Genomic DNA, 56263 nt, shown 5'->3' with positions numbered 1-56263 from the left:
CCCGTGTGCCAGAGCAAGATAGATCGAGGCGAAGTCCGGTACGGCGATCAGCGAGGCCAGCCGCTCCAGAGCCGACCCGCCCTCGGCGGTCACCACGTCACACCGCACGCCGCGGCGCTCGGCGAGGGTCTGCACCGCGTCCGCGCGGCGCTCCTCGACGGCGAGCGGCTCGTCCGTGTCGTCCTCGGCGTTGAGCCCGCCGTCGCGCAGCAGCACCAACCGCAGCCGGGTGCCCTCGCCGTCGTCCTCCGACGGGTCGGCGAAGATGTCCCGCTCGCCCTCGGCGAGGCCGCCGAAGACGCCGTCCAGCAGGCCGACCCGTCCCCGCCCGGCCTCGCCCAGCGCGCCGGTGACCACCGGGTAGCGGGCGTTCGCGGACAGGGTGTCGCCGAACCGGCGGGCCGCCACGGTCGCCAGCGGCGACGAGCCCCAGACGATCGGGATCGAGCCGGCCAGGCCCAGCGCCAACGACTTGGCCGGGTTGACGAACGACTCGGCGGCGGAGCGGCAGCGGTCGGCGTCCGCGTCGAGCCGGGCGGCCGTCTCCGCCAGGTCCGCCTCGTTGACCTTCACCAGGCCGAGTGACCGCGCCGCCAGCAGGACCGGCACGGTGAGCGCCCAGAGGCTGGCCCGGGCCGGCGCCCGTCGGGGCACCGGGATGAACGGCGCGCGGGCCCGCTCGGCCACCGACTGCAACTGCGAGTCCGGTGCGCCCACCGCGACCAGCCGAGCGCCGCGCCGATGCGCGGCCTCGGCGGCGCCGAGCGCCTCCGGGCTGCGACCGGACGCGCTCACCGCGATCACCACGTCGGCGGCGCCCACCCAACCGGGTACGCCCGCGCTGCGGTGCCCGATGATCGGCACCGGGCAGCGCGGTCCGGCGACCGTGGCCAGCACGTCACCGGTACGCCCGGCGGTGCCGATGCCGGCGATCACCACGGCCCGGGGCCGCCCGTCGTCGGCGAGCACAGCCAGGTTCGCCTCGGCGGCCAGCGCTGCGCTCTCGCGCACCTGCGCGCCGGCCGAGGCGGTGTGCCGCAGCATGCCGCCCGGGTCGTGCTCGGCCAGCGCGTTCGGGTTGTCGAGCAGTGCCTCGTCGGCGTCGCGCCGCCCGCTGACCCCCGCCGTACCGTCGATCATGACTGCTGTCCGGGGCCGCCACGCGCCTCGTCGAGGAGCAGCACCGGCACGTCGTCGCGGACCTCGAAGATCCGGCCGCACTCCGTGCAGGTCAACGTCTGCGCCTCCGCGTCGTAGGTCAGCGGGGCGTGGTGCGTGTCCGGGCAGGCGAGGATCTCGAGCAACTGCGGATCCAGGGCCATGGCACGGCTCCTTCCACGAGTGCGGGTCACCGACGGCGGTGCCGACCGGCGCAGGCGATCTTATCGGCGAACGCGGTCGAGCACCTCGTCCCGGAGCGAGACCATCCGCTCGCGGGTGGGCGCCTCGACGTTGAGCCGCAGCAGCGGCTCCGTGTTGGAGGCGCGCAGGTTGAACCAGGCGCCGTCTTCGAAGCGCAGCGTCAGCCCGTCCATCTCGTCGGCCGTCGCGTCCGGGTAGGCGGCCCGCACGTCGGCCACCGCCGCGGCCTGGTCGGCGACCGTCGAGTTGATCTCGCCGGAGGCGACGTAGCGCTCGTACTCGCCGGCCAGCACGGACATCGGCAGCGACTGCTCGCCCAGGGCGGCAAGCGTGTGCATCGCGGCGAGCATGCCGGTGTCGGCGAACCAGAAGTCCCGGAAGTAGTAGTGCGCCGAGTGCTCACCGCCGAAGACCGCGTTGGTCCGGGCCATCTCCGCCTTGATGAAGGAGTGCCCGACCCGCGCCACCACCGGCTCCCCACCGTGCTCACGGATGATCTCCGCCACCGCGCTGGAGGTGATCAGACCGTGGATCACCGTGGAGCCCGGGTGCTTGGCCAGCTCGCGAGCCGCGACCAGCGCGGTGATCGCCGACGGCGAGACCGGCTCGCCGCGCTCGTCGACCACGAAGCAGCGGTCGGCGTCGCCGTCGAAGGCCAGGCCGATGTCGGCGCCGTGCTCGACCACGGCGCGCTGGAGGTCGACCAGGTTCGCCGGGTCCAGCGGATTTGCCTCGTGGTTGGGGAAGCTGCCGTCCAGCTCGAAGTAGAGCGGCACGATCTCCAGCGGCAGGGCCGACAGGGCGGCCTCACCGAGCACGGTGGGGACGGTGTAGCCACCCATCCCGTTGCCGGCGTCGACGACCACCTTCAGCGGCCGGATGCCGGAGAGGTCGACCAGCTTGCGCAGGTAAGCGGCGTAGTCGGGGAGCAGGTCACGCCGCTCGGCCGGCCGGGTCGGCTCGCCCGCCGGGCGGGACGCCTCCGAGTCCAGCATCGCCTGCGCCCGGTCGCGGATCTCCGCCAAGCCGCTGTCCTGGCCGATCGGCCGGGCCCCGGAGCGGCACATCTTGATGCCGTTGTACTGCGCCGGGTTGTGGCTGGCCGTGAACATCGCCCCGGGCAGGCCGAGCGAACCGGAGGCGAAGTAGAGCAGGTCGGTGGAGGCGAGCCCGATCTCGATCACTGAGCGCCCCTCGGCCCGTACCCCGGCGGCGAAGGCGGCCGCCAGACCGGGCGAGCTGGCCCGCATGTCGTACCCGACGACGACGGCGTCACCGGGCTCGTCGGTGGCGTTGAGCAGCTGGGTGAAGGCGGCACCGAGCGCCTCGGCGGCCCGTTCGTCCCACTGGTCCGGCACCGTCCCTCGGACGTCGTACGCCTTGACGATCTGGGACAGATCAGACACTAGTTCCGCTCCTTGGCCGCAGGTTTCCAACGAACCTGAGCGTATCGGAGCGGCCGGGCCGCGCCCCGCTCAGCCGGGGAGCCGGGGCATGAACACGGTGTGGTCGCCGCCGTCCGGGCCCTCGGGCCGGGGCGGAGCACCGGGATCGCCGGGGACGCCCGGCATGACCTGAGTGGCGTCCGGCGGGGTCGTGGCGGGCCGCGCCCCGTAGACGCCCCCGGGAGCGGGTCGCGGAGCGGGCACGGCCGGCGGCTGCTGGCCGTACACCGGGCCGGGGTGACCAGGCGCGGCCGGTGACCCACCACCCGCGCGGTAGGTGGTCCCACCGGGGTTGCCCGGCAGCGGGCCGGGCTCGTCGGTCGGCGTGCGGTCCTGCCGGGAGCGGCGGACCAGCAGCACGATCAGCAGCGCGCCCACCGCCACCATCGCGATGCCGAAGAACATGATCAGCGAGCCACCGCCGCCGGACTCGGCGGACAGCGCCGTCGTCGAGGGCGCGCCGGAGGCCGGGCCCAGCGCGGCCGGGTCCACCACCTCGCCCGCCGTCGCGACCTCGGTCGGGGTCGGCGTCGGGGTGGGCTTCTTGGACGGCGTCGGGGTGGGTGACGGCGAGAGCCGCCCGGCGACCTTCGCCTCGTCGATAGCGTGCCCCAACTGCTGGCCGGCAGCGGTCAGACCGATACCGGTCACGTAGAGCCGACCACCCTGCGTACCGGCGGCGAACGCCACCCGATACCGCACGGTGGTCCCCTTGCCCTTGCACAACGTCGGCTTGGCCGGGGAGGTCTCCCCGGTAGCCACGTTGCCGCCGCCACCGGAGACACCCACCGGGCGCCAGCGTCCGCCCACGTTGACCTGGACCGCCACCTGATCCGGCTGAAGGCCCTCAAGGCTCAGACCCAGCGCCGTACGCAGCAGGACGCACCCCTCGGAGCGCTTGCGCACCGCGACGTTCACTGCCTGGGGAGAACCTCCGGCGGCGAAGCTGCTGGCCGCGCCCACCCGGACCGAGTCGTCGTCGGCCAACGCGGGTGACGCACCGAGCATCACCAGGCCGACCAACAGACCGCAGACCGTCGCGAGCCGTGCGGCACGTCGACGCAGCTTCATGATCACCTCACCGTTCCTCCCCGGGTGGGGTCCGCCGGACAGGCTACTACCGGGCCACTCCCGCCACCGGTCATAGAGCGGTCGACATGTGTGCGGCGTTACGGTCTACGACGCGCGCCCAGCGTCGTGTCCGGCACGGGCGAGCGCATCGCGGCAGAGCCGGTCGGCGGTGCGCGTCGTCTCGGGAAGGCGGTAACGCGGCGTCAGGGCGAGCACCCGGGCAGTGGCGTTCTCCAGACTCATCCGGTGCCCGACGCTCACGAAGACCGGCTTCACCCCGTCCTGGGTACGCACCACCCGGCCGATCACCGCGTCCCCGTCGCGCAGCACCGACCAGGCGCCCCGTTCGGCGGCCGGGGCTTCCCACGCGCCGACCAGCGGCGTCTTCCCCACCCCGATCGCGGGCAGGTCGGTGACCACCCCGAGGTGACAGGCCAGCCCGAAGCGGCGCGGATGGGCCACCCCGTGCCCGTCGCAGACCAGCAGGTCCGGGACGGTCGTCAACCTGTCCAGGGCGGCGAGCAGAGCCGGGACCTCGCGGAAGGCGAACAACCCCGGCACGTAGTCGAACGCGGGCCGGCCGACGCTGACCGCCGAATCCACCACGGCCAGCGTCCGAGCATCCAGCACGGTCACGGCCGCCGCGAGGAGGTCACCGCTCTCGGCGTACGCCACGTCCAGGCCGGCCACCGTGTCCGGCGCGAGCGGGCCGGGCCCGACCAGGTCGACGAGCGGTCGCAACTCCTCCTGTACGGCCACCGCCTCCGCGATCCACGCCGGCTCGGACGTTGATCCACTCGGTTTCGCCGATGTCGCGGTGTCCCACGCCCTCGGACAGCCCGACATCGGCGATGTCGAGTCGCTCACACGTCGTCCGACCTGTCCTTGCCGGACGGTCGCGGCGCGCTGCCACCCTCGGCCGGAGCTGACACTCCGGCAGTCGCCCCGTCGACCTCATCGCCGTCCGCCTGCCTTCCGGTGGCACCGAAGGCCACCCCGAAGGCGACGGCCATGGCGACACCGAAGGCCACGCCGCCCGTAGGACCCATCATCGGGATGCCGATCGCCAAGCCGAACAGAAGGCCGACCGGCCACCCCCAGAGACGCGCCCTGCCGCTGTCGGTCGTGAAATTCGCCATGGACCGATGTTAATCGGCACGGCCAACCATGCGGGCCGCCCGCCGAGGCGCGCTGTGTCGTCGGCCGTAGAGCCGCCGAACCTCGCCCACCGGTCCGCGATCAGGTGAGTTTCAGCTCGTCGCGGGCCTCGTCGACCCACCGGGCGATGCCGTGCGCGCCACTGTCGGTGGCCAACGACGTGGCCTCGTCGAGCAAGCTACGGGCGGCGTCCCGGTCACCGTCGCTCGCCGCCAGGTCCGCCAGCCCGATGAGGTTCGCCGCGACCCCCGCCGTAAAGGACAGCTTCCGGCGCAGCCGCGTCGACTCCTCCAACAACTCCCGCGCCGCCCCGACCCGACCGGCGGCCTGCTCGCCGAAGCAGAGGTGCCGCAGCACGTACGACAGGGTCAGCTCGTCCCCCGCCCCGGTCGCCAACTCCCGCGCCCGGGCGAAGGCCGGATCGGCGGTGGCCTGGTCCTGCCGGATCACCTGGTGGACCGTACCCACCCAGAACAGCGCCTCACCCTCGCCACGGGCGTCGCCCACCTCGCGGTAGAGCTGCGCCGCCCGCTCGAAGAGCGACAGCTCGGCCGGGTCCTCGGCCCCGCTCTCCAGGAACCGGGCGTGCAACAGCCGTCCCCGGGCCAGGGCCGTGTCCGCCTCCAACGCCACGAGATCCCGCTCGGCCGCGGGCAACGACGTCGCGTCGCCACCGAAGACCGCCTGCTCGTAGCGTTCCTGTGCCCGCGTCAACCGGACGTCGAACCCCTCGGCCATCACTGACCCACCCTTCCGTCGATACGCGCGCCGATGCCCGTCACCCGTCCCGTCATGATCGACTCCACGTCGGCGATGTCGCGCCATCCCGCCGGGCGGTTTCAAGTGGTGGTTGCAACCAGGTGTTTGTGGAGTACCTCGGCTGGATTCTGCCAGTCGAGGGTTTGGCGTGGTCGTCCGTTGAGTTCTCGGGCCACGGCGTCGAGGTCGTCCTGGGTCCAGGTGCGAAAGTCGGTGCTGGAGCGGGGGAAGTACTGGCGCAGGAGACCGTTGGTGTTCTCGTTGCTGCCGCGTTGCCATGGGCTGTGGGGGTCGCAGAAGTAGACCTTGCAGTCGGTGGCCAGGGTGAACACCGGGTGGTAGATCATCTCGATGCCCTGGTCCCAGGTCAGGGTCTTGCGCAGCTCGGCCGGCAGCCGGCGCATGAGACCGGTGAGGGTGTCGATGACCTGTTCACTGACCCGCGATTCGGGCAGAGCGCCAAGCATCACGTATCGGGTGGCCCGCTCGACCAAGGTGATGATCGCGCTGGAGCCTCGGGCGCCGATGACCAGGTCACCTTCCCAGTGCCCGGGCACGGCCCGGTCTTCGACCTCGGCCGGGCGGGTTGAGATGTGGAAGTCACGCACCCACGGGCGTCCCCGCAGCGCGCCGGCCTGGCGCGACTGGGGCCGTCGGCCAGCGCGTCCCGAGCGCAGCGCGACTTGCCGGGCGAGTTCCTGGCGCATTCCACCTCGGGCCTGGAAGTAGATCGCTTGGTAGATCGTCTCGTGTGACACCCACATCTCCGGCCTGTCGGGGAACTCCCGCCGCAGCGACCGAGCGATCTGCTGCGGCGAGTGCCGCTGACACAGACGATCCTTGACCGTCTGCCACAACGGCGGCCACGCCCGCCCCCACCTCGGACGCAACTTGCCCTCACGAGGACGCCGCGCCCGCGCATCCGCCTTGTCCTGAGCGTTGCGGTGAGAGTACTTCCACCGGTACGCCCCACCCCATCCCTTCGGATAGCCCACCCCGGCCACATAACCCGGGTCAGGCCCGAACGGATGCCGCTGACCCGCCGGCACCCGACCCCCGGTGCCACAGTGATTCCGCGACAACTCCCGCCAAACCGTCGAGCGATGCCGCCCAATCACCTCCGCGATCTGCGGGAACGTCAACCCCTGACCGAACAACACCTCAATCTGCGCCCGCTCCGCGGACGACAACCTCTGCCCCGGCATGACCCCTCATCCTGACGAGAATCCACCCCGTTGCAACAACCACTTGAGCCCAAGCCGGGCGGAAACCGCCACTTCGGCGATCCGGTGTCGATCACTCTCTGCGTCGGCTGATCCAGCCTTCCGTCGATGCGCTCGGCGCGCAATCCCTACGCCCCGCGGGCAATGTCCGGGTCCGCGCCCGGGTCGCCCGCCGCCCGAAGCTGCTCCTCGAACATCACGAACGACCGCTGCCGGATCCCCCGGATGAGAGCCTGCTCGCGCGGCGTCAGCTGCCGCCCCTCGGCCTTTGCGGTATCCCTGATTGCCTGCACGGTCTCGTACAGAGCGAAGACCGGACCTTCCCCTTCGAGATAGTGGGCGCGGAACCGCTCCACCTCCTGCACGAAATCCTCCGGGGTGCGCCGGAAAACATCTCCACCGACGTCGAAGACGATCTCCGTGAAGAGGTCGTTCTTCGCCTGCCAGCCTCCCGTGTCGATTGCAACTCGCCATACCCGAGCACCACCGTCGGGTGTCTCCACAATCTTGACGGGAGACTGGTGGTAGAGGTAGTAGGACGGAAGAACCAGACCGGGCATCTGCACCACTAGGTGTTCTCCTCGTAAGTCGATTGGAGGGCTTCCCAGAACAACTGCTGCTCGCGCTGGAGGATGCCATCCACAATTGCGGCCTCGCGCCCCGTCAACTCTCGAGCCTCAATGCGGGCCAAGGCGTCGATGTCGCGGCGTACCTCGTACAGCGCATGCTCCCAGACCGCTACGGCATCAAGCGCTGCCAGGTGCAGACGAAACTCGGCGAGGTGGCCGCTCGGCGTCTTGAGCACGAGTTGTATGTCCCGGTAGCCGCTGTCCTCCGGTGACAGAAATCGATCATCATAACTCGCGATCTCGACATCAGGGTGAGCTCGTAGCCGCTCCAGGGCGCCGTAAAGGTCGTCGAGCGACCCAAATTCGACCTTCGCAGCGGCCAAATCCAGCAAACGGGACGCATCGCCTTGGCGCTTGGCCACCTTGTCTTCGGCCCGCCTCCGATCCTTTGGCTGGGTACGCCACCCAGGCTCCCCAACGCGTCGATCACCGAGGTGCGCAAGAGATACCGCAAGCTGATTCAGCTCCGTCTGAGCAACCGCAGCCGCCGCAAAGAGGCTGTCGAGGTAGTGCTGGCGATAGATGAGGTCCGCTTGGCGACGCTTGTCGAAGCCCGGTTGAGCAGGCGGGTCATCAGGCACCTGGATACTCGCGCTGATCGTCCGCTGCTCATCCGTCAGGGGTGTCTGCTGTGGAGGGCTCACGACTCTGACGGGGGCTCCCGACCCCGGGATATCGACCTCTGAGACACCCTGCGTATTGATGTCGTCCAGTACGTCGGTGAGGGCGTCGATGGCCTGTTGGTGGCTCGCCAGGTGGTGCAGCGTCAGCGGGCGGGCCGTCAGTGAGTTCGCCAGTTCGGGCGTGGCGAGGATGATTCGTGCCAGATCCGGTGCCTGCGCCAACTGCCGGGCCAACGTCTCGGCCAGCTTCGGCTCGTTCCGAGGTGGCTCTCGCAGGGCAGCGTCCAGCATGTCGCGGACGCGGGTGTCGGCGAACAGCCGCGACACGTCCTGCGCGGCCGCCTCATCGAGGGTGGGCACCAGCCGCCGGAGGCTCGACGGATCGACCGCCCTCGCGAAGTCGGCCGGACTCATCCCGGCCGAGAAGACCTCGTCGAGACTGCCGGCCTGCGCGAGTGGCTGACTTTCGCGAGCATCGGACGGCAGACCGTCCGGCATCGAGCCCGGGCCGTCCAGCAGGAGGTACATGCGGTTGACGTACGGGTCGCCGTGGCCGCCGTCGTCGTACCCGGGTGGGTGGGTCGGCAGGTCGGGGCGTTCACTGAACCGACCCCGGGGCAGTCCGCCGAGCGGCATCGGCCGGCCGTCTCCGCCTAGGACGAGCGCGTCGATGCCGACCACGTCGGGGTACAGCGGCCGGTCGCGGACGAGGCCGGTCTGCGGGTCGGCGTAGAGGATCTTGCCGTTCTGGTTGAGTGCCACCCAGGCGTGCGAGCCGCCACCGGCCCACTCGGTGATCAGGAACGCGTAGCTGCCGTGGCCGCCCAGCACCAGTTGGTCGTGCAGGTTGGCGTACCCCTGCCGGGCCTGTGCCGGGTCGGTCGGCTGACCGGGCGCGAGGACGCGTTGGAAGCGGCCGCCGGTGACGTCCTCCACCCGGCCGGGGCCACCCGCCTCACCGCGGATCGGGCGTCGGATGTCGCCGTCGAGGTAGCCGTCGAAGGTGCGCGGCGCGGACACCCGCGGTCGCCCGTGCACCCAGGTCTCGAAGAGCGACAGGGTGCAGTCCAGGCAGTTGATGCCACGGGTGGCGTCGGCCTGGGGGCCGCCGTCGTTCAACAGGCGGAACCATCCACCCTGGCGCGGATCGGCGGTACGTCTGACGGTGCCGTCGCGCTCGCGCGGCATCTGTCGTTCGACGTCGACCTGGTGCAGCGCGAGTGGTGGCCGAAGTCCGCCCGGCTGCCCGTACGGGCGGGAGTCGTCGATCGGCGGGGGGATGTCGTCGCCGGTGAGCCGGGACGGGCCGCTGGTCTCCACCGCGCCGAGCGCGAGCGCGCCCACGTCGTTGTTGGCGTGCGCGAAGGTCCCGTCGGCCAGGTCGATGACCGGCGGTGCCGTGATGCCCGCCAGGACGTCGTTGGCCAGGTCACGCCAGTGGGCGTACGCGCGTGACTCGTCGTTCGCCGCCCGCTGCCAGCCGTCGGCCCACTGTCGGTGGCCGGTCTGGTGCAGATGTCGGGCGTAGTTGGCGTACTCGACAGCCCTTCGGTCGTGCTCTGCCGCCCGCTCCCGCAGGCGGGCGGCCTCGGCCTGCCGGCGGTTGTTCTCGAAGCCGATCCGCTGTGCTTCGAAGTGGCCCTGGTAGCGCCGTCGCTCGGCGGCCTCCGCCTCGGCCAGCCATTGGGCCGCGTACCAGTCGTCGACATCGCTCGCGGACTCCGCCGGGTCGCCGAACGCGACCACGTCGACGGGTGCGGGGCCACGACCGCCGGTCCTCTGCCGGGGTACGCGAGCTGGCGCGACCGACTCCCGCGGCGCGGTCCGCTCGGGTGCCGAGTGGCGGCCAGCCGGCGCGGCCACGGCGCTCCCGGTCGCCGGGGTCGTGGCTGCGCCGTACCTGCCGACGTCGTCGGGTGAGGTGCCGACCGTCGGTCCGGCGGGCGTGACCGGGGACGCCACCGGTGGCGCGGGAGCCGGGGCAGGGCCGGCGGACGCGATCGGTGTCGAGAGCCCGGCAGTGCCCGCCGCCGCCGGGCCGACCGGGGGCACCGCCCCCATGGCCGTCGGCAGGGACGCCGACACCGGTCCGGTCGACGAGGTCACCGAGGCCGAGGGCAGAGAAATTGACGATGGTCCGCCCGCTGTGGGCAGGGAAGCCGCCGGCGTCGCCGGAACCGCCGGTGACACGGCCGAGGCGACCCCGGGTAGACCGGTCGACGAGGGTACGGAGCCGCTGATGGCCGGGGCGACGCCGGCCGGGTCGATCGCCGGCGGGGTGACGCCGACACCTGGTCCGCCGACCGCGTCGACAACACCGGCGACGGGCGCGGTGACCCCCGAGAGCGTGGGCGCCGCCGCGACGGCGGGATGGCCCGGCTCCGCAACGGCCGAGAGCCCCACCTCCGACACTGTTGGACCCGCGCCGTGCCCGTCGGCGGGAAGGCCCTGGATGCCCGCTGCCGCCAGCGCCGACGTACCGGTGACGTTCGCGCCCACCGCTCCGGCACCATTCCCCGTCGACGCCGACGGTGGCGAAAGCGGCCCAGACGCCACCGACGAAGATGACGCCGGCCCCGGCGACACCGGCGCAGCCGCCGTGAGTTCCGCAGGTGGAGGCGGGATCGGCAGCGACGGGCCGGCGAGGGACGCACCCAGCGCGTCGGCCTGGGCGCGGAGCCGCGCCTGGAGGGCATGGTCGGTCTGTGCGGTCGTCGAGCCGGTGACGCCGGACGCGGCGGCGCGCACCACGTCGTCGACCGAGGCGATGCCCTGCCCGGTGGCGACGCTGGCCGCGCTCTCGGCGAGCATCTCGCCGGTCATCTCCCGACCCAGGTGCTCGCCGACACGTGCCGCGCGGCCGGTCGCGTGGCGGCCCAGACCAGCCAGTGGCGCGACCGCACCACCGGCGAGCCCGCCGACCGCCGAAGCGCCCAGGTCGGTCAGGTCGACGCCGTGGGCCCGGCCGGTCGAGTTCTGGTACGCCTGCGTGGCGAGGCTGATCCCGGACTCCTCGGCCGCCTCCTCCACTCCTTCCCGGGTGGCCCGCTTGGCGAGCCCGCGCACGCCGCCCTTGGCGACCTCCTTGGCCGCGCGCTCGCCGGCCTCCTTGAGCCCGCGCCGCAGCGCCTTGCTGGCCAGTTGCCCCATGAGGCGTTTGAAGATCTGCTGGATGAGCAGGCGGGTCGCGGTGACGGCCGCGCCGGCCGCCGGAGACGCCGCCCCGGCGGTGAGCAGCGCCGCCACGGCCACCGAGAGCAGTTCGACGACGAGGATCCCCAGCTCGATCCAGACTTCGATCTTGGCGCCCTCGATGTCGCAGCCGCACTCCTCGACCAGCCGGCCCAGGTCGGCGGTGACCGCGAGCAGCACCGGCAGGGGCGCGTCGTCGCCCTCGGCGATGCCGCGCCAGGCCGCCTCGAACGCGGCATCGACAGCGCCGACGCCGCCGTATCCACTGCGTACCTCGGCGGCGGCCGCTGCGGCGTCGGCGTGCGGGCCGGCGAGGACGCCGGCGACCGCGTACCACCGGTCCGCGACGTCCCAGACGGCCCGTTCGTCACCCTCCGGCCACTGCACGCCGATCGCCCAGTCGAGGGCCTCGTAGATCCACCCGGGTACGTCCCAGGGCGCGTAGTCCAACGGGTGCGGGATCGGGCTGGGCAGCACGCTCATCCGGATCGGCCCGTCGTCAGCGCTGGTCGGCGGTGCGGTCGAGCCGGGCGGCGCTGCCCTGGTCGGTCCGCACGCTCGCGTCGACCGCGCTGACCACGTCGACACCCAGCTCGGTGAGCCGCTGACCGACGCCCGCCCAGGCGCGCAGCACGGTCTGCTCGATGCCCCGGTAGCTCCGCTCGAACGCCGCGCCTATGTCGTCGCGCCCCCACGGACGGGTGCCGCTGGCGGCCTCGATCTCGCCGCCCTCCGCCGCCCGCCGGGCGGTCACCGCCTCGCCGGAGAGGGCCAGGTCCGCGCCACCGCGCCGGGCCCGGGACGCGTCCAGCCAGAGCTGCCCGTCGGTCACGCCGGCCCCCCGCGGCGGCCGAGTACGGCGTCGGCGCGGCCGAGCAACGCGCCGAAGTCGCCGGTACGCAGGAAGTCCGCCGAGCCTGACCCGGCCGGCATGGTCTCGGCGACCAGATCCTGGGTGGCCTGGGTGACGGCGGCCACGGCGACCCGGATCGTCTCGGTGATCTTCCGGCTCAGCGCCTCGGCGTCGCGGACCCGGTAGACGGCCGGGTCGAGGACGATCTCGATGACCTGGCCCTGCGCGCCGACGGTCGCCGTGACGTGACCATCCGACGAGCGGCGGGTCACCCGCAGCTCGGCGAGCCGCGCCGCAAGAGTGTCCAAACCGGACCTGAGCTGCTGGTACTGCCCGTACACGTCGTCGAATCGGGCTCGTAGCTCGCGATTGGCGTCCCGGTCCACTCGTTCGCTCACCGCCGCTCCTCCCGTCACCGTCGGTATCCAAGACCATACCGGCCGCCATCGATCCGTGTAGTCCGGTAGTTTCGATGTGTGATCGACCGTCAGCAGGCCGAGCAGCTCGCGTCCGCCTGGGCGCGGCGCGACTCACAGCGCCTCGGCCACGAGTGCACCCCGGTGGTCGACGAGTTCGACCTCGGCTTCGTGATCACCTCGAACGTGTCGAGCGGAGCACGGGCGATCCCCGGCGACCTGCCGACGACCGTCATCGACAAACGCACCGGAACGGTCACCACCTGGCCCCGGGTGCCGGCCCCCGTGGTGGCGGACCTGTACCGACGTAGTCAGCCGAGCGGACCGACCGCACCGCGCACGGTCGACGCGTCGAGCCTGCTGATCCGGGAGATCCATCGGGGCCCGACGCCGAACACGGTGGCGCATCTGACCCTCGACGGTCGCATCTGGACGGCCCAGGGCACGAGAGGGCCGGCGACCCTGAACCACCATCCGCTGGTGCGCGCCTACCTGGACGAACGGCCGCCGGGCGAGCTGGTGCGCGGCGTCGAGTGTCACGCCGAGCTGATCGTGGTCTCCGACGTGCTGCACGAGTACGACCACCGCCGGGCCGCCGAGGGCATCGAGCCGATGGGGCGAGCCGAGGCCGCCGCACTGCTGGACGCCGCCCGCTTCGAGATCTTCCGGATCCGTGAAGCGGGCGACCCGGCCGGCGGTGCCACCGAACTGCCCTGCGACTCGTGCATCGCGTTCCTGGTGCGCGCCAACGTCCTGCCGGAGGCCGCACGGGCCTACACCGAGACGTGGCGCGCACCGACCGCGCCCGACCCCGACCCGGGGCGCTTCCCGCCCGAGGTGGCGAACGCGCTGGTGGCGGCGGGCTGGCGACCGCACATCGGTGACCAGATCATGGCCGCGGCCGGCGTACGGGACGTCACCGCCGTACCCGGAAGGACGCACCGGCACGAGGCCTTCCCGGCCGTCGTGGAGGCGCTGACCGCGTTCCCCAGCCTGGTCGGTGCCCGGCGCGGTCCGGGCGAGCAGGTGTGGATCTCCCGCTTCGACATCCGGCCGCACCTGATCGCGCACACCGCCGACACGCTCGCCGACCTCGGCGCGGTGCTCGGCGTACGGCTCTTCCCGATCGGCACCGAGCAGCAGGACAGCATCCTCGCCGTCGACGAGCGGGGGCGGGTCTTCGCCCTCGACCAGGCCGGGGACTGGTTCCTCGGCGACAGCATCGACGCCGCGCTCACCACGTTGCTGCTCGGCCGGTCCCCCGCCCGGGTGCGCGACGACGGCACCTGGACGAGTTGATATTGACCGATACACTCTTCTCGCCTCGCCCCCTAGAGAAGAGACAGCGAATTGCCGAAGCTATCGAACGTCGCCACCGTGCTCGCACTCTCGGTCGGCATCGCCGTCGCCCCGGCCACGGCGGCCTCCGCTGCTACCGACCGGAGCGGGGCGGTCCGGTTGGACATCCCGAACAGCAGTGCGTGCAAGGCCGGTCGCACGGTCATGCAGGGCATGGTGGCCGGGCCGGGCGGCCAGCTCTACATCGTCTTCACGAAGGCCGCCGGGGCCGAGCCGGTCCTGTCCCGGTGGCTGCGGGACGGCTCGACCTGGGACGGCACCAGTTGGGTCTGCTCCGGGGCCCCCACCTCCATACCGGCCCTCGGCCACGGTAACGACCTGGCCTACAACGCGAACTACCTGGGCCAGGGCCCGGCGCTGATCGCCGCCCAGGGAAGTCAGTCCGCGTACCTGAGCGACAAGGTGACGATCATTCGGCTGAACGCCGACGGGGCTGTCGGCGCGACCAGTGAGGTGCGCCTGCCGATCGGCAACATCAGCGGGTTCTGCTACAGCGCGACGGCTGCCGGCGGTGCCGGCAAGTATGCGGCCCGCCGACTGGGCAGCCTGTGGACCCATCCCGGCGCTGGCGCGCTCACCAGCGGATGGACGCTGGTCAAGAGCAACCTGACGAGTCACGACAATCGTTCCGACCAGGGCATCGACTGCTCGGAGAACTACATCTGGAACACCAAGTCGATCAACACGTCGACGCCCTCGACCGGATGGAACTGGGTCTACCAGTACAACTGGTCGGGTGGCGATGTGGAGAGCGACATCGGCGTCCCGAGCAACAACCTGGTCGACGAGATCGAAGACGTCACCCATGTGGGGAGCGAGTTCTTCGTCGGCATCAACCGTAACGACGGGCTCTCCGACACCGTGAAGGTGTTCGTCGAATAGCTCGGTGCGTCGGGGTCGCCGGTCATGTCGCCCGGCGGCCCCGACGCGCCTACCTGCTCAGAGGTCGAGTCCGGTCAGCACCATGACGCGCGGCTCGGTGTAGTCGTCCATCGCGCTGCGCAGCCCCTCCCGGCCGACACCGCTGCCCTTCACCCCGCCGTACGGCATCTGGTCCGCCCGGTACGACGGCACGTCGCCGACGATCACCCCGCCCACCTCGAGGACTCGCCCGGCGGCGAAGGCCACGTCCAGTCGTCGGGTGAACACGCCGGCCTGCAACCCGTACGCCGAATCGTTGACCGCGGCGAACGCGGCCTGGTCGTCGGCAACCGGGGTGACCACAAGCACCGGCCCGAACACCTCCTCGGCGACGACCTTGGCGTCCGCCGGCACACCGGTGAGGACGGTCGGGGGGTAGGACGCGCCGGTGCGTACGCCGCCCACCTCGACCGTCGCGCCGGCCACGACCGCCTCGGACACCCACGCCTCGACCCGGCGGGCCGCCTCCTCGGACACCATCGGGCCGACGTCGGTCAGTTCGGAGGCAGGGTCGCCGGTGCGCAGCGCGCGTACCGCCGCCACCAGCCGGGGCAGGAAGTCGGCGTGCAGCGCGTGGTGCACGTACACCCGCTGCACGGCGATGCACGACTGGCCGGCCTGGTAGTTGGCGAAGGTGGCGATGCGCTGTGCCGCGAAGTCCAGGTCGTCGGGGGACGTCCAGTCCGCGCAGAGCACCGCCGCCGCGTTGCCGCCCAGTTCCAGTGTCACGTGCTTCTCCGGCACCTGCCGTCGGATCGCGGCACCGACCGGCCCGGACCCGGTGAACGACACGACCGGCAGCCGGGGGTCGGCGACCAGTTCGGCGGCGCGGTCGTTGGGTAGCGGCAGCACCGAGAACATGCCCGCCGGAAGGCCCGTCTCGGCCAGTAGTTCGCCGAGCAGCAGCGCGGACAGCGGGGTCGCCGGGGCCGGCTTGACGATGATCGGCGCGCCGACCGCGATGGCCGGGGCGACCTTGTGCGCGACCAGGTTGAGCGGAAAGTTGAACGGCGCGATACCGAGCACCGGCCCCTTCGGCACCCGTCGGACCAGGGCGATCCGGCCGGTGGCGGCCGCGTCGGTGTCGAGTCGTTGCAGCTCCCCCGAGAACCGTCGGGCCTCCTCGGACGCCCACCGGAAGGTGGAGACCGCCCGCCCGACCTCGGCCCGCGCCCACTTCACCGGCTTGCCGTTCTCGCCGGTGATCAACGCCGCGACCTCGTCGGCACGCTCGGCGAGCCGCCGGGAGACGTGGTCCAGGGCCGCCGCGCGGGCGTGCGCGGGCAGAGCCGCGGCCTGCGCGGCCACCCCGGCCGCTGCCGCGACAGCGGCCTCGACCTGGTCGGGCGTGGCAAAGGTGGTACGCCCCACCGCGCGACCGTCGTACGGATGGTGGGCGGTCAGCTCACCCGTACCGGAGGCGGGACGGGAGGCGACGAAGAACGGGGTGGGGTCCACGCCGTGCAGCGTAGACGGAACAGCACTCGACGGAAACAGTCGCCGCATACCTTGTCTGCTGCGGAATCAGTAGCGAAGATGGCAGGAAGATTGCGAGAACCGCCGCAGACTCACCCCCGGCCCCCTCGGAGTGATCCCGTCATGAGTGACCAGCAGCAGCTGCGCAACTTCGTCAACGGCTCCTACGTCGACCCGGCCGACGGCGGCTACGCCGACCTGGTCGACCCCTGCACCGGGGAGGTGTTCGCGCAGGCGCCGGTCTCCGGCCCCGCCGACGTCGACGCGGCGATGACCGCCGCCGCCACCGCCTTCGAGAGCTGGCGGGAGGTCACCCCGGCCGAACGGCAGAGGGCGCTGCTCAAGCTCGCCGACGCCGTGGAGGCGCGGGCCGCCGAACTGGTCGACGCCGAGGTACGCAACACCGGCAAGCCCCGCCAACTCACCGCCGAGGAGGAGCTGCCCCCGGCGGTGGACGAGTTCCGGTTCTTCGCCGGGGCCGCCCGACTGCTGGAGGGGCGCTCGGCCGGGGAGTACCTGGCCGGGCACACCTCGTACGTGCGGCGCGAGCCGATCGGGGTCTGCGCCCAGGTGACCCCGTGGAACTACCCGCTGATGATGGCGATCTGGAAGATCGCTCCCGCGCTCGCGGCCGGCAACACCGTCGTCCTGAAGCCGTCGGACACCACACCGGTGTCGACGCTGCTGCTCGCCGAGATCGCCGCCGAGTTCTTCCCGCCGGGGGTGTTCAACGTGGTCTGCGGCGACCGCGACACCGGTCGTACCCTCGTGTCGCACCCGACCCCGCAGCTCGTGTCGATCACCGGCTCGACCCGCGCGGGCATGGAGGTGGCCGCCGCGGCGGCCCCCGACCTGAAGCGCACCCACCTGGAGCTGGGCGGCAAGGCCCCGGTGGTGGTCTTCGACGACGCGGACGTGGCGGCGGCGGCCGAGGCCATCGCGGTCGGCGGCTACTTCAACGCCGGGCAGGACTGCACGGCGGCGACCCGGGTGCTGGCCGGTCCCGGCGTCCACGACGACTTGGTGGCGGCGCTCACCGAGCAGGCCCGCGCCACGAAGACCGGTGCGCCGGACGACGCCGACGTGCTCTACGGCCCGCTGAACAACGCCAACCAGCTCGCCCGGGTCAGCGGCTTCGTCGACCGGTTGCCCGACCACGCGGCGATCCAGACCGGCGGTGCCCGGCAGGGCGAGCGCGGCTACTTCTACACGCCCACCGTCGTGTCCGGTCTGCGCCAGGCCGACGAGATCATCCAGGACGAGGTGTTCGGGCCGGTCATCACCGTGCAGCGCTTCTCCGACGAGGACGAGGCGGTGCGCTGGGCCAACGGCGTCGACTACGGCCTGTCCGCGTCGGTCTGGACCCGCGACCACGGCCGGGCCATGCGGATGACCCGACGGCTCGACTTCGGCTGCGTCTGGGTCAACACGCACATCCCGTTCGTCTCCGAGATGCCGCACGGCGGCTTCAAGCACTCCGGGCACGGCAAGGACCTGTCGGTCTACAGCCTGGAGGACTACACCCGGATCAAGCACGTCATGCACAACATCGAGGTGTGAGCCATGGCATCGTCTGAGGAGCTGCACAAGCGGCGTGCCGGTGCCGTGGCCCGCGGTGTCGGCAGCGTCGTCACGTCCTACGTGGACTCTGCCGCGGGCGGGACGATCACCGACGTCGACGGGCGGGAGTGGATCGACTTCGCTGCCGGCATCGCGGTGACGAGCGTCGGGAACTCCGCGCCGAAGGTGGTCGAGGCCGTCCGCACGCAGGTCGAGCGCTTCACCCACACCTGTTTCATGGTCGCACCGTACGAGTCGTATGTGGCGGTGTGCGAGCAGCTCAACGCGGTGACGCCGGGCGGGTTCGAGAAGCGGTCGGCGCTGTTCAACTCCGGTGCCGAGGCGGTGGAGAACGCGGTCAAGATCGCCCGGCACGCCACCGGACGACCGGCGGTGGTGGTGTTCGACCACGCGTACCACGGGCGGACCAACCTGACCATGGCGTTGACCGCGAAGAACATGCCGTACAAGCACCGGTTCGGGCCGTTCGCCGGGGAGATCTACCGGGTGCCGATGTCGTACCCGCTGCGCGACGGCGGGCTCTCCGGCGTCGAGGCGGCGGCCCGGGCCATCGAGATGGTCGAGAAGCAGGTCGGCGCGGAGAACGTCGCCGCGCTGCTCATCGAGCCGATCCAGGGCGAGGGCGGTTTCGTCGTACCCGCGCCGGGTTTCCTGCCCGCGCTGCGCGCGTGGGCGACGGCGGCCGGGGTGGTCTTCGTCGCCGACGAGATCCAGACCGGCTTCTGCCGAACCGGCGACTGGTTCGCCTGCCAGCACGAGGGCGTCGAACCCGACCTGGTGACCCTCGCCAAGGGCATCGCCGGTGGGTTGCCCCTCGCGGCGGTGACCGGTCGGGCCGAGCTGATGGACGCGGTGCACGTGGGCGGGCTCGGCGGCACGTACGGCGGCAACCCGATCGCCTGCGCCGCCGCGCTGGCGACCATCGAGACCCTGCACGAACTGGACCTGGCCGGCGCGGCCCGCCGCATCGAGTCGGTGCTGGCCCCTCGCCTGCGCGCCATCGCCGAGCGGGATCCCCGCGTCGCCGAGGTACGTGGGCGCGGCGCGATGCTCGCCGTCGAGCTGGTCCAGCCCGGCACCCTCGTCCCCGACCCGAGCGCGACGTCGGCCATCTCGACGGCGTGCCACGCCGCCGGACTGCTCACCCTCACCTGCGGCACGTACGGCAACGTGCTGCGCTTCCTACCGCCGCTGGTCATCTCCGACGCGCAGCTCACCCGGGGCGCCGACATCCTCGACGCGGCGTTCGAGTGACGCCCGTGGCAGGGCCCGACCCCGGGCCCCGCCACGACGTCGGTCGGCGCTGACGCCGTCGAGAGGCCCGCGTCGGGCCCCTCGACCCACGTCAGCGCAGCACCTCGACGGTGTTGTTGCGGACCAGGTTCTTGCCCGGCTCGCGGATCTGGTCCATCGCCGCGGTGTTGAGCAGCACACAGCTGCCAGACGGGCCGGTCACCGTCACCGTGGTCGCCCGGTTGTTGTCCAGGTTGGTCACCCGCAACCTCGTGCCGACGGGGAACTGCCCGCTGGTCGCCGCCGGGGCGGCGTTCTCCGCGAAGAAGGTGATCGCGCCGGAGCAGGCCGATCCGGGCACCGGACGCGGCGCGGCGGGCGAGGCGGCACCGGGGCGTACCCCACCGGGGGCGGGCTGGGCCACCGAGCCGTCCAGCCGCTCCACCACGTTGCGGCGGATCACGTTCTTGCCCGGCTCGCGCACCAGCTCCATGGCGGCGGCATTGAGCAGCACACAGCTTCCCGACGGGCCGGTCACCGTCACCGTGGCCGCGCGGTTGTTGTCCAGGTTGGTCACCCGCAGCCGGGTACCCACCGGGAACCGATCGCTGGTCGCCGCCGGAGCTCCGGCCTCCGCCGAGAACGTCACCGAGCCGGAGCAGACGGACGACCGTGCCGGAGCGGTGTCGGCGAACCCGAACCCGGTCCCCACCGCCACCCCGGCGGCGGCAACCACCGCCACGGTAGCCGCCAGCACGTGCTTTCGCTGCACCCTCATCGCCGTAACTCCCGCCCTAGCCAACGTCCGTCACCCCCTGATACGGAAACCACCCCCGCGTCGGTTCACCCCCACCGTCAAGCCCGTGGATCATGTAGTTCTGGTGGGCGTTACGGACCGATTTGCACTTCTCATGAAGCACCACAACTCCATGATCGACGCGCGAAGGTCCGGGCGCCGGAGGGCCGGGTGGTTGGTGGAGTGGTTACGGGTGGAGGAGAGGGCTGAGGGTTCGGATGATATGGGTGGGGCGGCGGTAGAGGTCAAGATCGGTGAAATAGCGCAACTGCCATCCGTTGGCGGCGAGCCAGTTCATTCGAGCGCGATCGACCTGTAGGCGGACGCGGTCCAGATGAGACCTTCCGTCGTACTCAATACCAACCCGGAGTTTCCGGTAGCCGAGGTCGAGACGGTAGAGCGGTATCCCGTGGCTATCCGAAACCCACAGCTGAGGCTCTGGTGGTGGCAGGCCGCCGTCGATCAGCACAAGGCGAAGCTGGCTTTCCTGTCGGCACTCCGCCCGGGGATCGGCGCGGCCGACGAGTTCGCGCGCCTGACAGATCCCCCGAAGGCGCTCGCGCCGAGCGACCTTGACCAGGAGTTCGTCGGGATCGCAAGCGCCGACCCGAAGACACAGGTCCAGCAGTGGCATGGCGTCCATTCGGCGCACGGATCGCGCCAGATCCACCGCACATCGGGCAGCGGGCGCACAGGGCACCCCGCCCAGAAGCACCGGGTCGCCTACGGGCAGCACCGACTCGTGGGTTACGACCCCCCGAATATGTGGCACGCGCTCGCCAGCTGGCACGATGACATGCACGTCTGAGCTGCGGATGTCACCGAAGCCATGCAGTTGTGCGCCGGCGTGAAAGCCGACCACAGAAGTGTCCGGCAACCGCCGAAAGATCGCCGGCAGGTGCCCGCCCCGGTCGGCCGATGGCGCGTAGACACCTCGTGACAGCCGGTGCAGTTGGGATTGCCCAACGATCCTGCGTACCTGCTCGCGACTGAGGCCGGCACTGAGTAGCTCGGAGTATCGATACGGACGCTCTGCCATACCGCGGAATCTGCGTCACCAGGCCCCGATCCCTCCACCCCACCCGCACACCCTGTGGACAAAGACCAGCCCTGTGCACAACCCCCGAAAAAACGTCGATTGTGCTAAGGCCCCGCCTCGCCAGAGGGGATCGATCATGGAGTTGTGGTGCCGCAGAGAAGCCTCGAATTGGCGCCTTCCGTCCACCACAACTCCATGATCGACGCGACTAGGGGGGAGGACGGGAAAGCTAGTCGCAGCCGTAGCCGTCGTTGTCGCGGTCCAGGTCGTAGATGTCTTCGCCGATGACCTTGACTACTCCGTTGACGTAGGCCGGGCCGTTGCCGCTGCCGCCGGCGCAGTCGACGTCGCTGGCGATCGGGACACAGGGGCTGTAGTTCGGGTCGCAGTTGGACTTCTTCTTCGTGCCGACGGCAACGACCTCGGTGACCGGCTGCTTCGTCACGGTGGACGTGACCAGCTTCTTGCCGGTCTGCACGCCGTCGGTGGTGGTCACCTGGTAGGTCAGCGTCCGTACGCCATCCACACCCTTCGTGCGGACCACCCGCTTGCCCTCGGCCAAAGAGGCGTCCTTGACGGTGCGCGAACCGTGCCGGATGGCAGACCGCTCGGTCACGGTCGTCACCCGCACCACGGGCGCGGACGCGGCACGTGAAGGTGCGGCACTGGAGGTGGAGGGCACGGGGGTGGAGAGTGCCGGCTCGGCCGGCTGGGCCTCGGCGAGCGCGTCAGGTGTCGGTTCGGCGGGCGCCGCGGCGATGGGTCGTTGCGCCTCGTCGGCGGCGGTGGCCGTGCTCTTCGGGTCCGGGTCGCCGGTCAGCGCGCCGACGATGGCGGTACCGGCGCAGCAGAGCAGCAGGAAGGAGAGCAGCACCGAACCGACAATCACTGCGGCACGGCGGCCCGGGCTGGCACGGCGGAACCAGTTCGGGGCGGCGGATGGCTGCGGTCCGGGGCCGTACGGCAGCGGATGCCCCGGCCCGGGTGGTGGTTGCATCGTCACGCGGAGAAGTGTCGTCGCATTCACCTACCGCAATATCCACCGTCGCGGCGATTGCCTGCGCCGTTTGCCTGGCGTCGATCGATCGGTGGGCGCGACCTGCATCGCCGACCGTGTCAGGTGGGCGACGAGCCGACAGGTCGCCTGACCGTTGGGTCGGTCAAGCCGTGGCCAATAGTGCAGCCGACCCGCCGCCAAAAGCCCGCCAAACGACCAAATCCCGCAGACCCCACAACGCCCACCAAGAGCCCAGCCCAGCCCTCACAAGCCCTGTCAGCAAACCGTCACCACCCCACTCGACCCCACCCCACCCCGCCGATCTTGCACTTTCTGTCGGAGCTATGCCCGATAAGCGAATGATGCCGCCGCAGAAAGTGCGAGATCGACGCAAGCGCGCGGGCGCGGACGGGGACGCGGGTGCGGGTGGGGGTGGGGTCAGGGGGTGGGGGTTTCGCGGAGGGCCCAGGGGGAGCCGTAGGTCGTCAGCAGGTCGAGGAACGGCACCGGGGGGAAGGCTTCCGGGCCGAGGACGCCGGTGCCGGTCCACGCGCCGGTGGCCAGCAGTTCGAGCGCCACCACCGGGTTCACCGCGGTCTGCCAGACGACCGCCTGGTGGCCGTACTCGCTCATCGACCACTCGTTGTCGACCACGTGGTAGAGGTAGACCTCCCGGGGCCGCCCGTCCGGTCCCAGGCCGCGCACCCAGGTGCCGGCGCACGTCTTGCCGCGCATCCGCGCGCCGAGGGTGGCCGGGTCGGGCAGGCAGGCCGCCACCACGTCACGCGGGGACACGTCGACGCCGCGGATCCGCACCGGTGAGACGCCGTCCAGGCCGAGCTTGTGCAGCGTCTTGAGGACGTCGATGAACTCCTCGCCGAGCCCGTACTTGAAGGTGACCCGGCGGGCCTTGACCCAGCGCGGGATGAGCAGCACCTCCTCGTGCTCGACGTTGACGCACTCGACCGGCCCGATCCCCTCCGGGAAGTCGAAGACCTCGGGTTCGCTGAACGGCTCGGTGGTGTACCAGCCACGGTCGGCCTCCCAGATCACCGGCGGGTTGAGGCACTCCTCGATCGTGGTCCAGATGGAGAACGAGGGCGCGAAGTCGTACCCGTCGACGGTCAGGTTCGCGCCGTCCCGCACGCCGATCTCGTCTATCTCGCTGAACAGCTCGTCGGCGGCGTACCGGGCGAACACGTCGGACAGTCCCGGCTCGACGCCGATGCCGGCGAGCGCCAGCCGACCGGCCGCCGACCAGGCCTCGGCCTGCGCGAACTGTTCGTCGCCGAGCCGCACGCCCGTCTCGGCGCGCGAGAGCGACATCGCCATGTCCAGGTAGTCCGCGCCGGCCGCGAACGCGCCGTCGAAGATGGGCATGACGAAGCGCGGGTCGACGGCGTTGAGGACGTGGGTGATCCGGTGTTCGCGGCAGAGCGCGGTGATCGCGTCGGCCGAGGCGGCGTCGACCTGAGCGGCGACGAAGCGGTCGCCGTGCCCGGCGACCGCGCGGGCCGCGCGCTGCGGGTCGTGGTCGGCCACGACCATCGTGGCGAAGAAGGTCCGTCGGGCGGCGATGGCTACGGCGGCGGAGCCGACGCCACCGGCGCCGACGAGCAGGACACGCATCAGGAATCAAACCCCAAACCAAGACGATCGAGAGTACGGAGCCACAGGTCGCGTCTGCCCCCACGCGCATCGGCGCGGGCCATCGACCGACGGGTGAGATTGATGCCGACCGCGCGGACGGGCTCCGGCGGGAACGGCAGGGGCTTGCGGCGGACGAGGTCGAGCCGGGTCAGCAGGGTGTTCCCGCCGGCCAGCAGGTCGAGGAGGACACGAGCGGAGAAGCGTGTCGCGCCGACGCCGAGGCCGGTGTACCCGGCGGCGTACGCGAGCCGTCCGCCGAAGGCGGTGCCGTAGAAGGGGCAGAACCGGGTGCAGGTGTCGATGACTCCGCCCCAGCGGTGGCTGAAGCGCAGGTCGGCGAGCTGCGGGAACGTGGTGAAGAAGTGCTGTGCGAGGGTGGTGAAGGTGGCCGGGCGCTGTTCCAGCTCCGGTGCGACCCGGTTGCCGTAGTGGTAGACGGCGTCGTAGCCGCCGAAGAGGATCCGCCCGTCGCGGGTGATCCGGTAGTAGTGGAACTGGTTGCCGGTGTCGGCGAGCCCCTGCCGGTTGCGCCAGCCGATCGCGTCGCGTTGCGCCGGGGTGAGCGGCTGGGTCATCAGGACGTGGTCGTAGACGGGCACCACGTACGCGCGCAGCCGGCGCAGCAGCGGCGGGAACGCGTTGGTGGCCAGCACGATCCGGCGGGCACGCACGACGCCCGGGCGGCCCGAAGCGGCTCCGGCAGGACCGGCCAGGCCGGCGAATGCGGCACCGCGGACCAGGCCGGCGGCTCCGGCAGCGCCGGCCAGGCCGGCGTGTGCGGCAGCGCCGGCCAGGTCGGCCGGATCGGTGCCGAGGGTGTCCGCCCGCAGCGCGACGCCGTCGGCGCGCAGCCCGGTGACCCGGGTGTGCTCGTGCACGCGTACGCCGGCCTCGACGCAGGCGCGGCGCAGTCCCCAGGCCAGCTTCGCCGGGTCCACCATGGCGACCCGGTCCGCGTCGATCATGCCGCCCAGGTAGGTCGGCGAGTCGACCTCGGCGCGTACCTCGTCGCGGTCGAGCAGCTGCACCCGGTGGCCGTACCGGCGGGCCAGCTGGGCGTCGGCGGCCAAGCCGTCGAGCTGGTACGGCTCGACGGCGACGGCCAGCTCACCGGTGCGCTCGAAGTCGCAGTCGATGTCGAACTCGGCGACGGTGTCGGCGATGGCGTCCAGGTTCTCCCGGCCGAGGCGTTCCAGTTCGCCGATCTCGTCGGGGAACCGGTCGACGCCGTTGGCGAGGCCGTGGGTGAGCGAGGCGGCGCAGAACCCGCCGTTGCGTCCGGAGGCGGCCCACCCGCAGGTGCCGGCGTCGACGAGCAGCACGTCCCGGTGCGGGTCGGCCTGCTTGGCCAGCAGGGCGGCCCAGAGCCCGCCGTACCCGCCGCCGATGACCAGCAGGTCGGCGGTCTGCGCCCCGACGAGCGGCGGCAGCGGGTCGGGCCGCTCCCTGCGGTCGAGCCAGTACGGCACGGGCGTCGCGTCGGCCAGCGCCCGGACGGCATGCGCGCTCGTCATGACGGCCGCCGCGCCTGCGGTGTCCGCCCGGCCAGCAGGTTGGCGCGGCGTTCCCGCCGCCCCCGCAGCGTGCTGAGCCCCACCAACAGCAACGCGATCGCGAACATCGCGGTGCCGATGACGTTGACCTGCGGCGGGATGCCCCGCTGGGCAGCGCCCCAGACGTACATGGGGAACGTGACGGTCGTGCCCGCGTTGAAGTTCGTGATGATGAAGTCGTCGAAGCTCAACGAGAACGCCAGCAGCGCGGCGGCCACGATGCCGGGCAGCACCAGCGGCAGGGTGATCCGCCGGAAGGTCTGCCACTCGCTGGCGTAGAGGTCCATGGCGGCCTCCTCCAGCCGCCGGTCCATCCCGGCGAGCCGCGCCTTGACGGTGACCACCACGAACGACACGCAGAACATGACGTGCGCGATCAGGATGGTCCAGAAGCCCTGCGGCACCCCGGCCGAGACGAACAGGGCCAGCAGCGACGTGCCCATCACCAGCTCGGGCGTCGCCATCGGCAGGAAGATCAGCACGTTGACGCCGGCCCGTCCCCGGAAGCGGTGCCGGACCAGCGCGAACGCCATCAACGTGCCGAGCACGGTGGCGACGACCGTGGCGAGGAATCCGATCTGCACGCTGCGCACGACCGCGTCGCACATGTCCGAGGTGGCGCAGGGCTGCCGCCAGTTGTCGAGGGTGAACTCGTTGAAGTCGTACGACAGTCGGCTCGACGGGCGGTTGAACGACAGCCCGGCCACCACCAGGATCGGCAGCGACAGGTAGCCGAGCACCAGCAGCGCCACGATCATCACCCAGCGGTCCGCGAGCCAGCGGGAGAGTCGCATCTAGAGCACCTCCTCCGTTCCCGCCCGCCGCAGGTAGCCGAAGACCACCGCGAGGATCGCCGCCATCAGCAGGAACGACAGCGCCGCGCCCTGCGGGTAGTCCAGCCGGACCAGGAACGCCGAGTCGATGACGTTGCCGACCATGTACTCGTTCGGGGTGCCGAGCAGTTCGGCGTTGATGTAGTCGCCGCTGGCCGGAATGAAGAACAGCAGCGTGCCGGCGACCAGGCCGGGCATCGACAGCGGCAGGGTCACCCGCCGGAACGCCTGCACCGGGCTCGCGTACAGGTCGCTGGCCGCCTCCAGCAGCCGTCCGTCGAGCCGCTCCAGGCTCGCGTACAGCGGCAGCACCAGGAACGGCAGGAAGTTGTACGTGAGGCCGAGCACCACCGCGAACGGCGTGGCCAACAGCCGACCGTCGGGCGCGAGCAGGTGCACGTCCCGCAGCAGGCCGACGAGCGCCCCGTTGTCCGACAGGATCGTCTTCCAGGCCAGCGTACGGACCAGGAAGCTGGTGAACATGGGCGCGACCACGCACACCAGCAGCAGGTTCTTCCACCGGCCGGCCTTTTGCGCGATGGCGTACGCCAGTGGGTAGCCGAGCAGCAGCGCCACCACCAGGGCCAGCCCGGCGTAACCGAACGAGCGCAGCAACTGCGGCCAGTACGCCTGCACCACGTCCGGGTAGTTGCCGAACGCCCAGGTCATCGCGTACCCGGTGGAGAGCGAGCCGCTGGGGTCGTACAGGCTCGCGGCGGCGAGCTGCACCAGCGGCACGCCGAAGAAGACGAGCAGCCAGGCCGCGCCGGGCAACAGCAGCAGGTACGGCAGGAGGCGGTACCGCCCGGACCGGGCCGCCGGTGGCGCGGGCGGCGGCTGGCCCGCTTTGCTGGGCACCAGGAGGGTCACGACGACGCACCCACCGGCTCGTCGAGCACCGGTGCCGTCCGGTCGGCGTCGGCGGCGTCCCGGGGCAGCAGGAACGCGTGCTGTGGATCCCAGTACGCCACGGCCTCGGCGCCGACCGGCATCCGCGTCTGGGTACCGCTGTTGGCGGCGAAGACCGACAACTCGGTGCCCCAGCCGGTGCGCAGCAGGTACTGGGTGCTGACGCCCACGTAGGAGGCGTCGGTGACCACACCGGTGACGTGTTGGTGTCCGTGGGGCACCTGGTCGGCGGAGCCGACCAGATGCAGCTTCTCCGGGCGTACCCCCAGGTGGACCGGACCACGGTCGGCGCGCGACCGGCCGGCGGGCACCGAGAAGCGCGAACCGTGCGCCGTGACCGCGACCTCGCCGCCGCTCGTGCCGGCGGCCTCCCCGGCGAGGAGGTTGGACTGCCCGAGGAAGTTCGCCACGAACGCGGTGGCCGGGAACTCGTAGATGTCGACCGGAGCGCCCTGCTGCTCGATGCGGCCGGCGTTCATCACCGCGACGGTGTCGGCCATGGTCATGGCCTCCTCCTGGTCGTGGGTGACGTGTACGAAGGTGATGCCGACCTCGGTCTGGATGCGCTTCAGCTCGATCTGCATCTGCCGGCGCAGCTTCAGGTCGAGCGCGCCCAGCGGCTCGTCGAGCAGCAGCACCTGCGGCTTGTTGATCAGCGCGCGGGCCAGCGCGACCCGCTGCTGCTGACCGCCGGAGAGCTGGGCCGGGCGGCGCGGGCCGAACCCGTCGAGCTGCACCAGCGACAGCATCCGCCGGACCTCGTCGTCGACCGCGCGGATGCCGCGTCGGCGCAGCCCGAAGGCCACGTTCTCGAAGATGGTGAGGTGCGGAAAGAGCGCGTAGCTCTGGAAGACCGTGTTGACCGGCCGCTTGTACGGCCGCAGCCGGGCGATGTCGGTGTCGCCCAGCAGCACCTGACCGCCTGTCGGCTCCTCCAGCCCGGCGATCATCCGCAGGGTGGTGGTCTTGCCGCAGCCGGACGCGCCGAGCAGCGCGAAGAACGAGTTCTGCGGAATCGTCAGGCTGAGGTCGTCGACGGCGGTGAAGATGCCGAACCGCTTGGTGAGGTTGGCCAGGCGCAGGTCGCCGGCGGGTGTCTCGCGCGCCATCCTCGTCACGCCCCGATGACCTGCTGGAACTTGCCCTCGTACTCCTTCTCCTGCTTCTCGTCCAGGGCCATGAAGACCTTGGACTTCGCCAGCAGCGCGTCGTCGGGGAAGATCAGCGGGTTGGCGGCCAGCTCCGGGTCGATCTTCTCCATCTCGGCCTGGGCGCCCTTGACCGGGCAGATGTAGTTGACGTACGCGGCGAGCTTCGCGGCGACGGCCGGCTCGTAGTAGTAGTTGATCAGCGCCTCGGCGTTGCCCTTGTGGGCGGCCTTGTTGGGCACCATCATGTTGTCGCTGTAGAGCATCACGCCCGAGTCGGGCGCGACGAACCGCACCTTTTCGTTCTCGCTGGAGAGCTGGATGACGTCCCCGGACCAGCCGATGCACGCGGCGATGTCGCCCTTGGCCAGGTCGGGCGCGTAGTCGTTGCCGGTGAACTTGCGGATCTGCCCGGAGTCGACGGCCTTCTTGAGCTTGTTGAGCGCGTCGTCGAACTGGGCCGCCGTGAAGTTGGCCGGGTCGTGCCCGTTCGCGCCGAGCAGCAGACCCATGGTGTCGCGCATCTCGCTGAGTGCCGTCACCTTGCCCTTGAGGTCGGGGCGGGTCAGCAGCTCGTCGACGGTCCGCAGCTCCCTGGTGACACTGCCGTTGTACGCCAACCCGGCCAGCCCGGACTGCCACGGGATCGAGATCCGGTCTTCGGGGTCAAAGGGGCGCTTGAGCAGCGACGGCAGCAGGTTCGCCTGTACGTTCGGGATCTTCGCCGGGTCGAGCTTCTGGATCCAACCGAGCCGGATCATCCGCGCCGCCATCCAGTCGGTCAGCACGATGATGTCCCGGTCGGTGCCCTGGCAGGCCGCCAACTGGTTCTGCACCTTGCCGAAGAACTCGTTGTTGTCGTTGATGTCCTCGGTGTAGGTCACCTGGATGCCGGTCTTCGTGATGAACTCGTCCAGGCTCGGCCGCTTGGACTCGTCCTTCTCGTCGACGTCCATGTACTGCGGCCAGTTGGAGAAGGCGAGCTTCTTCTCGGTGCCGGACAGGTCCTCGCTGACGCAGCCGGCCTCGGTCTGCTGGGCACCCTTGGTGCCACAGCCGGCGAGGCTGCCGCCCGCCGCGAGGAGGGCGGCCGAGGAGAGGGTGCCGGTGAGCAGTCCACGCCGGGAGAGGGGCCGGAGGGGAGTACGCATGACGACTCCTAGGGGGGTCATCGTCGGCGGCGGGACGGGGAGGCACGCCGGCGGGAATGTCGGGAGGGTCAGGTGCCAAGGAGCACTGATCCTGACATGAGGAAACCTCCCTTACAAGGGATTCCGTTGTGGGATTAGCAGTTGACGACGAAATACGCCAGACTGCGCGGGGATACACGCGCGACATCACGATTCGGGACATGGGGAGCGCACGATGACGAACCGGCAACACGAGAGCGGCGGCGGCGGCGGTCGCCGGGTCGCTGTGCGTGAGGGCGCCAACCACGCTCTGCTGGACGACGTGGCCAAGCAGATCATCGAGCAGCTCCAGGAGGACGGCCGCCGGCCGTACGCCACCATCGGCAAGGCGGTCGGCCTGTCCGAGGCGGCGGTTCGCCAGCGGGTACAGCGACTGCTCGACTCCGGCGTCATGCAGATCGTCGCCGTGACCGATCCCCTCCAGCTCGGCTTCCCCCGCCAGGCGATGATCGGGCTGCGGACCGACGGCGACCTGGAGGCCGTCGCCGACCGACTGGCCGAGCTGGACGAGGTCGACTACGTCGTCATCACCGCCGGGTCGTTCGACCTGCTCACCGAGGTCGTCTGCCGCAACGACGACCACCTGCTGGAGATCCTGCAACGGCTACGCGCGGTGCCGGGGGTGCTCTCCACCGAGGCGTTCGTCTACCTCAAGCTCCGCAAACAGACCTACACCTGGGGTACGGCCTGACGGCTCGTTCTTGCGCCCGGCGGCGCTTGATCGACTCGGTTTGCAGGGAGTCGGGGTGTTCGGGGCGCTCGGATGCCCCGGTTTCCGGGATCCCGAGTGGATCAGCGGGCCGTCGCGCGGACCGCGCCGACGAACGACGCCCAGGCGGCCGGCGCGAAGGTCAGGGTGCCGCCGTCACGGTCCTTGCTGTCGCGCACCAACACCCGGCCGGGCAGATTGTCGGCGACCTCGACGCAGTCACCACCGTTGTTGCTGCTGCGGGTCGCGGTGCGCCAGCGCGCGTCGGTCATGTCCATGTCGTGGCCACTTCCCTGATCAGCTCGATCGACTGACGTTGGGGCAACGCCTCACCGGTGACGCTCTCCCACCTGCGTCCCAGGTTAGCCACGTCGAGAGGATCGGTCACGATCTGACCGCGGAGCTGGTTGTCGAGATACGCCAATTCCGTCCCGTCGGGCAGGCGACCCAACACGAAGGGCCCGGCCAAGCCGGTGTGCCACGGGCTCTCGGCCGGGATGACCCGGACCTGCACGTGCTCCCACCCCGCCGCCGAGGCGAGGTGTCGCAGTTGCCCCGCCATCACCGACCCGTCGCCGACCGGCCGGCGCAGCACCACCTCGTCGAGCACCGCGACGAGCTGGGGTGGAGCATCGCGGCGAAGGACCGCCTGCCGGTCGATGCGGCTCGCCACGATCTGGTCCACTTCGGAGGGCGGCACCAGCCCGCCCGTGTTCAGGATCGCCCGGGCGTACCCCTCGGTCTGGAGCAGGCCCGGCACGAGCAGCGGCTGGTACGACCGCAGCGAGATGGCGTCCTGTTCCAGCTCGGCCCACGGCCGGAACCACGGCAGGTCCCGGCGGCGGAACGCCTCCGGCCAGAGATCCGCCGCGTCCCGGCGCAGGATCTCGGCCACCGCTATCCGGGTACGCGGATGCGGAATGCGCCCGGACGCCAGCCACCGCCCCGCCGTCTTCGGGTCGACGCGGACCTTCTCGGCCAGCGACTCGACCGTCTCCCCCGCCTCGGCCATCGCCACCCGCAACGCCTCGTTCGCCAACGGACTCCTCCTGCCTGCCAGCCACACGCCACGCGTGCAACACGCCCTGCTGCCCCGCGGGGAGCACACCGCGCCGCCTCGATCGGTGCAAGAGCGCGGCCCCGCTCGGTGCACGCTGCGCCGCACGTTAGCCACGCTGAGTGTCGATGTCTGCGGCCTACCGGCGTGTTGCGGTCGGACGTGTTGGCGCGCACCCGGGATGCCCTCGAACCGCCCCCGAGGTGTCCCACCAGCGTCCCGATGCACACGAACGCCGACACTGCCGTTGATCCACTCGACTTCGCCGAAGTCGCGGTATCAACCGCACCCTGATACCGCGACTTCGGCGAACCGGAGTGGATCAAGCCGGAAGGCGCGGGCAAGCGCCCTCGCGCGGAGACCAGGCCGGCCCGCCCCACATCTGGGGCAGCTCGACAGCGTCTCACCCCATACCGCCCACCCCCGCACAGCGATGCGAAATCCGTTGCCAAGGCTGCTGCTGCTCGCTGATTCCGTCGCACTCAGCCGTGTACACCACTGATACCACTTGCCGAAGGGCACCGGACTGTGCGATAACCGTGAGCAGAGCGGCCGGCTTCACCCCTTGACCGGCCCGACGATCGATGGGGCTGACATGGCCGACGCCACCGACCACCTCTGGATGCACTTCACCCGGATGGCGAGCTACTCCGCCGGGGAGGTGCCGACCATCGTGCGCGGCGAGGGCGCGTACGTCTGGGACGCGCAGGGCCGCCGCTATCTCGACGGGCTCGCCGGGCTGTTCGTCGTCAACGCCGGCCACGGCCGCACCGAACTGGCCGAGGCTGCCGCCAAGCAGGCCGGCGAGCTGGCGTACTTCCCGCTCTGGTCCTACGCCCACCCGACGGCAGTCGAGCTGGCCGAGAAGATCGCCTCGCTCACTCCCGGCGACCTGAACCGGGTCTTCTTCACCACCGGCGGCTCCGAGGCGGTCGAGGCGGCGTGGAAGTTGGCCCGGGCCTACTTCAAGCGCACCGGCCAGCCCAACAAGTACAAGGTGGTCAGCCGCTACATCGCCTACCACGGCACCTCGATGGGCGCGCTGTCGATCACCGGCCTGCCCGGCATCAAGAGTGACTTCGAGCCGCTGGTGCCCGGCGGGATCAAGGTGCCGAACACCAACTTCTACCGGGCACCCGAGCACGGCGACGACCCCGAGGCGTTCGGCCGCTGGGCCGCCGACGAGATCGGCCGGGCCATCGAGCGCGAAGGGCCGGACACCGTCGCCGCGGTCTTCCTGGAGCCGGTACAGAACTCCGGCGGCTGCTTCCCGCCACCTCCCGGCTACTTCGAGCGGGTACGCCAGATCTGCGACGCGTACGACGTGCTGCTGGTCTCCGACGAGGTGATCTGCTCGTGGGGTCGGCTCGGCGAGTACTTCGGGGCGGTCCGCTACAGCTTCCAGCCGGACATCATCACCACCGCCAAGGGCATCACCTCCGGGTACGCCCCGCTCGGCGCGATGATCGCCAGCGACCGGCTGATGGAGCCGTTCCTGACCGAGACCGGCATGTTCGCCCACGGGGTGACCTTCGGCGGGCACCCGGTGTCCTGCGCGGTGGCCCTGGCCAACCTGGAGGTGTTCGCCCGCGAGGACCTCGTCGGGCACGTACGCGCCAACGAGGACGCGTTCCGCGCCACCCTGGAGAAGCTGCACGACCTGCCGATCGTCGGCGACGTACGGGGCGACGGCTACTTCTACGGCATCGAGCTGGTCAAGGACAAGACCACCCGGGAGACCTTCGACGAGGCCGAGTCGGAGCGGCTACTGCGCGGCTTCCTGTCCACCGCGCTGTTCCAGGCGGGCCTCTACTGCCGGGCCGACGACCGGGGTGACCCGGTCATCCAGCTCGCCCCGCCGCTGATCGCCGAGCAGCGCCACTTCGACGAGATCGAGCAGATCCTGCGCACGGTGCTGACCGAGGCCTGGTCGCGGCTCTGACCGTTCAGGGTCAGTGGTTGGGAGGGATGACCCGGAGGTGGCCTCGGCGGCCGGTCTGGTGGGGGTTTTCCGGGTGGGGCTGGTCGGGCTCCGGGGGGCGGGGCGCCGGTCGGGCCGCCTCGCGGACCGCCTCGGCCAGCGCGACCAGGTCGTCGGTGGTGGGCGGGGGCGGCTCGAACTCGCCCTCGTGCCGGACCACGTCCCAGCCGCGCGGCGCGGTGAGGCTGCGGGCGTGCTGCTCACACAGGTCGTACGTGTGTGGCTCGGCGAACGCCGCCAACGGGCCGACCACGGCGGTGGACTCGTTGTAGACATAGGTCAATGTGGCGACCGCTTGCCGGGGGCAGCCGTTACGGGAGCAGCGCCGTGGTGACCTCACGTGCGGCAGGGTATCTCCATTACCGGGTCCGGCGCACCGGTTCGCGTTGCGACACGCCCGTCGTGGTGATCACAATTCGCGGTTCCGGTCGCGCCGCGCCGCGCTGGTGGCGGTGCCGCTGGCCGACCCGGCACGGGGGCTACCCTTTGCCTCATGACGAGCCCGGAACACCGCCGCCCCGGCCCCGGCCGGCGTGCGCACCGCGACCGGCATGGGCGTGGCCTGCGCGGGCGGCTGGTGCCGGCGACCATGCCGCTGGCGCGAACCAAGGCGGAGGTCTTCGACGACCTGGTGCTGGACACCGTCGAGACGTTGGAGCGACGCTTCGCCAAGGAGCTGGCCGGCGTCGAGTTCGCGGTCGAGGACGTGCCGCCGGACCTGAACGTCTACGACTCGGATGTGCTGGAGGACGGCGAGGTGCCGCTGGCCCGGCTGCTGCCGGGTCGCCCCGGCCGCCAGGAGGTGCCGCCGCGGATCGTGCTGTACCGCCGGCCTCTGGAGTTCCGGGCGATGGACCGCGAAGATCTCGCCGACCTCGTCCATGACGTGATCATCGAGCAGGTGGCGAACCTGCTCGGGGTCGATCCCGACGAGCTGGCCTGAGCCGGGCGGCCCCCACCGCCTCGACTCCGCACCACCCCCGACGCCGTACCGATCAGGCGGCGCGCCGCTTCAACTTGCGCCGCTCCCGCTCCGAGAGCCCACCCCAGATACCGAACCGCTCGTCGTGACCGAGAGCGTATTCGAGGCATTCGGTCTTGACCTCGCAGCGCGAGCAGATGCGCTTCGCCTCGCGGGTCGAGCCGCCCTTCTCGGGAAAGAACGCCTCGGGGTCGGTCTGCGAGCACAAGGCCCGCTCCTGCCACTCCGGCGCGTTTCCGAGCAGGTCGGCCACCTCAAGCTGGCCGTCCATCAAATGCCTCCTTGTCGCGCACCGGCGTCATCGCCGCTGCAACCCCCCACGCGAAAGGCGTGCGTGTCCGTCCGGTCCCGTTTTGTTGCGTTCCGTGCGAACAACCCCATTCAAATTACACGCGTGTAATGCGTGCGCCGTCAAGCCAAACTTGATAATGGAGTCGCCCTCCCGACAACCCTGGCCGGCCACCAGGACCGTCCAGCCTCGCAACCTGCCCTATCGATTCAGACCCCGACCGAGTAACGCCCTCTCCGGCGAGTTGCCCGACTTTTCTGCCGTGGCGCTCCTCCGGACGGCCCGCCGACCGTGGAGCACCGGTACCTCCTCCGCAAAGCTGATCTTGGTGGGGGACAGGTTAACGCGGCACGACCCAGACCGCCCGTCGAGCGGTGGACAGCGTTCGCACCCCGCCCACGATGTGGACGGGGTGCGAACGGAAACAGGGTGCGTCGAGGTCAGCCGGCAGCCCCGAAACCGCTGCTCGGCCAGGCGAATTCGGCGATACCTCCACCATGGACAGAAACCGTGCCGGCGGACGTGTTCTCGTCCCACCAGACGGTATAGATCCCGGCGGGAAGATCGGGGTAGACCGCACTGTGGAACGAGCCGTCCCGGACCCGGCGCTCCCGGACCGCCGAGTGGACCCGCCGATCGTCACCGCGGCTGATCTCGATCTCCCGGCCGTGCAGATCCCGACCGGTGTAGACGATCAGGGCGCCGGTGTCACCGCCCAGGTCGAGGACGACACTCCCCGTCTCCGAGGGCCCGTACGTGTGTTCGTGCATCGCTACTCCCCCGCCCGGCGTCAGGAGGACGCCGGCGGATTGTTGAACCCGTCGTACGGCGTACCCAGGTAGGGGAAGTTCGCGAGGAACGGCGCCGTTACGTCGGCGGCGCTGAGCCCTGGGGTGACCGCGCCGGCCGCCGCGTCCGGACGGAACGTCTTGTCCACCAGCGGTACGGTCACCCCGGCGATCGCCCGCAGCGCGATGCTGACCACGTCGTCACCGACCCGCCGACCGTTCGGGAAGCCGGCCAGGTCGCCGCCGAGCACACCGAACCGGTCCGGCCGCCGGTTCGGCGCGATCGCCGTGTTCAACCGCAGCATGTCGGCCTGCACGTCGCCGGTGGCGTTCGTGAAGCCGTCGATCAGACCGGCCGGTATTCCGGTGAGCAGGATCGCCACCAGGTCGGCCCGCGCCTTCTTGGACTTGTTAAGCCTGTCCAGGTTGGGGAAGACGTCCGGGTAGAGCGCCGGCAGCAGGGCCGCCAACTCCGGCTGCTCGACGAACCGGGCGAACCGATTGTCCTCCGATGGTGGCAGCGAGTTCCACAGGTCCTTCTTGGACATCGGCACGATGACCTCGTTGAACAGCGGATTGCCCAGCCGGGAGACCTGGGTGAACGGGCCGGTGGAAGTGTCCGCCCCACCCCGGTCGCCGAGCACCCGGACCTGCCGGCGCGACGCCGACGTCCACACCCCCAGCACCGACGCGACGTCCGCCGGAGCGTACCGGTTGGCACGGCGACGCACCTGCTTCAACGGCACCTGCACGGCGATGCTGTGCACGTTCATCCGGTCGGTGGCGTTGACCGGCTCCCCCTCGGCCTTGAAGATCTTCTTGCCGGCCACGTGCAACTGCTGGAACGGCCGCAGCGTGCCGAGGTCGAAGATCGCTCCCAGGTCGACGAAGAAGCCGTCCGCACGTTGCCCGGCGAAGACCCGCTCCCCCGTCGACAGGGTGTAGGTGGCCTGGCGTACGAGGTCGGCGTACTTCGGCGTGGACAGCGGGCCGACGTTGCACGGCGGGCAGGGGAGCTTGTGCGCGAGCCGGTGCTCCTTGCCATCGGTGATCCGGGTCAGGCTGTAGAACTGCCGGCGGTTCCAGTTCTTGCTGTCGAGCGACTCGATGGGCCCGGTGTTGTAGAGGAAGCTGTTCGGGTTGGTGATCTCGGTGGTGAACTCGAACCGGTAGGTGACGTCCGGATGACCGTCACCGTTGTTGTCGATGTGGATCTCGTAGCGCACGTCGTCGCCGAACTCGAAGAAGTTCGGGCCCCCGGAGGGCAACTGCAACGGCACGTAGTTGGCGATCAGCGTGACCGTGTCGGGCTTGTCGGGGCTGACGAACGCGTAAAGGTCGGAGCTGTCGGCGACCGGATCCTTGGCTATCTCCGGGGCCTCGCGGTGGGAAGACATGGCGGACCAACCTCACTGGGCGGGGACTGATGGCGGGGCGGGGGGCGCTGCTCAGCGCCGGGCGTGGGCGCTGGTCAGCGCTTGGCGGCGCGGCGCAACCGGTCCGCGAGGCCGCGGTCGCGTACCTCGATCCGGGACTCACCGACGAAGACGTCCATCGTTCCCGACGCGGCGTCGCGCAGGTGCACGACGATCGGCTCGTCGGCCCGACCCGCCGCGCCCGGCGCGTTCTGGGCGGCCGACAGGCCCGGCACGGTGAGCGCGGCGGCGCCGAGGGTGGCGCTGGCCGCGGCGGTCAACGTCTGCCGGCGGGTCAGTCGCGGCCAGGGCCGCTTCCGCTGATCACTGGTCATGCCGCTTGGTACGGCCGGCGGCGGGAAAAGGTTCGACCTCAGCGGCGAACGTGACCGTACGCGGTCGTCCGCTTGCGCGCCGGCCGCCCGGCCGCCGTCGCGATGGCCCGCAACTGCCTCTCGGTACGCGCCGACCCGTTGCCGGAGCCGGCCATCCGGGAGATGGTCTCCTCCATCAGCGTGCCGCCGAGGTCGTTGCAGCCGCCCTGGAGCATCGCCACCGTGCCCTCGTCGCCGAGCTTCACCCAGGAGCACTGGATGTTGTCGATCCGGCCGTGCAGCAGCAGCCGGGACATGGCGTGCACCACCCGGTTCTCCCGCCAGGTCGGCCCGGGACGGGCGATGCCGGCCAGGTAGATCGGCGCGTTGGTGTGCACGAACGGCAGCGCCACGAACTCGGTGAACCCGCCCGTACGGTCCTGCACACCGGCCAGCACCCGGAAGTGCGCGAGCCACTGTCCAGGATGGTCGACATGGCCGTACATCATGGTTGAGCTGGACCGGATGCCCAGCTCGTGGGCCGTGCTGACCACCTCGACCCAGGCGGCGGCCGGCAGTTTGCCCTTGGTCAGCACCCAGCGCACGTCGTCGTCGAGGATCTCGGCGGCGGTGCCCGGGATGGTGTCCAGTCCGGCCTCGCGGAGCTGGGTCAGCCACTCGCGGACCGGTACGCCGGCCTTCGCGGCGGCGGTGACGATCTCCATCGGGGAGAACGCGTGGACGTGCATCTCCGGCACTCGGGCCTTGATCGCGCGCACGATGTCCGCGTACCCGGTGACCGGCATCTTCGGGTCGATCCCGCCCTGGAGGCAGACCTCGCTGGCACCGGCCGCCCAGGCCTCCTCGGCCCGGTCGGCGACCTGGTCGACGGAGAGTCGGTACGCGTCGGCGTCCCGCTCACGCTGGGCGAACGCGCAGAACCGGCAGCCCACGTAGCAGACATTGCTGAAGTTGATGTTGCGGTTGACCACGTAGGTCACGTCGTCGCCGACCGCGTCCCGGCGCACGTCGTCGGCGAGCCGGCACAGCTCGTCCAGCGCCGGCCCGTCCGCCGCGAACAGCGCCAGCGCCGCGTCGGTGTGCACCGGGTCGAGCAGCGCCGCCGGGTCGTCGGCGGCGAGTCGCAGCCCGGCGGCAAGGTCACGGTCCGCGCCGGTGCCGGCCGTCACCGGGGGTACGGCGACCCGACGCGCCGCCGCCTCCGGGGCCACCTTGCCGGCGACCTCGGCCCAGTCGCCGTAGACGCTGTCGAAGTCGCCGCGCCGGTCGTCGGTCCGGCCGGTGGTGTCGATGGTGGCGTGCAGGTCGGTCCGCCCGCCGAACACCTCCTCCGGCTCCTGCCAGGGCCGGCCCTGCGGGCGGGCCGACTCGACCGCCATCCCGGTCGCCGGGTCGGCGAGGGCGGTCACGTGCGGCAGCAGCCTCGGGTCGAGCCATGGGTCGCCCGCCCGCACGTACTCGGGGTAGATCGTCAAGCGCTCCCGCAGCGTGAACCCGGCCAACTCGGTGTGCCGGGCCAACTCCTCGATCTGCGGCCACGGGCGCTCGGGGTTGACGTGGTCCGGGGTGAGCGGCGAGACGCCGCCCCAGTCGTCGATGCCGGCCCGCAGTAGCAGGTCGTACTCGCCGGCGATGAGGTTCGGCGGGGCCTGGATGCGGGCCTTCGGGCCGAGTAGTAGCCGGGCCACGGCGACCGTGGCGGCCAGGTCGTGCAGCTCCGCGTCGGGCATGCCGCGCATCGCCGTGTCCGGCTTGGCGCGGAAGTTCTGCACGATCACCTCCTGGAGGTGGCCGTACTCGCGGTGCGCGCGGCGGATCGCGAACAGCGCGTCCACCCGCTCGGCCGGGGTCTCCCCGATGCCGATGAGGATGCCGGTGGTGAACGGCACCCCGACCCGGCCGGCGTCGTCGAGCACCCGCAGCCGCACCGCCGGTTCCTTGTCCGGTGAGCCGTAGTGCGGGCCGCCCGGCTCGGACCACAGGCGGGTGGCGGTGGTCTCCAGCATCATGCCCATGCTCGGCGCGACCGGCTTGAGCCGTTGCAGCTCCGACCAGGACAGCACCCCCGGGTTGAGGTGCGGCAGCAGTCCCGTCTCCTCCAGCACGGCCACCGCGCAGGCACGCAGGTAGTCCAGGGTGGAGTCGTAGCCGCGCTCGTCCAGCCAGGCACGGGCCGCCGGCCACCGCTCCTCCGGCCGGTCACCGAGGGTGAACAGGGCCTCCTTGCAGCCCTGCGCGGCGCCCTCGCGGGCGATGGCCAACACCTCGTCGCGGTCGAGGAACGGCGCCGGCAGGCGGTGCGGCACGGTGGCGAAGGTGCAGTAGTGGCAGCGGTCCCGGCAGAGCCGGGTCAGCGGAATGAAGACCTTCTTCGAGTACGTGACGACGCCCGGCCGCCCCGCGTCCCGCAGCCCGGCGTCGCGGATCTGACCGGCCACCCGGAGCAGCTCGTCGAGCGCCTCACCACGGGCGGCGAGCAGCGCGGTCGCCTCGTCGAGGTCCAGCGCCCGGCCGGCTGCGGCCCGACCCAGGGCCCGCCGCACGCTCGCCTCGCTGGGACCGGAGTGGGTGCGATCAACCATCCGCTCACCCTATGCGCAGCGACTCCCCGCCCTACCACGCCCGCCCGACCACGCCCGGCCCAGCGCGCTGAAACCGCACACAGTCGCGCTCGCTCGCCGCTCCCGCCGCCGTGACGGTGGTGCTCAGGGAGGGGGCACCCGCACGCGTCGCCGCCTTTGCTCTGCTTCAACGGAGGCAACACCTGTTGTCCGGATACCGGACGCCTGGTGTTGCGTGGGTTGAAGCAGAGCAAAGGACGACGCGAACAGGCTTGTCGCTGGAGCGACCCACCATGGAACGGTGTCGGTGCCGATCAGCGGGGCTGGTCGGGGTGCTCCCCCGGCTTGATCTGCTGGGTGCGATCGGTATCCGCGTCAGCGGGGCGGGCGATGACCTCGGTCGGATCAGCGGACTGCCGCGGGATGGTCTGGGTCGGGTCGGCCGACGGCGGCTGCCCGAACGGCGGCGCGGGCGCGAACTGCGGGCCGGGGTTGGCCGGCGGCGCGGACTGCGGGAACGGCGGCGCGGACTGCGGGGTCGCCGGGAACGGCGGCGCGGACTGCTGGTGCGGCGGCGCGGACTGCGGGGCCTGGAACGGCGGCGACGGCTGGCCGTACTGGCCCGGGAACTGCGCCGGCGGGTAGCCGCCCGGCTGCCCCGCCTGCGGGTAGCCGCCCGGCTGACCGGGGGCGGGCCAACCGCCCTGCGGCTGACCACCGGGCTGACCCGGCGCCGGCCAACCACCGGGCTGCTGCGGCCAGCCCTGCGGCGGCTGCCCGTAGACGCCCGGCTGCGGCTTGGGCTTGGGCACGTAGTAGAACGCCCGCCAGATCGTGAACACCACCCAGGCGGCCACCGCGAAGATCACCAGCCAGGCGAACCGGGTGAGCACACCGAGCAGCGCGTCGAAGAGCTCCGCCTCGGCGAGCCGGCCGACCGTCCAGATCAACAGGGTGAGCGTGCCGAACAGCGCGCTGACCGCGTACTCGCCCAGCGCCACCTGCGTGACGAGCTTCGCCTTCGGCAGCACCGGCGCGACGTGGGTGGCCAGCAGCACGGCCAGCAGTGGCAGCACCACCGCCTCCACCCCGATGAACGAGAAGAAGGAGCTGCCCGCCCGACCCGTGAAGTCGGTGTACTCGGCGGGAATGAGCAGCCGGAGCAGCCCCACGAAGAGGAACACGGCGTTCGCGCCGAGCAGGGCGAGCGCGCCCAGTTCGCGCAGTGGCTTGGTCAGCTGGCGGGCCTGCGTCGCGTCGGCGGACGCGGGCTCGGCGGGGCTGGTCACGAGCTCCCCCTCGGGGCGTTGACGGACAGGGCGCACGTGAGCCTAGTCTCCCCGGGCACCGGCGGACCGGAGGCGTCACGTACGCGAGGATGGTCGACATGCGCATCGTGGTTCTGGCCGGCGGCATCGGGGGCGCCCGGTTCCTGCTCGGCGTCCGGGCGTACGCCCGCGAGGTCGGCGCCGAGGTGACCGCCGTGGTCAACGTCGGCGACGACCTGTGGCTGCACGGGTTGAAGATCTGCCCCGATCTGGACAGCGTCATGTACACCCTCGGTGGCGGCGCCGACCCGGAGCGGGGCTGGGGCCGGGCCGGTGAGAGCTGGACGGTCAAGGAGGAGCTGGCCGGGTACGGCGTCGAGCCCACCTGGTTCGGCCTCGGCGACAAGGACATCGCCACCCACCTGGTCCGCAGCACCATGCTCAACGGTGGTTACCCGCTCAGCGCGGTCACCGAGGCGCTGGCGAGCCGCTGGCAACCGGGCGTACGCCTGCTGCCGGCGACCGACGACCGGCTCGAGACGCACGCCGTCGTGAGCGGCAACGGTGAACCCGCTGCCGGGGACGAGCAGGGCCAGCGGGCCATCCACTTCCAGGAGTGGTGGGTACGGTACCGGGCGAACATCGAGACCCACCGTTTCGTGTTCGTGGGCGCGGAGACGGCCAAGCCGGCTCCGGGTGTGCTGGACGCCATCGGGGCGGCCGACCTGGTGCTGGTCGCCCCGAGCAATCCGGTGGTGAGCGTCGCGCCCGTGCTCGCCGTACCCGGGATGCGGGAGGCCGTGGTGGACGGCCCGGCGCCGGTGGTGGGGGTCTCGCCGATCATCGGCGGCGCGCCGGTGCGCGGGATGGCCGACCGCTGTCTCGACGTGCTCGGGGTCGAGTGCAGCGCGGCGGGGGTGGGCCGCCTGTACGGTGGCCGGTCGGCCGGCGGCCTGCTGGACGGCTGGTTGGTCGCCGAGGAGGACGCCGACACGCTGGTGCCGGAGGTGACGGTCCGCGCGGTGCCGCTGCGGATGACCGACGAGGCGGCGACGGCGGCGATGGTCCGCGCCGCGGTGGAGTTGACGTGAGGCTGGAGATCCTGCCGGTGCTGGGCATCGGCCATGTGACCGAGGGCGACGACCTGGCGGCGTTGATCGCCACCGCCGCGCCGTGGCTGCGCGACGGCGACGTGCTGGTGGTGACCAGCAAGATCGTCTCCAAGGCGGAGGGCCGTCTGGTCGACGTCCCGGCGGACGGGCCGGAGCGGCTCGCCGCACGCGAGGAGGTGCTGGCCGGCGAGACCGCGCGGGTCGTGGCCAGCCGGGGGGCGACCCGCATCGTGCAGACCCACCACGGGTTCGTGATGGCGTCCGCCGGGATCGACGCGTCGAACGTCGACAAGACCCGGCTGGTGCTGTTGCCCGTGGACCCGGACGCGTCGGCCCGGGAGCTGCGCGCCGCGCTCCGGGACCGGTACGACCTCGACATCGCGGTCATCGTCAGCGACACCATGGGCCGGCCCTGGCGCAACGGGCTCACCGACGTCGCGCTCGGGGTCGCCGGCATGCCGGCCATCCGCGACCACCGGGGCGAGGTCGACCCGTACGGCAACGAGCTCCAGCTCACCCAGATGGCCGTGGTGGACGAGCTGGCGGGTGCCGGCGAGTTGATCAAAGGTAAGTGTGACCAGGTCCCGGTGGCCGTCGTGCGGGGTTACCTCACCGCCACCGAAGCGGACGACTCCGGCGGCGCACGGGCGCTGGTCCGGGACGCCGCGCAGGACCTCTTCTCGTTGGGTACCGCCGAGGCCCGGGCCGCCGGGCTGACCGACGCCGCGACCCTCGCCGAGACCGTCGGCCCCGAGCCGATCGACCCCGCCGTGGTCCGGCGGGCGCTCGACGCGGTGGCCGGGGTGGTCACCCCGGGCACGGTCTTCACGCTCGTCGACGAGGCAGAGGTACGCGCCGGCCTGGTCGCCGAGGTGCCCGGCTGGCCCGCCGACGCCACCGCGCTGGTGCTCGGCACCGCCCCCGCGCCGGTCGAACCGATGGACCTGGTCCGCTTCGGCGCCGACCTGCACCGGCTGCGCCTCGCCCTGGCCGCCGAGGGCGTCGGCTCGACGCTGCTCCCGCCACCCGCCGGCAGCCCAGCCAGCGCCGCCCTAGCCCTGTAATCCCCGCCCCCGGCCGGGGTCAGGCCTCCAGGACGGCTCGGCCCAGCGGGGTCAGCGTGTGGAGCACGGTGTTGCGGTCGCGGTGACTGACGAGCAGGCCGGCGTTGCGCAGAACGGTGGCGTGCTGGCTCGCCGCCGCCGGGGAGATGTCCAGCCGACGGGCCATCTCGCCCGTCGTACAGCCGTCGTCGCTGGCCTGTAGCACCGCGGCCCTGGTCCGGCCGAGGAGCGCGGCCAGCGAGTCACGGCCGCCGCCGGTCGCGGTCGACGCCTCGCCGTCGGCGGCGGCGAGTCCGCCCAGCCGGTCCACGGGGTAGACCAGGACGGGCGGCAGCGCCGGGTCGAGCAGGGCGACCGGTGTGGGTGCGCAGAAGAACGACGGCACCAGCAGCAGACCCCGCCCGTCCAGGTGCAACTCGCGACTGTGCGGGTAGTCGCGCACCTCGAGCACTCCGCCCGCCCAGCGCATGGTCGGGCGCAGGCTGGTCAGGAGGCCCTCGACGCCGCCGTCGAGGAGGGCGCGCGCACGACGGTTGCGGTCCGCCGCCACGGCGGCCTGGATCCTGCTCCAGTACGGGCTGATCGCCAAAGCCCGGTACTGCTCCATCGAATCCGAGAGGTGCCGCAACGTCGCCACGTCACCACGAGCCAGCGCGGCGGCCGAGGCGGGCAGCTGGTTCTCGGCGGCCACCAGGGCCAGGTCCCGCTGGAGCACCTCGACCGGCGTGCTGCGAACCGCTTCCAAGCCCGCCTCGAAACCCTCCACACTGGCGTACGGGGTGAGGAAGTCGGGGAAGTAGCCGCGCGGCGGATTCAGGGCGAAGAGCAGTCGGAGCTGATCGGAGGCAATGTCCCGGCGCAACCCGCGGGTCACGGTGTGTCGCCAGGCCGACGTCAGCGGGTCACGGTTGCGGCCCTGCAACGCGTGCAGGCTGAGGACCAGCTCCCAGACCGGGTCGGCCGCCGGTGCCACCCGGGTCCGGAGGATGTCCTCGCCGGAAAAGTAGATCTTCAGCATGGAGCGCTCCCGTGCCGCCGGCAGAGGGATGCCGGGCGGCCATTTCGACTCTACCCGGCCGGCAGTTATCTCCATCTTTAAGCCTGGGCTGAAAAACCTCGACGCCTCCGGGGACGGTTGGGCATGCTTCCAATGCCCGAGCACGGCACCGACGCGTCCTTGACGCGCTCGACGCCGGGGCACCGGGACTGGGGAGGACCGGTGATCGGGCGGCACCACGAGGGTCTGCGGCCCTTGCTCCGCAGAGGTGTCGTCCGGTCATCCCGCCGCCGTGGTACGCGTCGCCGGCCAGGTAGGAAGCCACCCGCTCGTAGAGTGACGGGATGCCCGACACCGCGATGACCGGACCCACCGTCGAACCCACCGATCCCGCGACGTTCGCGGCACTGCACGCCGACGCCGTCGCGCTGCTCGAAGCTTGGCAGCCGACCAGCCCGGCGTCCGCCGAGGCCCGGGACCGTACCCTCGCGCTGCTCGCCGCCGGACCGATCGCGATGAGCCGGCAGCACCGTCCCGGTCACGTCACCGCGAGCGCGCTGGTGCTGGACCCGACCGGGGCGCGGGTGCTGCTCTGCCTGCACGCCAAGTTCAGCCGGTGGGTGCAGCTCGGCGGGCACTGCGAGCCGGTCGACCAGACGCTTGTCGGGGCCGCGCTGCGCGAGGCCACCGAGGAGTCCGGCATCACCGGGCTGCGCATCGACCCGGTGCCCATCGACATCGACGTGCACGAGGTGCAGTGCCAGGGCGGCTCGCGCCACTACGACGTCCGATTCGTCGTGGTCGCCCCGGCCGACGCGGTCGAGCAGGTCAGCGACGAGGCCGAGGCGCTGGGCTGGTTCCCGCCCGACCGGCTGCCCGAGCCGCTGGCCGGCGGGACCGCGCAACTCGTGGAGCCGGCCCTCGCCGCCCTGCGCAGGAGGTGACACAGCGCTGGCGGCGGGAACTCCCGCCGCCAGCGGCACGCACCGGACGTCAGACGTAGCCCTCTTCGCCGCGCTCCTTGAGCTCGTCGACCAGCAGCTTCACGTCCTGGGCCCGCTCGCGCGGACAGACCAGCACCGCGTCCGGGGTGTCCACCACGATCAGGTCACGCACACCGATGACCGCCACCAGCCGACCCGATTGCGGCACCACGACCAGGTCGGCGGTGTCCCGCAGCAGCACGCCCGGCTTGGCGTCCGTGCCGAGCACCACGTTGCCCGCGTCGTCAGCCGGGAGCACGTCGCCGAGGGTGTGGAAGTCGCCGACGTCGTTCCAGCCGAAGTCACCCGGCACGGTGGCCACCCGACCCGCGGTGGCCGCGCCCTCCATCACCGCGTAGTCGACGGAGATCTTCGGCAGCGTCGGCCACACCGTGCCGAGGACGTCGTCCTGCTCCGGCGTGCCCCAGGCGGCGGCGATCGCGGTGACCCCGGCGTGCAGCGCCGGCTGCTGACGGGCCAGCTCGGCGAGGAACACGTCCACCCGCCAGACGAACATGCTGGCGTTCCAGAGGTGCCGACCCGAGCGGACGTACGCCTCGGCGACCTCGGCGGCCGGCTTCTCCTTGAACTCGGCCACCTGACGCCACGGGGTGCCGTCGGTGGCGTCGCCGGTCTCCAGATAGCCGTAGCCGGTCTCCGGCCGGGTCGGGGTGATCCCGACCGTCATCAGCATGCCCTGCTCGGCACCCCGGACCGCCTCCTGGACCGTGCGAACCCAGCTGTCCGGGTCACGGATCAGGTGGTCGGCCGCGAAGCTGCCCATCACCGCCTCCGGGTCGCGCACCGCGATCACCGCCGCGGCCAGCGCGATCGCCGCGCAGGAATCCCGGGGGGACGGCTCGACCAGGATGTTCTCCTCCGGCAGCCCGGTGAGCTGCCGGGCGACCGCCGCGACGTGCGCGGCACCGGTGACCACAAGGGTCCGATCCGGCGTGGTCAGCGGCGCGAGCCGCTCCACGGTCGCCTGCAACAGCGAGGAACTGGTCCCGGTCAGCGGGTGGAGGAACTTGGGGTGGCCGGCGCGGGACAACGGCCACAACCTTGTGCCGCTGCCACCTGCCGGGATGACCGCATAAAGCATCCGCACATCATGCCCGACGCATCGTCCCGCAGTGGCACGGGTCACCACGAGGGCGCCCGAACGGTCACGAACGGGCGCGACTCCACGCGGCGATGTGCACCTCGGCACTGGACTCCCAGGTGAACTCCTTGGCCCGGTCGAAACCGGCCTTCGCCAACGACAACCGGCGCTGCTCGTCGTCGAGCAGGGCGGCCAGGTCGGTAGCGATCTGGTCCGGGTCCTCCGAGGTGTACGCGACCGCGTCGCCACCCACCTCGGGCAGCGACAGGCGGGGCGTGGTCAGCACCGGAGCGGCGCACGCCATCGCCTCCAGGATCGGCAGGCCGAACCCCTCACCGTACGACGGGTAGGCGGCGACCAGCGCGCCGCCGAGGAAGCCCGGCAGGTCGCCGTACCGCAGGTAGCCAGGGCGCAGCAGGCGCAGGTACGACGGCACCTCGGCCACGGCGCGGTCGATGTCGTCGTCGTGCCCCTGCCCGCCGGCGATCACCAGCGCCGGCGGCTCGGCCCGGTCGGCCACCGCACGAGCCCAACCCCGGATCAGATTGGGTACGTTCTTGCGCGGCTCCTTGGCGCCGAGGAAGGCGACGTAACTGCTGTTGCCCAGCCCCAGCCGGGCGCGTACGCGGGCCTTCTCCTCCTCGCTCGGCGCGTGGAAGGCGGCGTGGTCGACGCCGTGGTACGCCACGTCGATGCGGGTCGGATCGGCGTCGAGCAGCCGGATCAGCTCGTCACGGGTCGCCTTGCTGGGCACGATCACCCGGTCGGCGCGACGCAGGGACGTCTTGATGGCGCTCCGGAAGAACGTCCGGCGCGACTTGTCGTAGTGCTCCGGCTCGGTGAAGAACGTCGCGTCGTGCACGGTGACCGTCACCGGGCACCCGGCCCGCAGCGGACAGGTGTAGAAGGGCGAGTGCAGCACGTGCGCGCCGACCTGCTGGGCGAGCAGCGGTAGGCCGGTCTGCTCCCAGGCGAGGCGGGCCGGGCGGTGCGCCACGGCGGCCGGAGCGGGGATGATCTCCGCGCCGGGCAGCATCCGGGTGTAGCGCTCCTGGTCGGTGCGGAGGCTCACCACGGCCAACTCCACCCCCGACCCGCACACCTTGCCGAGGGCGCCGAGCAGACCGTCGACGTATCGACCGACACCACCACGGTCGGCGGGGACACTCGTGGCGTCGATGAGCACGCGGGGCGGGCGACCGGCGGTCACGGGGCGACTCCTTGAGGGTGGGTCTGTGGGGAACAACACTCCGGGGGTAAAGCCTACGCCGGGGTAGGGGGCCGACGCTGACTGCGACCCGACCGTACGCCGACTTGTCATCGTCATCGAGTACGGGGCGCGAAGGCGTATCGTTCGCCCCGATGGCCGACAACATTGCCCGGGTCTTCGCCGACGCGATCGCGACCGACCCGACCCGACCGCTGGTGACCTGGTACGACGACTCCACCGGAGACCGCACCGAACTCTCCGGCGCGACCCTGGCGAACTGGGTGTCGAAGACCGCCAATCTCCTCGTCGACGAGGTCGGCCTCGCGCCGGGCACCCCGGCCGGCGTCCTGCTCCCCCCGCACTGGCAGACCGCCGCGGTGCTGCTGGGCTGCTGGTCGGCCAAGCTGAGCGTCCTCGACACGCCGGGCACCGTGGACGTCCTCTTCGCCGCCGCCGACCGGTTCGACGAGGCCCAGTCCTGGACGGCGGACGAGCGCTACGCCCTGGGCCTCGCCCCGCTCGCCGCCCCACTGCGGCAGGTGCCGCCCGGCTTTGCCGACTACGTGGTCGAGGTACGCGGGCACGGCGACCACTTCACCCCGCAACCGGGTCCGGGTCCCACCGACGCGCACCTGCTGACCCGGGCCGAGGCCCGCGCCGACGAGCTGGGCATCGAGCCGGGTGCCCGGATCCTGGTCGACGCGGACCGCTACCCCGACCCGGTCGACTGGCTCCTCGCACCCCTGACCCGGGCCGCCACGGTGGTCCTCTGCGCCAACCAGGACCCGACCCGCCTGACCACCCGCCACAGCGCCGAAAAGGTCACCCACCCCCTCCCCTAACTCCCGGCGCGCACCCCACCCTCGTCGCGCGCCGCTCCGACCCCGCGCCGCCCCCGCACGGGCCCCGCGCCGCCCCCGACCCTGGCCCACGCCGCCCCGCACGGGCCCGGCGTTGCCCAGCCCGGCCCCCGCACTGCCTCGCACGGGCACCGCCCCCGCGATCTTGCAGTTTCAGTTGCCGACACGCGTGGGATGCCCCTTAAGTCTCGACAGAAAGTGCAAGATCGCGGGACTACAGGGTCAGACCCGGGTCGATCATGGAGTTGTGGTGGGCGAATTCCAGCATGATGCCCCTTTCGCGGGGCACCACGACTCCATGATCGACGGCGGCGGGTGCCCAGGCGCGGGCGGCGTGCAGGCGCGGGCGGCGCCCAGGTGCAGGCGCGGGCGTGCGGGGGTGGGGTGGGGTGGGGTCAGGGTTGGGTGCGGGAGTGGGCGAAGGTTGCGAAGGCGGTCAGGGACTCGGGGTTGGCCAGGGCGCCCTTCGCCGCGGCGTCGTCGACCGGGGTGCCGGTGAGGATCTTCTTGACCGGGACTTCCAGCTTCTTCGCCGAGAGGGTCCGGGGAACCGCGCGCACCTGGTGGATCTCGTCGGGGATGTGCCGGGGGGAGAGCGCGGTACGCAGCTCACGGCTGATCTTGGCCCGTAGGGCGTCGTCGAGGGTCAGGCCCTCCGACAGCACGACGAAGAGCAGCAGCTCACCCGCGCCGCCCTCGTCGTCCTCCAGGTGTACGACGACCGAGTCGACGACCTCGTCGAGCCCTTCGACCACGGAGTAGAACTCGGCGGTGCCGAGGCGTACGCCGCCTCGGTTGAGGGTGGCGTCGGAGCGTCCGGTGATCACGCAACCACCGCGGGCGTTGATGGTGATCCAGTCGCCGTGCCGCCACACACCCGGGTAGACCGAGAAGTACGCCTCGGCGTAGCGGACGCCGTCCGGGTCGTTCCAGAAGCCCACCGGCATGCTCGGCATCGGCTCGGTGATCACCAGCTCGCCCAGCTCACCGATAACCGGGGTGCCGTCGGCGGAGCGCGCCTCCACCTTCGCGCCCAGGGCGCGGCAGGCGATCTCTCCGGCGTACACGGGCAGCAGCGGTACCCCGCCGACGAAGCCGGTGCACACGTCGGTGCCGCCGGACAGCGACTGGAGCTGCACCTGGTCGCCGACCGTGTCGTACACCCAGTGGAAACCCTCGGCGGGCAGCGGCGCACCGGTGGACCCGACACCGCGTAGCGCGGACAGGTCGGCGATCTCGCGGGGCACCACACCGGCCTTGCGGCAGGCCAGCAGGAACGGCGCGGAGGTGCCGAAGTAGGTGGTGCCGGTCTCGGCGGCCAGCCGCCACAGCCCACCGAGGTCCGGCTCGGCCGGCCGGCCGGGCTCCGCCCGGACTCCCGGGTTGCCGTCGAAGAGCACGATGGTCGCGCCCACCGCCGGCCCGGAGACCAGGAAGTTCCACATCATCCAGCCGGTGGTGGTGAACCAGAAGAACCGGTCGGACGGGCCGAGGTCGTGGTGCAGGGCCAGCATCTTCAGGTGTTCCAGCAGGATGCCGCCGTGGCCGTGGACGATCGGCTTGGGCAGCCCGGTGGTGCCCGAGGAGTAGAGCACGTACAGCGGGTGGTCGAACGGAACCGGCGTGAACGTCAACGGCTCTTCAGTGGGCGCGGCGAGGTCCGCCCAGTCGAGGACGCCGTCGGGCGTCGGGCCGTTCGGGTCGAGGTACGCGATGCCGACGGTGTGCCGTAGCGACGGGAGGGCGGCACGGATCGCCGCGACCTCGGCCCGCCGGTCGACGGGCTTGTCGCCGTACCGGTAGCCGTCCACGGCGACCAGCACCGTCGGCTCGATCTGCTGCCACCGGTCGGTGACGCTGCGGGTGCCGAACTCGGGCGCGCAGGACGAGAAGATCGCGCCCAGGCTGGCGGTGGCGAGCAGCAGGACGTACGTCTCGGAGATGTTCGGCGCGTACGCCGCCACCCGGTCCCCGGCGGTGACGCCGAGCCGGCGCAGACCGGCCGACACCCGGCGGACCTGCTCGCGCAGCTCGGCGGCGGTGAGGGTGACCGGCGGTCGGGTCTGGCCGTGCGCGATGACGACGGTGTCGTCGTCGGCGCGGCCCGGCATCCGCAGCACGTTCTCGGCGTAGTTGAGAGTGGCGCCGGGGAACCAGCGGGCCCCAGGCATCGCCCGCTCGGCCAGCGTGGCGGTCGGCGGAGTGTGCGCGACGACGTCGAAGTGGTCCCAGATCGAGCGCCAGAAGGCGTCCAGGTCGGTGACCGACCAGTGCCACAACGCGTCGTAGTCGGCGAAGTCCAGCCCACGGTGCTCCCGCAGCCAGCGCAGGTAGTCGCCGATCCGGGACCGCTCGAGCACGTCCGCCGGCGGCGTCCACAGCACGTCACCCACTGCTCCACCCTCCCCCCGGCCGCACGTCACTGTGCATGGGCCGTGGCGCCATCTTGCCCTACCTCGAAGCGCCATTCTGCGCACCGGGTGGGCCGATCGACGCGTGCCCAGCCCACACTCCACCGCGTCAACCCATGTGGGTCAGCCCGCCCGGTGTGCCTGGATGGCCCGGCGGCGGGCCAGGCGGTGCTCGCGGCGGATCTCCGCCTCCCGGTACCGGCGTTCGTCCTCCGGCGTCTCCGGCAGCACCGGGCGGACCGTGCGCGGCGCGCCCGCGACATCCACGCCGACGAAGACCAGGTACGCCGTGGCGACCCGGACCGGCGCGTCCTCGGCGGAGTCCCACCGCTCGGCGACCACGCGCACCCCCACCTCCATCGAGGTCTGGCCGGTCCAGTTGACCTGGGCATGCGCGTGCACCAGGTCACCGACCCGGACGGCCTCGGAGAAGACGATCTCGTCGATCGCCGCGGTGACCGCCGTTCCGCCGCTGTGCCGGGCGGCGGCGGCGCCCGCCACGTCGTCGACGAACTTCATCAGAACCCCGCCGTGGACGGTTCCGTAGAGGTTGACGTCCACCGCGGTCATGATCTTGCTGAGGGTGACGCGGGAGTACGACGTCGGCTTGCCGGTCGGAGCGGCGGAGAGGTGCTCGGTCATGCCGGAAACGGTACGGTGCGCGGATGCGACATCTCTGGAGCTTCCTCGCCGGGTTGGTGGTGGCACCCATCACGTGGGTGCTTGTCACACTCGGGCAGGACGGGTCGAGCCGGACGGTCGACCGCTGGGTGGAGATCGGCACCTTCAACACCGCCAACCTGATCGAGCCGGCCGTGTACCTCGGCGTCGGCGGTGTCCTGCTCGGGCTGCTCGGCACCCTGCGCTTCTCGCCGGCCGGCCCACTGGTGGCCGGGCTGCTGCTGGTCATCCCGTACATCGGGATGTTCGTCGCGCCGTTCGAGGTGCGCGACGCGATCCCACACGAGTGGAAGGTGTTCGGCGACCCACTGCCACTGCGGCTACCGGTCGAGAACGGCACGCTCTTCCTGATCGGTCTGCTGCTGCTGATGGCGACGTTCAGCGGTCAACGCTGGCGGCGGTGGCCGCAGCCGGTGACCGCGCCGACTGCCACCCCGGCGCCGGCGGACGCACCGCGCGGCGACGACTTCACCCTGACCGACTGGTCGTCCCCCGAGCCGGCGGAGCGCGACACCGCACCGCTGACCCTGGGTTACCCGGCCGACCCGACGCCGACCGAGCCGTTGCCCCGTCGGGTGGGCGGCGAATCGCCGTGGTCCGCGCCACCACGCGGTCAGTCGCGGCCCGAGGACACCACCGAAATCCGCTGACCGTCGGGCGGGCCGGGAAACCGGCCCGCCCTCTTGGCGGTGCGGCAGCGCTAGTGCACGGCGACGGCCAGTTCGGCGTCGACCACACCGAGGGCGGCGCGGGGCACGACCAGGACCATGACCGCCAGCGCCGCGGCCATGCCGCCCGCGATGACGATCGCCATCGGTACGCTCCCCGTCCCGAACAGACCGGCAAGAGGCGCGGACAGCGCGCCGACGCCGAACTGGACGGCGCCCAGCAGAGCCGCTGCCGTGCCGGCCGCCTCGCTGTGCCGGCTCATGGCCAGCGCCGGCGCGTTCGGCAGGGCCAGCCCGGCCGCGGCGAGCACCAGCCACAGCGACGCGAGCAGGGTGCCCAGGCCCCCGATGCCGGTGGCGGCGAACAGCACCAGCAGCAGGCCGGCCGCCGTACCGGCGATCAGCGCGCCGACGAGAATCTGCTGCGGGGTGTAGCGGCGCAGCAGCCGGACGTTGAACTGGGTGGCCCCGATCAGGCCCACCGCACCCGCGCCGAAGGCGAGGCCGAACTGCTGCTCGTCGAGGCCGTACTCCTGCTGGAGGACGAAGGACGACCCGGAGACGTACGCGAACAGCGACGCCATGGCCAGCCCGGCGACCAGCACCAGCCCGACGAACGCCCGGTCGTTGACCAACCCCCGGTAGTCGCGCAGGGTCGCGGCCATCCCACCGTGCCGGCGGCGCGACACGTCGAGGGTCTCGGGCAGCCTCAGCGCCGCGACGACGATCAACAGCGCGCCCAGCACGGCCAACGCCGCGAACACGCCCCGCCACTGCGTCCAGCGCAGCAGGCCGCTGCCCAGCGTCGGCGCGAGGACCGGCGCGAGCCCCATGACCAGCATCAACCGGGAGAAGATCCGCGCGAACGACGCGCCGCTGAACAGGTCGCGGACGACGGCCGTGGCGACCACGGTGGCGGCGGCGACGCCGAGGCCCTGCAGGACGCGCAGTGCGCCGAGCACGGCGATGTTGGGCGCGAAGACGCACAGTACGGACGCCACGATGTGCGCGGCGAGGCCGGCGAGCAGCGGCAGCCGTCGGCCGACCACGTCGGAGACCGGCCCGATCAGCAGTTGACCCAGCGCGAGGCCGACCAACGTGCCGGTGAGTGTCAACTGCACGGCGGTCTCGGTGGTCTGCAGGCCGGTGGTGATGGCCGGCAGCGCCGGCAGGTACATGTCGATGGTCAGGGGGCCGATGGCGATCAACGCACCGAGCACGAGCACGAGTTGCGTGCGCTGGCGGCCGGTCATCAGGTCGCCGGGTAGCGCGTCCTGCTCGTGGGCAGTGTTGTCCATCTTGATCTCTCTCCGGGTACGGAAGCGCCGTCATCGAGAGATAGACGAGGCCGGGGCGGGGTGACTCTCCAGGGCTTCAACGCCACAGACGTGGATCAAGATTCCCGCACGGGGATCACTCCGCAGCCGGATCAACGAAGTCAATATAATTCCCTACTTTGGACGACTTACCAGGGAACATGAGCCCTGCGCTGCGGCATCCCGCTCCAGGGCGCTACCGAGACAGGGGAGCGGCATGGCTCGGCACGAGCGGCCCGTAGATCCGACCGCTGGACCGTTGTCGTCATTCGCCCATGAGCTCCGAAAGTTACGTGTCGAAGCCGGCAACCCCACCTACCGGCGACTGGCCGAGGTCGCCGGCTACAGCGCCTCGACCCTCTCCGCCGCCGCCAGCGGAGTCCGGCAACCCAGCCTCGACGTGCTGCTCGCGTACGTCGGTGCCTGCGCCGGGGACACCGCCGAATGGAGACGACGTTGGCTCGAACTGGACGAGGAACTGCGCTCCATCACGCCACTCGCAGCCCCACCAGCCACTGTGGTCGCCGGGGATCCACCCGCCCCGACCACGGGCGAGCCAACCGACGCCGGCGAAGCGGCCGGACCGACCCACGACCGGCCCGCGAGCCCTCCGCGGCACCGGAAACTCCGTCGGCGACTGGCGCTGGCGGCGGTGGCGGTCGCCGGTCTCGCCGGTACGGCCGCCGTGGTGCCGATGACCCAGCTGAGGTGGGGGCCCGAGGGGGCGACGGCGGCCACCGGCACGACGACCACCACGGCTTGCCCGGCGACCACCACGGACGCCGCCTTCACCGCCGTCACGTACGGCAGTGGCGTGCATGTCCGGAGCGAGCCCCGCCGCGACCAGGACATCCGCTACACCATTCCGCCCGGCTGCGTGCTCGGGCTCACCGGCTACTGCCTGGGTGAGCGGATCAACGACTCCACCTCCCAGACTCCCGACATCCGCTGGTTCACCCTGGCCGACGGTGGGCTGATCGCCTCCGGGGTGGTGCACGGCAACCCGCCTCCGGGTCTGGAACCGTCCCGCTGCCGGGGCGACCGACCCGGGCCGGCCGCGATCGCCCTCGCCATCGCCCCCGATGTGACCGGCCCGGGTGGATGGCGACTGAGCGCGACCGGCACGCACGTGGAGATCGTCGGCTTTGCCGCCTACTACGCGGACGATCCCGCGCTGCCGACGGAGCGCCGCTGGCACCAGATCGGGATGACCGGATTGGCCGCCCCGCCGTTCGACCTGGTCTGGAAGCCCGACCACCCGTTGGTGCAACCCGGATCCACCGCCGAGATCCCGGTGGCCGCGGTCGCCTGTCTCGGCGGTGGCGCGCCGACCGACGTGATCGACGTGCGGGTGGCCCGCCCCGACGGCTCCAGCACGGCGGAGGCCCTGCCGCTCCCCGCCGACCAGAAGCTCGCCGCCCGCCGTACCGCCTGCGTCTACCCCTGACGGGGGCGTACGCGGACGGCCAGCACCGGTGGCCCGGCGGGACGGATCCCACCGGGCCACCGGTCAGGTGTCACCGAACTCAGCAGCCCTGGCGACCGGAGTGGATCCAGTAGGTGGTGCCGGCCCAGTCCATCTCGCCGTACGCGTCGACGCAGTTGTTCGCCGTGCCGGTCACACCGCGCGGCCCGGCGTAGTACAGGTAGTCGTCGTTGTCCTTGGTCGAGATGGCGGTGGCGGTGCACGAGCCGCTGCCGGAGGTCTCCGCGCACCGGGCGATCTGCACGGAGGTCCGCGCCGAGGAGCCGTACGCCGCGCCGCGGTGGTACATGCAGGCGCTGTTCGTACCGCCGTTGGTGCTGTTGTAGTAGATGACCAGCTCGGCAACGGGCTTGCTCGGCGGGTACGCGTAGCTGTAGGTGACCGTGCCCGAGCAGGCCACCGCCGCCTGCGACGGGGCCGCCGTGGCGACCAGCACCGTGCCGAAGGTCAGCAACGCCACCAGCGCTCCGAACACCTTGCGCAGCATCATGACTTCCACTCCTTAAGGGACGGGGTTGGTTGAGATCCGTCCCGCCGTCAACTTCTACGGAAGTGGGAAGTTGATCGCCGCTGGTGGTGGCGGCGATCAATCAATCTCGCACAACGCCGGACGTTCGAGGGGGAAGCAGGCCCCTGTCAGCCCTTCAGGAGCTGCCGCGCCATGACGATCCTCTGCACCTGGTTGGTGCCCTCGTAGATCTGGGTGATCTTGGCGTCGCGCATCATCCGCTCGACCGGGTAGTCCCGGGTGTAGCCGTAGCCACCCAGCAACTGCACCGCGTCCGTGGTGATCTCCATGGCGGCGTCCGAGGCGAAGCACTTGGCCGCCGCGCCGAAGTAGGTCAGGTCGGCGTCGCCCCGCTCGGACTTGCCGGCGGCGGCGTACGTGAGTTGCCGGGCCGCCTCCAGCTTCATGCCCATGTCGGCGAGCATGAACTGGATGCCCTGGAACTCGGCGACCGCCTTGCCGAACTGTCGGCGCTCGGCAACGTACCCCTTGGCGTAGTCGAGCGCGCCCTGCGCGATCCCGACGGCCTGGGCGGCGATGGTGACCCGGGTGTGGTCCAGGGTCTGCATGGCGGTGGCGAAGCCGGTGCCCTCCGCGCCGATCATCCGGTCGGCGGGGATCCGCACGTTGTCCAGGTAGACCTCGCGGGTGGGCGAGCCCTTGATGCCGAGCTTCTTCTCCGGTGCGCCGAAGCTCACCCCCGGGTCGGACTTCTCGACCACGAAGGCCGAAATGCCCCGGGACCGCGCAGACGGGTCGGTGACGGCGAAGACCGTGTAGAACTCCGACACACCGGCATTGGTGATCCACCGCTTCACGCCGTTGAGGACCCAGTGATCCCCGTCACGTACCGCGCGCGTGGTCATCGACGCCGCGTCGCTGCCCGCCTCCGGCTCGGAGAGGCAGTACGAGAACATCGCGTCGCCCGCCGCGACCGGCGTCAGGTAGCGGCGCTTGATCTCTTCGGAGCCGGCCAGCAGCAGCGGCATCGTGCCGAGCTTGTTCACCGCCGGGATCAGTGAGGAGGACGCGCAGGCGCGCGCCACCTCCTCGATCACGATGGC

The 56263-nt window shown here is 71.5% G+C and carries 52 protein-coding genes (2 of these 52 running past the window's edge); 13 read left to right on the top strand and 39 right to left on the bottom strand.

Annotated features, from left to right (window positions below):
* The 12 genes from ACN269_RS24675 to ACN269_RS24620 form a co-directional block, all read right to left on the bottom strand.
* Positions 1-1140: the 5' portion of an SIS domain-containing protein gene (locus ACN269_RS24675; protein ID WP_421474646.1), read on the bottom strand. It extends 57 nt beyond the left edge of the window; 1140 of the gene's 1197 nt are visible here — the first part of the coding sequence; the start codon lies at positions 1138-1140; its stop codon lies beyond the left edge, outside the window.
* On the bottom strand, positions 1137-1322 hold the full coding sequence (locus ACN269_RS24670) for a Trm112 family protein (protein ID WP_007455824.1): 186 nt from the start codon (positions 1320-1322) through the stop codon (positions 1137-1139). The genes ACN269_RS24675 and ACN269_RS24670 overlap by 4 nt, the downstream gene beginning before the upstream one ends.
* A gap of 60 nt (positions 1323-1382) precedes the next feature.
* Positions 1383-2768: a phosphomannomutase/phosphoglucomutase gene (locus ACN269_RS24665; protein WP_421474645.1), complete on the bottom strand. Its 1386-nt coding sequence runs from the start codon at positions 2766-2768 to the stop codon at positions 1383-1385.
* Between the two features lie 69 nt (positions 2769-2837).
* Positions 2838-3878 carry a hypothetical protein gene (locus tag ACN269_RS24660; RefSeq protein ID WP_421474644.1) on the bottom strand — a complete coding sequence of 347 codons (1041 nt, stop codon included), beginning with the start codon at positions 3876-3878 and terminating at the stop codon, positions 2838-2840.
* Positions 3879-3983: 105 nt separating this feature from the next.
* Complete coding sequence (gene nfi, locus ACN269_RS24655; RefSeq protein ID WP_421476551.1) at positions 3984-4724, bottom strand: deoxyribonuclease V; 741 nt, start codon at positions 4722-4724, stop codon at positions 3984-3986.
* A gap of 17 nt (positions 4725-4741) precedes the next feature.
* Positions 4742-5017, bottom strand: coding sequence for a hypothetical protein (locus ACN269_RS24650; protein WP_421474643.1), 276 nt, complete (start codon positions 5015-5017; stop codon positions 4742-4744).
* 100 nt (positions 5018-5117) lie between these two features.
* Positions 5118-5774, bottom strand: coding sequence for a tetratricopeptide repeat protein (locus ACN269_RS24645; protein ID WP_421474642.1), 657 nt, complete (start codon positions 5772-5774; stop codon positions 5118-5120).
* Between the two features lie 101 nt (positions 5775-5875).
* Complete coding sequence (locus ACN269_RS24640; RefSeq protein WP_421470828.1) at positions 5876-7000, bottom strand: IS30 family transposase; 1125 nt, start codon at positions 6998-7000, stop codon at positions 5876-5878.
* A gap of 146 nt (positions 7001-7146) precedes the next feature.
* Positions 7147-7578, bottom strand: coding sequence for a hypothetical protein (locus tag ACN269_RS24635; protein WP_421476549.1), 432 nt, complete (start codon positions 7576-7578; stop codon positions 7147-7149).
* Between the two features lie 8 nt (positions 7579-7586).
* Complete coding sequence (locus tag ACN269_RS24630) at positions 7587-11945, bottom strand: toxin glutamine deamidase domain-containing protein (RefSeq protein WP_421474641.1); 4359 nt, start codon at positions 11943-11945, stop codon at positions 7587-7589.
* A 16-nt stretch (positions 11946-11961) separates the two neighbouring features.
* The gene (locus tag ACN269_RS24625) at positions 11962-12294 is read right to left on the bottom strand and encodes a hypothetical protein (protein WP_421474640.1); all 333 of its coding nucleotides are present in this window, start codon (positions 12292-12294) and stop codon (positions 11962-11964) included.
* Positions 12291-12713 (bottom strand): YbaB/EbfC family nucleoid-associated protein, encoded by a 423-nt coding sequence (locus ACN269_RS24620; protein ID WP_421474639.1) that lies wholly within the window; start codon positions 12711-12713, stop codon positions 12291-12293. The genes ACN269_RS24625 and ACN269_RS24620 overlap by 4 nt, the downstream gene beginning before the upstream one ends.
* A gap of 78 nt (positions 12714-12791) precedes the next feature.
* On the opposite strand from ACN269_RS24620, the gene ACN269_RS24615 reads away from it, so the two are divergent.
* A complete protein-coding gene (locus ACN269_RS24615; RefSeq protein WP_421474638.1) occupies positions 12792-14030 on the top strand; it encodes an SUKH-3 domain-containing protein in 1239 nt (412 codons plus the stop codon).
* Between the two features lie 78 nt (positions 14031-14108).
* Positions 14109-14972: a hypothetical protein gene (locus ACN269_RS24610; protein ID WP_421474637.1), complete on the top strand. Its 864-nt coding sequence runs from the start codon at positions 14109-14111 to the stop codon at positions 14970-14972.
* A 57-nt stretch (positions 14973-15029) separates the two neighbouring features.
* Here ACN269_RS24610 and ACN269_RS24605 read toward each other — a convergent pair whose 3' ends face one another.
* Positions 15030-16517: an aldehyde dehydrogenase family protein gene (locus ACN269_RS24605; protein ID WP_421474636.1), complete on the bottom strand. Its 1488-nt coding sequence runs from the start codon at positions 16515-16517 to the stop codon at positions 15030-15032.
* A 93-nt stretch (positions 16518-16610) separates the two neighbouring features.
* Between ACN269_RS24605 and ACN269_RS24600 the strand changes: the two genes are divergently transcribed.
* The gene (locus ACN269_RS24600; RefSeq protein ID WP_421474635.1) at positions 16611-18047 is read left to right on the top strand and encodes a gamma-aminobutyraldehyde dehydrogenase; all 1437 of its coding nucleotides are present in this window, start codon (positions 16611-16613) and stop codon (positions 18045-18047) included.
* Between the two features lie 3 nt (positions 18048-18050).
* Complete coding sequence (gabT, locus tag ACN269_RS24595; RefSeq protein ID WP_421474634.1) at positions 18051-19322, top strand: 4-aminobutyrate--2-oxoglutarate transaminase; 1272 nt, start codon at positions 18051-18053, stop codon at positions 19320-19322.
* A 91-nt stretch (positions 19323-19413) separates the two neighbouring features.
* Here the strand turns inward: gabT and ACN269_RS24590 are convergent, their stop codons facing one another.
* From ACN269_RS24590 to ACN269_RS24550, 9 genes are all read right to left on the bottom strand, one after another.
* On the bottom strand, positions 19414-20079 hold the full coding sequence (locus tag ACN269_RS24590) for a hypothetical protein (protein WP_421474633.1): 666 nt from the start codon (positions 20077-20079) through the stop codon (positions 19414-19416).
* A gap of 205 nt (positions 20080-20284) precedes the next feature.
* On the bottom strand, positions 20285-21136 hold the full coding sequence (locus ACN269_RS24585) for a hypothetical protein (protein WP_421474632.1): 852 nt from the start codon (positions 21134-21136) through the stop codon (positions 20285-20287).
* 229 nt (positions 21137-21365) lie between these two features.
* Positions 21366-22133 carry a G5 domain-containing protein gene (locus ACN269_RS24580; RefSeq protein WP_421476547.1) on the bottom strand — a complete coding sequence of 256 codons (768 nt, stop codon included), beginning with the start codon at positions 22131-22133 and terminating at the stop codon, positions 21366-21368.
* A 438-nt stretch (positions 22134-22571) separates the two neighbouring features.
* Complete coding sequence (locus tag ACN269_RS24575; protein ID WP_421474631.1) at positions 22572-23762, bottom strand: saccharopine dehydrogenase family protein; 1191 nt, start codon at positions 23760-23762, stop codon at positions 22572-22574.
* On the bottom strand, positions 23762-25297 hold the full coding sequence (locus ACN269_RS24570; protein ID WP_421474630.1) for an NAD(P)/FAD-dependent oxidoreductase: 1536 nt from the start codon (positions 25295-25297) through the stop codon (positions 23762-23764). The genes ACN269_RS24575 and ACN269_RS24570 overlap by 1 nt, the downstream gene beginning before the upstream one ends.
* Positions 25294-26130 carry an ABC transporter permease gene (locus ACN269_RS24565; RefSeq protein WP_421474629.1) on the bottom strand — a complete coding sequence of 279 codons (837 nt, stop codon included), beginning with the start codon at positions 26128-26130 and terminating at the stop codon, positions 25294-25296. The genes ACN269_RS24570 and ACN269_RS24565 overlap by 4 nt, the downstream gene beginning before the upstream one ends.
* Positions 26131-27039 (bottom strand): ABC transporter permease, encoded by a 909-nt coding sequence (locus tag ACN269_RS24560; RefSeq protein ID WP_421474628.1) that lies wholly within the window; start codon positions 27037-27039, stop codon positions 26131-26133. It lies immediately after the preceding gene.
* Positions 27036-28187, bottom strand: coding sequence for an ABC transporter ATP-binding protein (locus tag ACN269_RS24555; protein WP_421476545.1), 1152 nt, complete (start codon positions 28185-28187; stop codon positions 27036-27038). The genes ACN269_RS24560 and ACN269_RS24555 overlap by 4 nt, the downstream gene beginning before the upstream one ends.
* Positions 28188-28192: 5 nt before the next feature.
* The gene (locus tag ACN269_RS24550; RefSeq protein ID WP_421474627.1) at positions 28193-29377 is read right to left on the bottom strand and encodes an extracellular solute-binding protein; all 1185 of its coding nucleotides are present in this window, start codon (positions 29375-29377) and stop codon (positions 28193-28195) included.
* Between the two features lie 214 nt (positions 29378-29591).
* On the opposite strand from ACN269_RS24550, the gene ACN269_RS24545 reads away from it, so the two are divergent.
* The gene (locus ACN269_RS24545) at positions 29592-30107 is read left to right on the top strand and encodes an Lrp/AsnC family transcriptional regulator (protein WP_421474626.1); all 516 of its coding nucleotides are present in this window, start codon (positions 29592-29594) and stop codon (positions 30105-30107) included.
* Positions 30108-30208: 101 nt separating this feature from the next.
* On the opposite strand, the gene ACN269_RS24540 is transcribed toward ACN269_RS24545, so the two are convergent.
* Together ACN269_RS24540 and ACN269_RS24535 are read right to left on the bottom strand one after the other, a co-directional pair.
* Positions 30209-30403: a DUF397 domain-containing protein gene (locus ACN269_RS24540; protein WP_421474625.1), complete on the bottom strand. Its 195-nt coding sequence runs from the start codon at positions 30401-30403 to the stop codon at positions 30209-30211.
* The gene (locus ACN269_RS24535; RefSeq protein WP_421476543.1) at positions 30394-31137 is read right to left on the bottom strand and encodes a Scr1 family TA system antitoxin-like transcriptional regulator; all 744 of its coding nucleotides are present in this window, start codon (positions 31135-31137) and stop codon (positions 30394-30396) included. The genes ACN269_RS24540 and ACN269_RS24535 overlap by 10 nt, the downstream gene beginning before the upstream one ends.
* A 640-nt stretch (positions 31138-31777) precedes the next feature.
* Here ACN269_RS24535 and ACN269_RS24530 point away from each other — a divergent pair.
* Positions 31778-33124, top strand: coding sequence for an aspartate aminotransferase family protein (locus tag ACN269_RS24530; RefSeq protein ID WP_421474624.1), 1347 nt, complete (start codon positions 31778-31780; stop codon positions 33122-33124).
* Positions 33125-33134: 10 nt separating this feature from the next.
* Here the strand turns inward: ACN269_RS24530 and ACN269_RS24525 are convergent, their stop codons facing one another.
* Positions 33135-33503, bottom strand: a complete 369-nt coding sequence (locus tag ACN269_RS24525) for a DUF3499 domain-containing protein (protein ID WP_355053579.1) — start codon at positions 33501-33503, stop codon at positions 33135-33137.
* Positions 33504-33656: 153 nt separating this feature from the next.
* Here ACN269_RS24525 and ACN269_RS24520 point away from each other — a divergent pair, with 153 nt between their 5' ends.
* A complete protein-coding gene (locus ACN269_RS24520; RefSeq protein ID WP_421474623.1) occupies positions 33657-34106 on the top strand; it encodes a metallopeptidase family protein in 450 nt (149 codons plus the stop codon).
* A 52-nt stretch (positions 34107-34158) separates the two neighbouring features.
* Here ACN269_RS24520 and ACN269_RS24515 read toward each other — a convergent pair whose 3' ends face one another.
* From ACN269_RS24515 to ACN269_RS24490, 6 genes are all read right to left on the bottom strand, one after another.
* Entirely contained in the window at positions 34159-34416 is a 258-nt protein-coding gene (locus tag ACN269_RS24515) for a WhiB family transcriptional regulator (RefSeq protein WP_007455784.1), read from the bottom strand.
* Positions 34417-34874: 458 nt separating this feature from the next.
* Positions 34875-35204 carry a phospholipase gene (locus ACN269_RS24510; protein WP_421474622.1) on the bottom strand — a complete coding sequence of 110 codons (330 nt, stop codon included), beginning with the start codon at positions 35202-35204 and terminating at the stop codon, positions 34875-34877.
* Positions 35205-35224: 20 nt separating this feature from the next.
* Positions 35225-36619: a DUF4331 domain-containing protein gene (locus ACN269_RS24505; RefSeq protein WP_421474621.1), complete on the bottom strand. Its 1395-nt coding sequence runs from the start codon at positions 36617-36619 to the stop codon at positions 35225-35227.
* 74 nt (positions 36620-36693) lie between these two features.
* Positions 36694-36972 (bottom strand): hypothetical protein, encoded by a 279-nt coding sequence (locus ACN269_RS24500; protein ID WP_355053582.1) that lies wholly within the window; start codon positions 36970-36972, stop codon positions 36694-36696.
* Between the two features lie 38 nt (positions 36973-37010).
* The gene (locus ACN269_RS24495) at positions 37011-39554 is read right to left on the bottom strand and encodes a bifunctional FO biosynthesis protein CofGH (RefSeq protein ID WP_421474620.1); all 2544 of its coding nucleotides are present in this window, start codon (positions 39552-39554) and stop codon (positions 37011-37013) included.
* Positions 39555-39847: 293 nt separating this feature from the next.
* On the bottom strand, positions 39848-40822 hold the full coding sequence (locus tag ACN269_RS24490; RefSeq protein ID WP_421474619.1) for a hypothetical protein: 975 nt from the start codon (positions 40820-40822) through the stop codon (positions 39848-39850).
* Between the two features lie 98 nt (positions 40823-40920).
* Here ACN269_RS24490 and cofD point away from each other — a divergent pair, with 98 nt between their 5' ends.
* Together cofD and ACN269_RS24480 are read left to right on the top strand one after the other, a co-directional pair.
* Complete coding sequence (cofD, locus tag ACN269_RS24485) at positions 40921-41892, top strand: 2-phospho-L-lactate transferase (protein WP_421474618.1); 972 nt, start codon at positions 40921-40923, stop codon at positions 41890-41892.
* Positions 41889-42977 carry a coenzyme F420-0:L-glutamate ligase gene (locus ACN269_RS24480; RefSeq protein WP_421474617.1) on the top strand — a complete coding sequence of 363 codons (1089 nt, stop codon included), beginning with the start codon at positions 41889-41891 and terminating at the stop codon, positions 42975-42977. Before cofD ends, ACN269_RS24480 begins: the two co-directional genes overlap by 4 nt.
* A 19-nt stretch (positions 42978-42996) precedes the next feature.
* On the opposite strand, the gene ACN269_RS24475 is transcribed toward ACN269_RS24480, so the two are convergent.
* Entirely contained in the window at positions 42997-43995 is a 999-nt protein-coding gene (locus ACN269_RS24475; protein WP_421474616.1) for a winged helix-turn-helix domain-containing protein, read from the bottom strand.
* Positions 43996-44333: 338 nt separating this feature from the next.
* Here ACN269_RS24475 and ACN269_RS24470 point away from each other — a divergent pair, with 338 nt between their 5' ends.
* Positions 44334-44918: an NUDIX hydrolase gene (locus tag ACN269_RS24470; RefSeq protein WP_421476541.1), complete on the top strand. Its 585-nt coding sequence runs from the start codon at positions 44334-44336 to the stop codon at positions 44916-44918.
* A gap of 49 nt (positions 44919-44967) precedes the next feature.
* On the opposite strand, the gene ACN269_RS24465 is transcribed toward ACN269_RS24470, so the two are convergent.
* Together ACN269_RS24465 and ACN269_RS24460 are read right to left on the bottom strand one after the other, a co-directional pair.
* Positions 44968-46059, bottom strand: a complete 1092-nt coding sequence (locus tag ACN269_RS24465) for a mannose-1-phosphate guanylyltransferase (protein WP_421474615.1) — start codon at positions 46057-46059, stop codon at positions 44968-44970.
* Positions 46060-46123: 64 nt separating this feature from the next.
* Entirely contained in the window at positions 46124-47269 is a 1146-nt protein-coding gene (locus ACN269_RS24460; protein ID WP_421474614.1) for a glycosyltransferase family 4 protein, read from the bottom strand.
* A gap of 152 nt (positions 47270-47421) precedes the next feature.
* Here ACN269_RS24460 and ACN269_RS24455 point away from each other — a divergent pair, with 152 nt between their 5' ends.
* A complete protein-coding gene (locus ACN269_RS24455; protein WP_421474613.1) occupies positions 47422-48111 on the top strand; it encodes a TIGR03089 family protein in 690 nt (229 codons plus the stop codon).
* Positions 48112-48524: 413 nt separating this feature from the next.
* On the opposite strand, the gene ACN269_RS24450 is transcribed toward ACN269_RS24455, so the two are convergent.
* Both ACN269_RS24450 and ACN269_RS24445 read right to left on the bottom strand, forming a co-directional pair.
* The gene (locus ACN269_RS24450; protein ID WP_421474612.1) at positions 48525-50522 is read right to left on the bottom strand and encodes an acetoacetate--CoA ligase; all 1998 of its coding nucleotides are present in this window, start codon (positions 50520-50522) and stop codon (positions 48525-48527) included.
* Between the two features lie 141 nt (positions 50523-50663).
* Positions 50664-51182 (bottom strand): acyl-CoA thioesterase, encoded by a 519-nt coding sequence (locus tag ACN269_RS24445; RefSeq protein WP_421474611.1) that lies wholly within the window; start codon positions 51180-51182, stop codon positions 50664-50666.
* Positions 51183-51205: 23 nt separating this feature from the next.
* On the opposite strand from ACN269_RS24445, the gene ACN269_RS24440 reads away from it, so the two are divergent.
* A complete protein-coding gene (locus ACN269_RS24440) occupies positions 51206-51871 on the top strand; it encodes a hypothetical protein (RefSeq protein WP_421474610.1) in 666 nt (221 codons plus the stop codon).
* A gap of 50 nt (positions 51872-51921) precedes the next feature.
* Here the strand turns inward: ACN269_RS24440 and ACN269_RS24435 are convergent, their stop codons facing one another.
* Positions 51922-53187, bottom strand: coding sequence for a multidrug effflux MFS transporter (locus ACN269_RS24435; protein WP_421474609.1), 1266 nt, complete (start codon positions 53185-53187; stop codon positions 51922-51924).
* A 235-nt stretch (positions 53188-53422) separates the two neighbouring features.
* Here ACN269_RS24435 and ACN269_RS24430 point away from each other — a divergent pair, with 235 nt between their 5' ends.
* The gene (locus ACN269_RS24430) at positions 53423-54652 is read left to right on the top strand and encodes a helix-turn-helix domain-containing protein (protein ID WP_421474608.1); all 1230 of its coding nucleotides are present in this window, start codon (positions 53423-53425) and stop codon (positions 54650-54652) included.
* 79 nt (positions 54653-54731) lie between these two features.
* Here ACN269_RS24430 and ACN269_RS24425 read toward each other — a convergent pair whose 3' ends face one another.
* Positions 54732-55181 (bottom strand): hypothetical protein, encoded by a 450-nt coding sequence (locus tag ACN269_RS24425; protein ID WP_421474607.1) that lies wholly within the window; start codon positions 55179-55181, stop codon positions 54732-54734.
* A 146-nt stretch (positions 55182-55327) separates the two neighbouring features.
* Positions 55328-56263, bottom strand: the 3' portion of a protein-coding gene (locus tag ACN269_RS24420) for an acyl-CoA dehydrogenase family protein (protein WP_421474606.1). Its footprint extends 228 nt past the window's final position; the window shows 936 of its 1164 coding nt (coding positions 229-1164); its start codon lies off the right edge, out of view — the gene reads right to left on this strand; it ends in the stop codon at positions 55328-55330.

The sequence above is a fragment of the Micromonospora sp. WMMD736 genome, assembly GCF_049179015.1.
Lineage (GTDB): Bacteria > Actinomycetota > Actinomycetes > Mycobacteriales > Micromonosporaceae > Micromonospora.
This window is presented reverse-complemented; position numbering and strand designations above follow the sequence as displayed.

Coding starts and splice junctions, on each gene's coding strand:
- ACN269_RS24635 (WP_421476549.1), bottom strand. CDS start 7,578: ATGCCCGGTCTGGTTCTTCCGTCCTACTACCTCTACCACCAGTCTCCC.
- ACN269_RS24425 (WP_421474607.1), bottom strand. CDS start 55,181: ATGATGCTGCGCAAGGTGTTCGGAGCGCTGGTGGCGTTGCTGACCTTC.
- ACN269_RS24575 (WP_421474631.1), bottom strand. CDS start 23,762: ATGCGTGTCCTGCTCGTCGGCGCCGGTGGCGTCGGCTCCGCCGCCGTA.
- ACN269_RS24515 (WP_007455784.1), bottom strand. CDS start 34,416: ATGGACGGCCAGCTTGAGGTGGCCGACCTGCTCGGAAACGCGCCGGAG.
- ACN269_RS24640 (WP_421470828.1), bottom strand. CDS start 7,000: ATGCCGGGGCAGAGGTTGTCGTCCGCGGAGCGGGCGCAGATTGAGGTG.
- ACN269_RS24660 (WP_421474644.1), bottom strand. CDS start 3,878: ATGAAGCTGCGTCGACGTGCCGCACGGCTCGCGACGGTCTGCGGTCTG.
- ACN269_RS24500 (WP_355053582.1), bottom strand. CDS start 36,972: ATGACCAGTGATCAGCGGAAGCGGCCCTGGCCGCGACTGACCCGCCGG.
- ACN269_RS24535 (WP_421476543.1), bottom strand. CDS start 31,137: ATGGCCGAGGCGGGGGAGACGGTCGAGTCGCTGGCCGAGAAGGTCCGC.
- ACN269_RS24475 (WP_421474616.1), bottom strand. CDS start 43,995: ATGCTGAAGATCTACTTTTCCGGCGAGGACATCCTCCGGACCCGGGTG.
- ACN269_RS24550 (WP_421474627.1), bottom strand. CDS start 29,377: ATGCGTACTCCCCTCCGGCCCCTCTCCCGGCGTGGACTGCTCACCGGC.
- ACN269_RS24455 (WP_421474613.1), top strand. CDS start 47,422: ATGGCCGACAACATTGCCCGGGTCTTCGCCGACGCGATCGCGACCGAC.
- ACN269_RS24545 (WP_421474626.1), top strand. CDS start 29,592: ATGACGAACCGGCAACACGAGAGCGGCGGCGGCGGCGGTCGCCGGGTC.
- ACN269_RS24520 (WP_421474623.1), top strand. CDS start 33,657: ATGACGAGCCCGGAACACCGCCGCCCCGGCCCCGGCCGGCGTGCGCAC.
- ACN269_RS24470 (WP_421476541.1), top strand. CDS start 44,334: ATGACCGGACCCACCGTCGAACCCACCGATCCCGCGACGTTCGCGGCA.
- ACN269_RS24565 (WP_421474629.1), bottom strand. CDS start 26,130: ATGCGACTCTCCCGCTGGCTCGCGGACCGCTGGGTGATGATCGTGGCG.
- ACN269_RS24505 (WP_421474621.1), bottom strand. CDS start 36,619: ATGTCTTCCCACCGCGAGGCCCCGGAGATAGCCAAGGATCCGGTCGCC.
- cofD (WP_421474618.1), top strand. CDS start 40,921: ATGCGCATCGTGGTTCTGGCCGGCGGCATCGGGGGCGCCCGGTTCCTG.
- ACN269_RS24605 (WP_421474636.1), bottom strand. CDS start 16,517: ATGCGGCGACTGTTTCCGTCGAGTGCTGTTCCGTCTACGCTGCACGGC.
- ACN269_RS24585 (WP_421474632.1), bottom strand. CDS start 21,136: ATGGCAGAGCGTCCGTATCGATACTCCGAGCTACTCAGTGCCGGCCTC.
- ACN269_RS24580 (WP_421476547.1), bottom strand. CDS start 22,133: ATGCAACCACCACCCGGGCCGGGGCATCCGCTGCCGTACGGCCCCGGA.
- ACN269_RS24440 (WP_421474610.1), top strand. CDS start 51,206: ATGCGACATCTCTGGAGCTTCCTCGCCGGGTTGGTGGTGGCACCCATC.
- ACN269_RS24540 (WP_421474625.1), bottom strand. CDS start 30,403: ATGGACATGACCGACGCGCGCTGGCGCACCGCGACCCGCAGCAGCAAC.
- ACN269_RS24510 (WP_421474622.1), bottom strand. CDS start 35,204: ATGCACGAACACACGTACGGGCCCTCGGAGACGGGGAGTGTCGTCCTC.
- ACN269_RS24600 (WP_421474635.1), top strand. CDS start 16,611: ATGAGTGACCAGCAGCAGCTGCGCAACTTCGTCAACGGCTCCTACGTC.
- ACN269_RS24645 (WP_421474642.1), bottom strand. CDS start 5,774: ATGGCCGAGGGGTTCGACGTCCGGTTGACGCGGGCACAGGAACGCTAC.
- ACN269_RS24670 (WP_007455824.1), bottom strand. CDS start 1,322: ATGGCCCTGGATCCGCAGTTGCTCGAGATCCTCGCCTGCCCGGACACG.
- ACN269_RS24590 (WP_421474633.1), bottom strand. CDS start 20,079: ATGAGGGTGCAGCGAAAGCACGTGCTGGCGGCTACCGTGGCGGTGGTT.
- ACN269_RS24430 (WP_421474608.1), top strand. CDS start 53,423: ATGGCTCGGCACGAGCGGCCCGTAGATCCGACCGCTGGACCGTTGTCG.
- ACN269_RS24435 (WP_421474609.1), bottom strand. CDS start 53,187: ATGGACAACACTGCCCACGAGCAGGACGCGCTACCCGGCGACCTGATG.
- ACN269_RS24465 (WP_421474615.1), bottom strand. CDS start 46,059: ATGCTTTATGCGGTCATCCCGGCAGGTGGCAGCGGCACAAGGTTGTGG.
- ACN269_RS24445 (WP_421474611.1), bottom strand. CDS start 51,182: ATGACCGAGCACCTCTCCGCCGCTCCGACCGGCAAGCCGACGTCGTAC.
- ACN269_RS24530 (WP_421474624.1), top strand. CDS start 31,778: ATGGCCGACGCCACCGACCACCTCTGGATGCACTTCACCCGGATGGCG.
- ACN269_RS24495 (WP_421474620.1), bottom strand. CDS start 39,554: ATGGTTGATCGCACCCACTCCGGTCCCAGCGAGGCGAGCGTGCGGCGG.
- ACN269_RS24570 (WP_421474630.1), bottom strand. CDS start 25,297: ATGACGAGCGCGCATGCCGTCCGGGCGCTGGCCGACGCGACGCCCGTG.
- ACN269_RS24630 (WP_421474641.1), bottom strand. CDS start 11,945: ATGAGCGTGCTGCCCAGCCCGATCCCGCACCCGTTGGACTACGCGCCC.
- gabT (WP_421474634.1), top strand. CDS start 18,051: ATGGCATCGTCTGAGGAGCTGCACAAGCGGCGTGCCGGTGCCGTGGCC.
- ACN269_RS24650 (WP_421474643.1), bottom strand. CDS start 5,017: ATGGCGAATTTCACGACCGACAGCGGCAGGGCGCGTCTCTGGGGGTGG.
- ACN269_RS24555 (WP_421476545.1), bottom strand. CDS start 28,187: ATGGCGCGCGAGACACCCGCCGGCGACCTGCGCCTGGCCAACCTCACC.
- nfi (WP_421476551.1), bottom strand. CDS start 4,724: ATGTCGGGCTGTCCGAGGGCGTGGGACACCGCGACATCGGCGAAACCG.